Origin of the sequence: Halomonas sp. AOP43-D1-4 (assembly GCF_052446175.1) — a bacterium.
Classification (GTDB): Bacteria; Pseudomonadota; Gammaproteobacteria; order Pseudomonadales; family Halomonadaceae; genus Vreelandella; species Vreelandella citrativorans.
Genome location: NZ_JBQSVY010000011.1, coordinates 55,807 through 113,477 on the forward strand (window position 1 = coordinate 55,807; position 57,671 = coordinate 113,477).

Consider the following 57,671-nt stretch of genomic DNA (forward strand, 5'->3'; position numbering starts at 1 on the left):
TTGAGGAGCGCGACGACACCGAGTTTTTAGAAGGCCATACGTCTGAGTACGGCAAACGCCGCGCCAACGACCCCATGCTGGCCCAGCTGCGCTTTGATTTGAAACGCACGCCGCGCCGGGCAAAAGAAGGCAAAAACGTTACCCAGCTGCACTACGCCCGCCAAGGGATTATCACGCCGGAAATGGAGTTTATCGCCCTGCGCGAGAATCAACGCCGCCAAGCGCTGGGCAATACCGAGGTAGAGCGAATTTTGGGCCACCAGCATCGCGGCCAGAGCTTCGGCGCCAGCATCCCAGAAGAGATTACGCCGGAGTTTGTGCGCGATGAAGTCGCTCGTGGGCGGGCGATTATTCCTAATAACATCAATCACCCCGAAAGCGAGCCGATGATTATCGGGCGTAACTTTCTGGTCAAGATTAACGGCAACCTGGGTAACTCGGCCGTTACCTCGTCGATTGAAGAAGAAGTCGACAAAATGACCTGGGGGATTCGCTGGGGCGCGGATACCATCATGGATCTCTCCACCGGGCAGAATATCCACGAAACCCGCGAATGGATTTTGCGTAATTCGCCAGTGCCTATCGGTACAGTGCCTATCTACCAAGCGCTGGAGAAGGTCAATGGCGTGGCCGAGAACCTGACCTGGGAGGTGTTTCGCGATACGTTGATCGAGCAGGCCGAACAGGGTGTGGATTACTTCACCATTCACGCAGGCGTTTTGCTGCGCTATGTGCCGCTGACCGCCAACCGGGTAACGGGCATCGTCTCTCGCGGCGGTTCGATTATGGCCAAATGGTGTTTGTATCATCATCAGGAGAGCTTTCTTTACACCCACTTCGAGGAGATCTGCGAGATCTGCAAGCAGTACGACGTGGCATTTTCATTAGGTGACGGCCTGCGCCCAGGCTCTATCGCCGATGCCAATGACGAAGCGCAGATGGCCGAGCTTAAAACCCTGGGTGAGCTGACCCACATTGCCTGGCAGCACGACGTGCAGGTAATGATTGAAGGTCCCGGCCACGTGCCCATGCACCTTGTGAAGGAGAACATGGACAAGCAGCTGGAGTACTGCGACGAGGCGCCCTTCTACACGCTCGGCCCGTTGGTCACGGATATCGCACCAGGCTACGACCATATTACCTCGGGCATTGGGGCGGCGATGATCGGCTGGTTTGGTTGTGCGATGCTCTGCTATGTCACGCCCAAAGAGCACTTGGGCCTGCCCAATAAAGATGATGTCAAGACCGGCATTATTACCTACAAAATTGCCGCCCACGCGGCGGATCTCGCCAAGGGCCACCCGGCAGCACAGCGGCGTGATAACGCGCTTTCCAAGGCGCGGTTTGAATTCCGCTGGGAAGATCAGTTCAATCTGGGCCTCGACCCGGACACCGCGCGGGAATTCCATGACGAAACCCTGCCCAAGGATTCCGCGAAGGTCGCTCATTTTTGCTCCATGTGCGGGCCCAAGTTCTGCTCGATGAAGATTAGCCAGGAAGTACGCGACACCTACCGCGACCGCACGCCAGAAAGCACTAACGACGCGGAGTCCGTTAAGCGCGGCATGGAAGAACAGGCGGAGAAATTTCGCCAAACGGGAAGCCAGCTGTATCAGGAAGTGTAAAGCGGTTTAAAAACTCAAGGGTTAAACGCAAACAGGGGCCTGAAAGCCCCTGTTGTCGACGTATTACGCTAACTTTCTGGTAGTCGCGTTGGCTCCCAAAGATTAAGCAGATAATGCAGGCACGCCATGACGAGTAGCGTTACTACCAGCGCCACGCTCATGGATGAAAAACGGTACAGGGCGCTATAGACAAGGTCCTGGCTGGGGCCTAATGATTGCCCAAACAGAATGCCCAGGGTGGTCATCCCGCCAAACCCGATACCTGAACCGCCGCCTTCAAGTATGTGCTCGCGCCCAAACAGCAATAGCCCCAACCAGTAAAGCACAATCGCCAGCAGGAAGTGGTTGCTTTGTGTGTAAAGCAGAAGCTGCATAATCAGCGCCAGGTTACACCCCAACAGCGTGCCGATGGCGCGTTTGCGAGCGGATACGCGTGCACCGGCATACCCCATCGCGAACAGCACCAGAATGGTCGCCATTTGTGCCGAGAGCGACCCCTGCAGGTCAAATACCTGAAAAACGACAAAGGAAAGTGTCGCGGTAATGCCGCCCATTAACGTTTCATGGCGCATCTGCGCTTTCGTCTTGGTGCTTTTGGGCGGTGGTTGGCGGGGCTCAACGTCAGGGAAAAGTGTGTACATCAGCATGGCGATGAACACGGCAAGCACGCTGGCCACAAAATTGGAGGCCAACAAATCAGCTAGATCGACGCTGGGGTAGCTCGCAAAATGCAGCAGAATGCTTAAGGTTAATACGCCATTGGCCCCAAACAGAAACAGCGGGCCTTTTGCCATCAGGCTAAACCGAAACAGGAACATACCCAACACGACCAGCGTCATCACCACCGGCATATGCTTAAGCAGGCCGACCACCAGGCTGACTTCCAGCGCATTCACCGATACGTTACCTAAAAACTGGCGAATAATGCTGATATTCAGAATGGGCACCATACCCAGCAAAAACATCGGAAAAACGGTAAAGAAAACGCCGTAGTTCCAACCCATTAACTGACTGATGATAAACCCGAGAGTGCCGCCACCGGCCACCCGCAAACACTGGCGCAGGGCATTCTCACTCAGGCGATGGTAGGCAGGTGCCTCTGGGCCAGCGCCGCTACGGCGGGGCGTGCGCTTAAAAAAACTACGCAGCGCGCGATTGATTGACCACGTGCTGGCATCCGCCGGTTTTGTATCAGCGGGCCCTGCAGTAGTAGAACCCGCATCAGTAGACATAATGTAGCCAGCTGATCAGATGCGTTTGTAGCCATGCAAAGGGGTGCGCCAGCGCATGTTCCCCCGGCAGCAGTTGCACCGTTGCCCGGGCACCGCTTGGCAGCAGCGCCGCAATGGGTTCGTTGAGGGCAACATGAATACGCAAACGCTGCGCATCGCGCACCCAGCGGTCAGAGGTAGGAATATCCGCCAGCTGCCCATCAGCGGTCAATTGCCCTTCCCGCACGCCAGCATCAAAAGCACTGACCTGCCCTTTAAAGATATGCCCAGGCATCGCATCAAAGATCACCGCAGCCGAGTCGCCGGGCAGTACGTGGCGCAGGCTTTTTTCACGGAAGTCGGCAACGATATCCATGTTCTGAGTCACCAGTGCAATCACTGGCTGCCCCGCCTGAACATAGTCGCCCACCTGAAGCTGCAAGTTCGTTACCTGGCCTGACTCTGCCGCCCGCACTTCGGTGCGTTCGACGTCCAACTGCGCTTTCTCAAGGGCGTTGTCGGCTTGGCGCAAGCGCAGGTTGGTATTTCCGTTCTCGCCTAGCTGTACTTCCAGGCTCTGTATGTTCGCCTCGGCGGAAGCCACGTCTGCCAGGGCGGTATGCTCAGCCGCCACCTGCTGCTCGTACTGCTGGCGTGAAATACTCTGCCGCCCCACCAGGGCTTCGCCACGGCGCCGCTCGCCGCTGCGCTCCTCCGCAACTGCCTGGGCAGAGGCCAGCACCGCCCGGGCGGCGGCAAGCTCTGCTTCAAGGCGCGTGTTTTCGCGCTCAGCCTGCTCACGATTTAGCCGCGCTTGATCAAGGGCAAGCTGAAAGGGCTCGGGGTCCAGACGAAACAGCACATCGCCTTTAGCAACCTGCTGATGGTCACGCACGGTCACTTCTTTCACTGGCGCGCTGAGCTCTGGCGCCACACGGGCAACCGGGCGCATTACCCTGGCCTCGGGCGTCATGGGCATGAAGCTGTCAGCTATCAAGAAATAGATAAACAGCAGTGCAAAGGCAGTCAGCGCTACCTTCACCCAGCGGGCGAATTTTTGATCAGGGGACATGAAGTTTTACTCGTTGATTTGCGCACCTTCTGCGTACGCGCAGAGCGCTTATGGCCAGCGCATGCTTAATGGAATAGCGTATTTTAGCAAATGATTAGCAAGCTAACAATGATCCACGCTTCTGCTTTATGAGCGTTATTGAGTAGCCCCTTTGGCTGCCTGCAGAAAAAATCCCATAAAAAAACCCCAGAGCCAAAAGGCCCTGGGGTTGGATACACCACTAACGCGTTTTAAGCGTTAATCATTAAAAACGGTATTTTAAGCCCACACTTGCGGCATCGAAATCGTAGGCAGACTTGTCCAGATAACGCATGTAATCAGCGCTGATGGCCAGATTGTTGGCGACATCAATTTCACCGCCCGCGCCATAGGAGAAACCGCTTTCACTGTCGTGGTCGAAATCCACTTCAGTGACACCGACCAGACCATAAAGGCGTGCATTGGGGGTAATAGGCGCGATGCCTTTTGCGTAAGCACCTACCAGGTAATCCAGCTTGGTATCACCATCGGAGCCACCGGTACCCAGATGCCCTTCGAGCGCGAAGTAATCATTGAACTGCGCGCCGCCGCGTAAACGCAGGCCTACATCGTTACGTGAGGAACCGCGGTCAGGGTCAAGGTTCCAAAACATGGCGTCGCCCGCCACGTAACCTTCAGGGTAACCCAATGATTGCTGTGCCTGTGCTGATGCAGCGAATGCACCTGCGCCGACCAAGAGTGCCGCAGAAGTGAGTGATAATACGGTCATCTTCATCGTCTTGTACCTCCGTTAAAAAACAGTGTTTCCTTACACAGATTCATTGTGGTACATGTCCGAAAAGAACGCAACGTTTACCGCCCTTTGGATAGGCTAAGTGCGACAATACCACCCACCACGACCGCCCCACCCAGTAACTGGCCGGGGCTTAGCGTTTGCCCTAATACGAAATAACCGATCACCAAAGAGGCGACAGGTTCGATATTCATGACCGGGGCGTTGCGCGCCATATCCAGGCGCGGCACAAAAATAAACAGTGTCGAGAACGCGGTGGCGTAAAGCAGCGCCAAAAGCCCCAAACCCACCCAGCCTTGGCTATTGTCAGGTAGGCTCATACCACCAGGCACGACACCTAAAGCCCCACCGATTACCATGGCGAAAAACACGGTTTGCATGGTTAAAAGACTGCGCAGCGTGCTGCCTACCTGGGATAAACGGTGCTCGGTAACCCATAGCGCGCAGGCGAAAACGAACGCGGCCAGCAAACCAAATCCAATACCGGCGACCCATTCCGGCCCCATACTGTCAGCACTGGAAAGCCAAGCAGGAATATCCAGCACGACCAACAGCCCGATTAAAATGGTCCCCATAATAAGGCAACTGCGAAGCGACGGACGCGGCCCGCCCAGCGCCCAACTCAATAGTGCTAACTGAATGGGGAAGGTATTGACCAACAGTAGCGCAATAACGACAGGAAGCCGCGCAACCGCTGAATAAAGGCTGACACTTTGAATGGTGATAAGAAGACCTACCACCAGTTGCCAGGGCCAAGTGCCCGAAGGCAGCCATAAGCGTTTCTTCTGAACGATCACAAGGGCGAGCAGGATCAAACAGGCTACCCCGGAACGCGTTAATACGGCCAGCAGTAACCCTGTACCGTTATCAAAGGCAAGCCTGGCCGATACATGGTTGGCAGCGAACATGGTGCCAACGGTCATTAGCAGCAAAATGGCTAAGTGGCGCGGCATGTGGTTGGGTAACGAGGACGTAGTCATAGGCTCCAGGCAGCAAAAGAACGTTAACCGCCAAGCATGCCCGGATTTGAGTCGAATGGCTAAACAAATATCCGCCTACGTTAATGCCCCTTGCCGCCTGTCACACTAACGTACAAACTAAACCTTTACTCTTTTGGTAGATTCTTTATGAATGCACCGGTGCTGGTTATTAATTGTGGTTCATCCTCTATTAAATACGCACTGATCGATCCGGCCCCTGATGCCCCGCGCTTAGCAGGCTTGGCAGAGCGCTTAGGCAGCGCCGATGCCCGCTTAAAAGGAATAAATAGCGCGGGGGGAAGCTTTAGCCATGCACTCCCCAACGCTGATCATACTCAAGCGCTCAACGCCATTTTAAACAGCCTGGAAGGACGCATTCCGGGCGCTATTGGGCATCGCATTGTTCATGGCGGAGAGAAGTTTACTCAGGCCGCCTTGATCGATAGCGATGTCATCAGTGCGATTAAGGCCACCGCCGCGTTGGCGCCTCTGCATAACCCTGCCAATCTGGCAGGCATCAGCGCTACCCAAAAGATATTTCCAGCACTACCTCAGGTTGCGGTATTCGATACCGCGTTTCACCAAACCCTCCCCGTAAAAGCTTACCGCTATGCCCTGCCAGAGAGCCTCTACGCTGAACACGGCATTCGTCGCTACGGGTTTCATGGCACTAGCCACGCCTTTGTTAGCCAGCGTGCAGCCGAGCTTAGCCCTCGCGGTGCGGGCGGTTGGTTAACAGCCCACTTGGGCAACGGCTGTTCCACCGCAGCGGTGTGGAATAATCAAAGCCTGGACACCAGCATGGGGCTTACCCCACTGGAAGGCCTGGTGATGGGCACGCGCAGCGGCGACGTCGACCCAGGCTTGCACGCCCATTTACACCGCCAGCTGGGCTGGTCGATGGACAAGATTGATGATGTGCTGAATAAGCAAAGCGGGCTATTGGGGCTTTCTGGCTTAACCAACGACATGCGCGAAGTCGAGGAAGCAGCCGAGCAGGGTCATGCAAGAGCCATGCTGGCGCTAGACGTGTTTTGCTACCGCATTGCCAAGTCGCTTGCTGCTCTCTCTTGCGCACTGCCGACGCTTGATGGCGTCATTTTTACCGGCGGCATCGGTGAGAACTCTCCTCTGGTACGCAGCCGCGTTATCAGCCTGCTGCCTCACTTTGGCTTTGCTCTTGATGAGGCGAGCAATGACGTGATGATTCGCGGCAAAGAGGGCAAGCTGGACAAGGCAAATCATCAGGGCCCCGAAGCCTGGGTCATCCCTACCGACGAAGAAGGCCGTATCGCAATGGAAACACGTCAATGTCTGGAGGCCCACGCATGAGTTCGTCCCCTTCTCAACCCCAAGCCATTCTTCTAGTGCCCACAAGCATGGGGGCCGGGTTAACCTCGGCCTGCTTAGGCTTGATTCAGGCGCTCGACACCATTGGCCTTAAAGCCGGTTTTTTGAAGCCGTTTATGCAAAAAGAGCTGAACGGCCCGGGCCTTGATCGCTCAACGGCACTGGTGTCTCGCACGCTCAACCTGCGCCCGCCTTCGCCGATCTCACAAACCCGGCTGGAGCGCCTGCTACGCGATGACCAAACCGATGAGCTATTGGAAAATGTGGTCGAGCTTTATGAACAGGTAACGCAGCAGGCTGAGCGGGACGGTAATGCGCTGGATTTAGTCGTAGTGGAAGGCGTAGTGCCCACCCAGTACACCACGTACGCGACGCAAACCAATGCTCAACTGGCGCATGCACTTAATGCCCGCATCATTCTGGTGGGCACCGGGGATTTAAACGAGCCACAGGCACTTGCTGATGAGCTTGATATGCACGCCAGAAGCTTTGGCGGGGTTAGCTCGACCCGAACGCTGGGCGGCATCCTGATGCGCATGAAAAACCTGCCTTACGGCCAGGAAGATGACCTTTCGGCAGCACCGGGCACTATTAAACCGCAGCTTGAAGAGTCGGTACTTAACGAGCTTCGCGGCTATTCACCGTCACTGGCCACCGACAGTTTTCACCTAATCGGCATTGTACCTTACAGCAAAACACTCAATGCCCCCCGCACGCTGGACGTAGCACGGGCACTGAGTGCCAAGGTGCTGAATGAAGGCGATGCGGCAAGCCGCCGGGTAATGTCGACAAGCCTGTGTGCGCGTAGCGCCGCAAATGCCCTGCATATCTTTACACCCGGTAGCCTGGTGGTGGCGTCTGGCGACCGTGACGACTTCGTGCTGGCATCCGCCCTCGCGACCATGAACGGTACTCAGTTGGCGGGCATATTGCTGACCAATGGTTTTTTGCCTAACGACAATATGATTGAGATGTGTCGCCCAGCACTTAGAACCGGCCTGCCCGTGCTGGCGGTTGAAACCGACAGTCTGACCACCGCTCAAAACTTGAGCCAGCTTAGCAGCGAAATTCCCGTTGATGATTTCGAGCGTGCCGAGCAGGTGGCGCGCTTTGTCGCTGCCCATATCGACCTTGAATGGCTAAAAGACAAGTTAAGCCACGGCTACGCACGGCGCTTATCGCCTTCGGCGTTTCGCTATCAGTTGGTCAAGCAGGCGCAGCACGCAAAAAAACGGATCGTACTGCCGGAGGGCGACGAACCCCGCACGGTGGAGGCAGCGATTATTTGTCAGCGGCGCGGCATTGCCAACTGCGTACTGTTGGGCAGTCGTGAAAACATCGAGGAAGTGGCGCGTAACCGCGGTTTAGCACTGCCCGACGAGTTGACGATTATCGACCCCGAAAGCACGCGTGCCCACTATATCGCGCCCATGGTAGAACGTCGGCGTGGCAAGCTTAACGAACTCACCGCTGAGGCCCAGCTACAGGATAACGTAGTGCTTGGCACCATGATGCTCCAGCTGGATGAAGTCGATGGCCTTGTCTCGGGTGCTATCCACACCACCGCTAACACCGTGCGCCCGGCGTTTCAGCTGATAAAGACCGCGCCAGAATATAGCCAGGTATCGTCGATCTTCTTTATGCTGCTGCCCGAGCAGGTAGTGGTGTATGGCGATTGTGCGGTGAACCCGGACCCGGATGCCGAAACGCTGGCTGAAATAGCCCTGCAAAGCGCTCGCTCCGCAGAAGCGTTTGGCATTGAGCCGCGCGTGGCCATGATCAGCTACTCAACGGGAGATTCAGGCACCGGCGCGGATGTCGATAAAGTGCGTGAAGCTACGCGCATCGCCAAAGAGCGTGCCCCGCACTTATTGATCGATGGCCCGCTTCAGTACGATGCAGCCGCCATTGAGAGCGTGGGTAAGCAGAAGGCGCCGGATTCGCCCGTAGCGGGCCGCGCCACCGTCTTTGTCTTCCCGGACCTGAACACCGGCAACACGACCTACAAAGCGGTGCAGCGTAGTGCCCGCGTAGTGAGCGTTGGCCCCATGCTGCAAGGCTTAAACAAGCCGGTGAATGACCTTTCCCGAGGCGCGCTGGTGGATGATATCGTCTATACCATCGCGCTGACCGCCATTCAGGCAAGCCAGCGAGAAGCGTAACCCCGTCATCGCACCTGATAAGCTTCGCAGGTGCGATCAATGGTAAGTAAGCTTTAAGACAAGAAAAAGCCCCGGCCAGTTTAACTGCCCGGGGCTTTTCTCATTCAACCACTTAGCGGTGTGGGTCAATCACGCCCACATTATTGGCACCATGGATTCCAACACAATCACCAGGCTCATCGCGGTGATGGTCAAAATCGATACGCCAAATACGCGTTTGGCCCAGCGTACATCATCATCCAGCCGGTAGCCGCAAATCGCCAGGTAGAGCCAGTAGCCCCCCATGGTCAGTGCGACACACAGGTAGCCAGTACCTGCCTGACTTGCCAGTACCAAAGCCAATGAGGCGGGAATAAACGCCACAATGTAGCCAAGGATATGATGCTTTGCGCGCTTGATCCCGTGAACAACAGGCAGAACGGGAATCGAAGCGCGCTGGTAATCGGCATAGCGGAAAATCGCAATGGCATAGGAGTGAGGCATCTGCCAGAGGCAGAAGATCAACAGCAGAACCATCGCTCCACTGTCAAAGGTCCCCGTCACGGCGCAGTACCCGATCACGGGCGGCATAGCGCCTGACAGGCTGCCTACTACCGTGCCGTATTCGGAGTTGCGCTTCATATAGAGGCTATACACCCCCACATACACGCCCCATCCGATAACAGCCAAGGCCACCGTCAACCCATTGGTGCCTAATGCCAGGCAGACCACGCCACTGATACCCAGAAACGCCGACAAGCCCAATGCTTGCGTGATAGAGACGCTTCCTCTCACCAGAGGACGATGGCGCGTGCGCGCCATCAGAGCATCAATATCCCTATCAATCACGTTGTTACAGGCACAGCCTGAGGCGATCACTAATGCGATCCCCAACATGACCGAAGCAAACGTCACCAGATCGAATTCACCGTGCGCGGCTAGAAAGTAGCCGCCAAGGGCGGCAATGAGATTGCCGCCAATGATTCCTGGTTTGGTTAGCTCAAGCAGATCGTGCCACCGATTGGGCATTCTGGTTAGCCGATCATCATGTTGAGATGTAGATGCTGCATGATCCACAGCGAACCTCCTACCACTAGGCCGAGAATCAGCACCGTAAAGACGAAGGAAAGCATGTTCCAGCCATCTTCAGTCTTGAAGTCCAAGTGCATGAACATCACAAGCTGAACCAGCACCTGCAAAACGGCCGTCACAGTGATGATTCCCACGTTCACGGGTAAGCTGAACGAACCCAGCATAACCGCGCCAAATGGAATGACAGTCAGGACTAACGACAGCACAAGACCCGTTACATAGGACTTTACGGTGCCGTGACCGGACGGTTGGCTAGACGAACTCATACCAGCACTCCCATCAAGTAGACGAAGGAGAAGACACAGATCCAGACGATATCCAGGAAGTGCCAGAACAAGCTCAAGCACAGGATACGCGGACGCGTTTTATCATTCAGACCTTTAGTCGACAACTGAACCAGCATGACCAGAATCCAGATCATACCGAACATTACGTGCAGACCGTGGGTACCTACCAGTGTAAAGAACGCTGACAGGAAGGCGCTGCGATCCGGGCCCCATCCCTCATGGATAAAGTGATGGAACTCATAGATTTCCATGCCCAGGAACATCAGGCCCAACACGAACGTAATGCCCAGCCACAGTTTCACCTGGCCGACGCGATTGGCATTCATTGCCAGAACGCCCATGCCGAAGGTGAAACTACTGATCAGCAGTGCAAAGGTGCCGAAGAGAATCAAAGGTAGTTCAAAAATATCCGCACCGGTCGGCCCGCCTGCCGTGCCCCTCATGAGCACGGCGTAGGTGGCGAATAGTGTTCCGAAGATCACTAAGTCGCTCATTAGGTAGACCCAGAAACCAAATACCTTGGTAGGACCGGCATCGTGGTGCTCATGCTCTTCAGCATGGGCATCGTGATGTAGGGATTCAGTAGCCATTACGCCTGGGCCTCCACACGTTGTTGATGAGCACGTTCGATTCGCTCGACCTCTGCAGCAGGCACGTAGTAATCGATATCGTCGTTAGATACCCGCATCAGGAAGCTCACCAGCATGCCGATTGCACTGAACCCAGCTAGCCACCAGATGTGCCATACCATGGCGAAACCAAAGATCATCGCAAAGACACTGATGACAGGTCCGGCCACCGTGTTCCTCGGCATATGGATATCCGTGTAAGGCGCATTGTCCAACTGCTCGTTGCCACGCTGCTTTTGTGACCAGAAGCTGTCGATATCACCAACGACGGGCAGACGCGCAAAGTTGTAGAACGGGGGCGGCGATGAGGTTGACCACTCCAACGTACGGGCATCCCATGGGTCGCCAGTCACGTCCGCATACTTATCGCGGTTACGCACGCTTACGTAGAACTGGATGAGCGTACAAGCGATACCCGCAGCAATCAGCAGTGCACCAACCAAGGCAACGATAAACCAGGGCTGCCACTCAGCGTTCGGGTATGAGTTCATGCGGCGCACAGCACCGTAGAAGCTCAGTACGTATAGCGGCATGAATGCCACGTAGAAACCTGACACCCAGAACCAGAACGAGCGCTTGCCCCACTTCTCGTCAAGCGTGAAGCCAAAGGCTTTCGGGAACCAGTAGGTCAGACCCGCCATCATGCCGAAGACCACGCCACCAACGATAACGTTATGGAAGTGGGCAATAACGAACAGACTGTTGTGCAGCACGAAGTTTGCCGCCGGCAGCGCCAGCATAACGCCTGTCATACCACCGAGAACGAAGGTGATAATAAAACCCAGCGTCCAGAGTGTCGGCGAGGTCATTTCCAAGCGCCCACGGAAGATAGTGAACAGCCAGTTAAAGACTTTCACCCCAGTCGGTACGGCGATGATCATTGTCATGATGCCGAAGAAGGCATTGACGTTGGCGCCTGCGCCCATGGTAAAGAAGTGGTGCAACCAAACGATGAATGACAGGATCGTGATCGCGATCGTTGCCCATACCATGGTGTGGTAACCGAACAGACGCTTGCGTGCAAAGGTCGCGATAACTTCTGAAAACACACCGAAGGCCGGCAGAATCAGAATGTAAACCTCAGGGTGACCCCACGCCCAGATAAGGTTGACGTACATCATCATGTTGCCGCCCATATCGTTCGTGAAGAAATTCATCCCCAGGTAACGATCCAGCGTCAGCATGGCAATAGTAGCGGTCAAAATCGGGAAAGAGGCAATGATCAGTACGTTGGCGCACAGCGACGTCCAGGTAAAGATCGGCATGCGGAACATAGTCATGCCCTTGGTACGCATTTTCAGGATAGTAACGAAGAAGTTAATACCCGTTAACGTGGTACCTATCCCGGATATCTGCAACGCCCATATCCAGTAATCGACCCCTACCCCGGGACTGTACTCTATCCCCGATAACGGCGCGTAAGCCAACCAACCAGTGGTAGCGAACTCACCTACGAACAGAGAAATGTTGACAAGCAGCGCCGAAACCGCGAACAGCCAGAAACTCAGGTTGTTCAGGAACGGGAACGCAACATCGCGCGCACCGATCTGTAACGGAACAACCAGGTTCATCAGGCCGATAACCATAGGCATGGCCACGAAGAAGATCATGATAACGCCGTGGGCGGTAAAGATCTGGTCGTAGTGGTCAGGCGGCAAAATGCCCATCGAACCACCTGCGGCGACCGCCTGCTGCACACGCATCATCAGGGCATCAGCAAAACCGCGCAGCAGCATGATAAGCGCCACGATGAAATACATGATACCGAGCTTTTTATGGTCAACGGAGGTGAACCACTCGTTCCATAGCCAGCCCCACTTACGGAAATAGGTCAGCGCGCCTAACAACGCCGCGCCGCCTAGAATCCCCACGAGACCCGCAAGAACCAGAATGGGTTCGTGAAGGGGAATTGCTTCTAGGGTTAATTTACCGAACACGGTTACTCTCCCGCCTCATTGCTCACAGGTTGGCCTTCTTCAGCCTCGCCACTCGCTTGGTTGTCGGTCGTTTGATAGGCTTCATTGCTATCGATAGCTGGTGCGCGAGGCGCATCTTGAGTGTCGGTTTCAGGATCGCTGCCAGTACGGAAGCTGGAGACCAGACGCTCATAGAACTCAGGTGTAACACTTGCGAAGTACTCAACGGGGTTGAACGAAGAGCGCTCAGCCAATTGTGAGTAGCCTTCTGGGTAGGTCAGCGTTTGTGGTGACTGCCGAACCTCTTCTACCCACGCATCAAAGTCTTCATCTGATGTCGCGTGAGCATCGAAGATCATTCCAGAGAAGCCTGCACCGCTATAGTTGGTCGAACGACCGCTATAGGTACCGATCTCATTAGCTTCGAGATAAACGTCATTATCCATTCCTGCCATGGCATAAATCTGGCTGCCTAGTCGAGGAATGAAGAAAGAGTTCATCACCGAACCGGAGCTCACTCGGAAGCGGACGGGCGTATCAACCGGGAATGCCACTTCATTTACCGTTGCAATACCTTGCTCGGGATAAATGAACAGCCATTTCCAATCAAGTGCCACGACCTGGATTTCAAGCTCAGGTGTATCACTTTCAAGTGCGCGATGGGGGTCAAGGTCGTGTGAACTTTTCCAGGTAATTACGCCCAAAATAGCGACGATTACGACAGGAACTAGCCAAACAATGCCCTCGATCCAGTTAGAGTGCGCCCAGTCAGGAAGGTATTCAGCCATCGTATTGCTACGGCGATAGTACCAGCCAAACACTATCGTCATAACAATAACGGGGATGACCACGATCAGCATCAAGCCAAATGAACTCAGGATCAGTGAACGCTGGGTTTCACCAACGACACCTTTTGGGTCCATCAAGGCCGAGCTACAGCCTGCAAGCAGCAAGCACAGCGCAATGAGCACCAGAGTGCCTGACCTGCGCCAGTAGGAAGGTTGTTGCATGGTGCGATCTCGTCAGAGTTGCGTTACAAAACTAGCCGTCAAACAGCAAGCCAAACGATATGCCATATGTCAGCTAACTAACACCCCATACTCTTCCCAAAACACTCTGCCAAAGGTACTGCCTGTGCTCCGGGAAAAACATGCGCTACCGGGATTAGAAGCAGGTAGCGGATTGAACCGACATCCTAACATGAAGGAGGCCCGCTCTAACCGGCGTATCTTCCTTTGATCCAAGCAACGAATCAAAGCGACGATTTGACGCACCTAGCCGCACCCTCTTAACGCGGTTGTTCATAAGTAGATGAAACAGAAAGGTGGGTAAGCACACGCCCCGTAAAATGGGTAAATAATGCGGGCGCAGCACCCTCATTAGTCACAACAATGTCAAAATCGTTCAATGATGCGAAATAGGCGGGGCGAATCATGCCGATTTTACTCGCGTCGATTACTAATAAGCGCTGCGAAGCACAGGCAATAGCCGCCTGCTTGGGGGCTACTTCATGAAAGTGAAAACAACTAACGCCTCGCGTGCAATCAACCCCAGCAGCTGAAATAAATGCCTTATTGATACCGATACGCTCAATGGCGGCGCGCATGTCATCGCTGCCAAATGATTGTGATGACGCATAAAATAGCCCGCCCAATAGCACCAAACGCACATTGGGTAGCGTCGATACCGCCGTGGCGACATTTAACGCATAGGTCACCACCGTTAGCTCATGAAAATTCCCCAGCTGCCCCAAAAGCGGCACCAGCGTTGAGCCGCAATCAATAAACAGCGTATCGCCCTCTTCAATAAAGCTTGCGGCCCGCTTGCAGAGCAAGTGCTTTAACGGATAGTCGTTGGCTTGCTGCTCCGCCAAATCGTACGCAGGAGTGTTACCTGAGTAACTTGCCATTACCAACCTTCCGCCCAGCAGCGTTAACGCAGAAGGCTGCGTTGAAAGGTCGCGGCGTATGGTCATTTCTGAAACACCGCATAAACTAGCGGCGTCACGTAAATGCAACGTACCACCACCGGCAAGCGTTTCCTGAAGCAATGCCAACCGCTGGGCGCTACGGTCGCTCATACCAGGCGTCTCCTCATTACCGTTATTATTCACTTTATAATGTGTCGTGCATGGCGGGTGCCATGACCCTTGTTACCCAACGGCGTGCTTAGCCTATGGCCGTGACATTAAAGCCGCAAGCTTAACGACTGGAACATGCAAGCCCTCCTGCTATCCCCCGATAGCGGCATCCAAGCAACGTTGGTGTGAGTTTATTGCAAATGGGCGTTAAAAAAATAACATGCAATGTTATAATTATAACATTTCCGCCAGCCCACATAATTCTAACGACGGCCAAACTGTGGCAACCCCTCTTGAGGCTTACATGACTGCTCCGATCTCAATGCGTACGTTTTCATTCACCACCAGCGTTGGCGTTTTAGCCGCTGGCTTGGCACTGGCAACACCGGCAATAGCTGCCGATGCGCCGCCCCAGCCGACGACACCTCTTTGGTCCTTTGCCAATGTCTCGGTTAACTACCTCGACTGGTCTAACGGTACCGAGCGCCGCACGGCCTCCAACGCGGCAAAAAGTGACTTCACCTACGTAGAGATAGAAGGCGGCGCAGGCTTTAGCTGGGGCGAGTTCTACGGTTTCTTTGATTTCGAAAACCCGACCAACGACCAGTTCGATGAATCAAGCGGCGGTAAAGATAACTTCCGCACGGCAGGCAAGGTAACGTCACACATTTATCTGGGGGATACCCCACTGTCGCTTTACGCCCACGTGTACGACTTCCGTGACTACGGCTATAACAGCCGCGAACAAGACCAAATTTTGGGCCTGGGCTACCGCACCACGTTCGCCAACGGTTTATGGTTTAAACCCTTTATTGGCGCAGCACGCGTTCAGAGCGAAAGCTATACTGGCATGAACGGTTACATGGCTGGCTGGGTCGCGGGCTATGACTTCGCCGCCCTTAATCAAAACTTCAGCGTCACCAACTGGCACGAGCAAACGTTTGGCCGCGACAGTGACTACCTGGAGCAGAACTATGTAGGTGGCAAAGCCGGAAGCGTAGGCACCAACGGTGCGCTGAGCCTGTGGTGGCACCCCAGCGATTTGATCACAACGGGCGTTCAGTATCGCTACTCGGAGAATAAGCTCGGCACGCCGAATGCTTATCAAAACGCGATGATTTACTCTATCAAGCTCAACATACTTTAAGCAGGCTCAACTTACTTTAAACGAGCCCCCTTAGCGGACTCAAAGGATTCCCATATGACCCTCCTTATGAGCTTGGTTGGCATGGTCACTCTGGTGGCCATCGCTCTGATTTTTTCTTACGACCGCAAGTCAATTCGTTTGCGTACCGTGCTGGGCGCTTTTGGTATCCAGGCAGCCATCGGGGCGTTTGTCCTCTATGTGCCGTTTGGACAAACCATTTTGCAAACCATTTCCATGGGAGTGAGCCAGGTACTGGTTTACGCCAACGATGGTATTGGCTTTCTGTTTGGTGGCTTGGCTGATGTGGATAACGTTGGCTTTATCTTCGCGATCAAGGTCCTGCCGGTCATTATCTTCTTCTCCTCGCTGATCGCCGTGCTTTACTACATGGGCATCATGCAGTGGGTGATTCGTATTCTGGGTGGCGGGCTGCAAAAGGCGCTCGGCACGTCGCGTACGGAGTCGCTTTCTGCGACCGCCAATATCTTCGTAGGCCAAACCGAAGCGCCGCTGGTGGTACGCCCGTTTATTGCTCGCATGACGCCCTCGCAGCTCTTCGCCGTTATGTGCGGCGGCCTTGCTTCGGTAGCGGGTTCGGTACTTGCCGGTTATGCGCAGTTGGGCATTCCCATGGAGTATCTGGTCGCGGCGTCGTTTATGGCAGCCCCGGGAGGTTTGCTATTCGCCAAGCTGATCATGCCGGAAACCCAGGACGCAACTGACAGCGACAGCATCTCTAAAGTCGAGGAAGAGCTTCAAGAGCAGGAAAACAAACCCGCCAACGTGCTGGATGCTGCTGCCTCAGGCGCTACCTCTGGCCTAATGCTGGCGGCCAATGTTGGCGCCATGCTGCTGGCCTTTATTGCCTTGATCGCACTGATCAACGGTATTTTAGGAGGCGTTGGCGGCTGGTTTGGATTTGAGTCGCTGAGCCTTGAAATGATCCTGGGCTGGCTGTTTGCTCCGCTGGCTTTCATGCTGGGTGTACCATGGGCTGAAGCCACCGTTGCGGGCTCCTTTATTGGCCAGAAGCTAGTGGTTAATGAGTTCGTCGCCTTTATTAACCTGGCCCCCTACATTGATGGGGAGCAGGTGGTTGCCGCGACGGGTCAATTAATGACGCCTCATACCACGGCCTTCTTGTCTTTCGCCCTGTGCGGCTTTGCCAACCTGTCCTCAATCGCTATTTTGTTGGGCGGTTTAGGCAGTATTGCACCGAGCCGTCGCGCTGAAATTGCCCGCTTTGGGGGCAAAGCCGTTCTGGCCGGTACACTGTCCAATTTAATGTCAGCCACTATTGCTGGCTTCTTCATCTCGCTGAGCAGTATTACGACATAACGCAGCGAGTACGACACCATGCAACGGGCGCTGCTGTTTTATCTCGCAGTGCCCGTTTTGTCTTTTATCAATTTTGTGAGAATCCAATGACCGCGACAGCCTCTCCCCACGCCATCCAGGCCGCCCGCCAAGCGCTGAGCTTAATGGATTTGACCAGCCTGAATGACAGCGACACCGACAGCACGATTGAAGCGCTTTGCCAGCAGCTTAAAACGCCTTACGGCAACCCGGCAGCCGTCTGCGTCTATCCGCAATTTATTGTTACCGCTCAACGTGCGCTGACTGCCCACAAACTCAACGAGCTGGTAAAAATCGCGACCGTCACCAACTTCCCGAATGGCGGCGATGACATTATGGCGGCTGCCCGTGAAACCCGCGATGCCGTTGCCTCTGGCGCCCACGAAGTCGATGTGGTGTTCCCCTACCGCACGCTGATGGCAGGTGACGAAGAAACTGGCCTTGAGCTGGTTGAAATGTGTAAAGCCGCCTGCGCAGACCAGGCCCTGTTAAAAGTCATTATCGAGTCAGGCGAACTCAAAGACCCAGCGCTTATCAAACGTGCTAGCGAGCTTGCTATTGAAGGCGGCGCCGACTTTATTAAAACCTCTACCGGCAAAGTGGCCACCAACGCCACGTTGGAAGCCGCCGAAATTATGCTGAACGCGATTAAAGCAAGCGGCAAAGACGTGGGCTTTAAAGCCGCAGGCGGCGTGCGCACCACAGAAGAAGCCGCTGAGTACCTGGCGCTTGCAAGCAACATCATGGGCAGTGCATGGATAACACCGGCACATTTTCGCTTTGGCGCATCGAGTCTTTTAGCCAATTTATTAAACACGCTGGGCGGCGTAGAAAGCGCAGCACCACAGGAAGGCTACTAATATGCTCCCACAGGAATTAATTCGCGAAAAACGCGATGGCAACCCGCTGGCAGCAGCGGACATCAAAACGTTTGTCCAGGGCATTGCCGATGACCGTATCAGCGATGCTCAGATTGGCGCATTCACCATGGCGGTATTTCTTAACGGCATGAGCCGTGAGGAAGTCGTAGCCCTAACCACCGCCACACGTGACTCCGGCCACGTCATGCAGTGGGACTCCTTAAACCTGCCCGGCCCAGTGGTCGATAAGCACTCCACCGGCGGCGTGGGTGATCTGGTGTCTCTAGTACTCGGCCCGTGGGTCGCAGCATGTGGCGCTTTTGTACCGATGATTTCAGGCCGTGGCCTTGGCCACACTGGCGGCACGCTGGACAAGCTTGAGTCGATCCCCGGCTACGACCCCTACCCGGCTCCTGAGCGCTTCAGTGATGTGGTGAAGTCCACTGGTGTGGCGATCATCGGCCAGACCGGCAACCTGGCACCGGCGGATAAGCGTATTTACGGCGTGCGTGACGTTACCGCCACGGTTGAGTCCATTCCGCTAATCACCGCGTCCATTCTGGGTAAGAAGCTTGCTTCCGGCCTCGATGCGCTGGTCATGGATGTCAAAGTCGGCAGTGGCGCGTTTATGCCCACCACCGAAAAATCTCACGAGCTTGCCAAAAGCATCGCCTCGGTGGCCACCCAGGCCGGTACGCCGACGACAGCCCTATTGACCGACATGAGCCAGCCGCTGGCACCGTGCGCAGGCAACGCGGTTGAAATCGTCGAAACGCTGGAACTGCTGCGCGGTGAGCGCCCCAACAGCCGCGTGATGCAAGTCACTCGTGAGCTGGCGGTTGAAATGCTCATGGCAGGCAAACTGGCGAAAAGCCGTGAAGATGCTCTGAGCCAGCTTGAAAAAGCCCTGACCTCGGGTGCCGCAGCCGAAGTATTCGCGCGCATGGTACGTGAGCTGGGCGGCCCGGGTGACTTTATGGAGCGCTCTGACAGCTACCTTGCCAAAGCCAACGTGGTCAAACCCGTATATGCCGAGCAGTCGGGCAATGTGCTGCGCATCGATACCCGCGCAGTGGGCATGAGCGTGGTCGAGCTGGGCGGTGGCCGCCTGCGTAATGACGCCAGGATCGATCATAGCGTGGGCTTTAGTGCGATTGCCGAGCTGGGCACCCAAGTGGATAGCCAGCAGCCGCTAGCCTTCGTTCACGCGCGTAGCGCTGAAGAGGCTGACCGCGCCGCTGCCCAGCTGCGTGCTGCCATCACCATTGGCACGGGCGAAGCGACGATTGATTCACTGCTCCAGGAAACCTATCGCGGTGAAGCGCTTTAATGAGCACCGCCTGACGAGGAAGACGCCATGAAACGTGCAATTGTGCTGGTACTAGACTCCTTCGGCATTGGCAGCGCCGCCGATGCTGCCGCCTTTGGCGATGAAGGCTCGGACACCCTGGGCCACATCGCTGCCGCCTGCGCGCGTGGCGACGCCGATACGGCTGAGCGCTCGGGTCCCTTGAAGCTGCCCAACATGGCCAAACTTGGCCTGTTTCATGCCCACCGGGATAGCACCGGCACGGTTGCCGAAGGCGTTGCCCTCCCCGAGGTGCTTGAAGGCGCCTACGCCCACGCCCAGGAAATTTCCAGCGGCAAGGACACCCCGTCCGGCCACTGGGAAATCGCTGGCGTGCCGGTACGTTTTGACTGGGGTTATTTCAGCGATAAGACCGAAAGCTTTCCACAAGAGCTACTGGACAAGATTGTTCAGGCAGCCGACCTGCCCGGCGTGATCGGCAACTGCCATGCTTCAGGCACCGAGATCATCGCCCGGCTGGGTGATGAGCATGTGCAAACCGGCAAACCGATTGTGTATACCTCAGCGGATTCGGTCTTCCAGATTGCCGCCCACGAGGAGCACTTTGGCCTGGATCGCCTTTACGCGCTGTGCGAAACCGTGCGTGAGCTGCTGGAGCCTTACAATATCGGCCGGGTTATCGCCCGCCCGTTTATAGGTGAAGACAGCACAAGCTTTGCGCGTACCGGTAACCGTCGCGATTACAGCATAGAGCCGCCTTCGCCCACGGTACTGCAAAAGCTCGCCGATGCCGGTGGTGAAATGGTATCGATTGGCAAGATTGCTGATATCTACGCCCACTGCGGCATTACCCACAAGGTCAAAGCCAGCGGCCACGATGCGCTGATGGATGCGACGTTAAGTGAAGTGGCGCGCACCGCTGCTGAAACCAGCGACCGCCCGACCATGATCATGACCAACTTTGTCGATTTCGACTCGGTCTACGGTCATCGCCGTGACGTGCCGGGCTACGCGGCCGCCCTTGAGCACTTTGACGCTCGCCTGCCGGAGCTGCTGGCTGCGTTGAACAATGACGATCTGCTGATTCTTACCGCGGATCACGGCTGCGACCCAAGCTGGGAAGGTACTGAGCACACGCGCGAATACATTCCTGTGATGGTCAGCGGCGCTGGGTTCGTGCCTGGGCCGATGGGCGCGCGCGACACGTTTGCCGATATTGGCCAGACACTGGCGGATTACTTCGCCCTTCCCGCAATGGACGATGGCAAAAGCTTTCTCTCTTATGCTGCCTGATGGCGCTATTTAACAAGACATAAGGAAACCACATGGCTACTCCGCATATTAATGCTGAACAGGGTGATTTCGCGGATACGGTGTTGATGCCCGGCGACCCGCTGCGCGCCAAGTACATTGCCGAAACTTACCTTGATGACGTGCGTCAGGTGAACGACGTGCGTGGCATGCTGGGCTATACCGGCACCTATAAAGGCCGCAAAATTTCCGTGATGGGCCACGGCATGGGTATTCCATCAGTGTCCATCTATGCCAAAGAGCTGATTACCGATTACGGCGTGACGTCGATTATTCGAGTAGGCTCCTGCGGCGCGGTACGCGACGACGTTAACGTTCGTGATGTGGTGATCGGCATGGGTGCGTGCACGGATTCCAAGGTGAACCGCATGCGCTTTAACGACCACGACTTTGCCGCGATTGCGGATTTTGAGCTGACAAGCCACGCCGTAGCCGCCGCCAAAGCGCAAAACGTGCCGGTGAAAGTGGGCAACATTTTCTCCGCCGATCTGTTTTACAACCCGCAGACCGATATGGCCGAGCTGATGAAGCGCTACGGCATTGTAGGCGTTGAGATGGAAGCGGCTGGCCTTTACGGCGTTGCCGCCGAGTTCGGTGCCCGCGCGCTGACCATCTGCACCGTATCGGATCATATTTTGAAAGGTGAAGCGCTCTCCAGCGCCGATCGTCAAACGACGTTCAACGATATGATGATCATCGCGCTGGATACCGTCCTGCGTGATGACGCCGCCAACGCCTAAGTGGGTTAAACCGAGGAATCATCTATGAGCCAAGCAGACTCTGCGCTGGTCAACACGCTGCTTGATGCATTGAACAATGCCTACGTTCCGTACTCCGACCACCCGGTGGCATCCATCATGGAGTGCCCGGACGGCCAGCAGTTTGTAGGCGCTAACGTCGAAGTCGCTCACTACAAGGGGCTTTGTGCGGAAGCATCGGCCATTAGCGCGATGGTAACCGCTGGCCAGCGCGAGCTTGCCAAGGTGTATGTAATGGGGCCAGGCGAGCACCTGTGCACGCCCTGTGGGGATTGCCGTCAGCGTATTCGTGAGTTCGCTACCCCCGATACGCAAATCATGGTTATCTCCCGCCAGGGTGAGGTGCTCAAAACCTACACTATGGAAACATTACTGCCGGACGCCTTTGGCCCCGAGCAATTGCCTCAACGCTAGGCCGCATTCATTACTGCGGTTAGCCGCATCAGGCTGGTTGTCACTCTGCCGCCGTCTTCATGACGGCGGTTTTTTATTGCCTTGCGAACCACACTGCCAGCACTGGCCTCGCCTAACAATTCCTCGTACTCTATTTCCTCGGGCTCTAATTCCTCAAACCCTGTAAGGCACTTTATCTCGCGTGAACTGTACGCTTACTCATTAAGGAGAACGCCATGGCGGCCCTACTGCCCAACGTTGATCCCACCGGACTGCTTGAATACTCGGTGGTGTATACCGACCGTTCGCTCAACCACATGTCGCAGCAGTTTCAAGGCGTCATGCGCGATATTTCGACCACGCTGAAAGAGGTCTATAACGCCCATGCAACGGCCATTGTTCCCGGTAGCGGGACGTTTGGCATGGAAGCGGTCGCACGTCAGTTCGCCCTGGATCAGAAAACCCTGGTGATTCGTAACGGCTGGTTCAGCTACCGCTGGACGCAGATTATCGAGATGGGCCGTTTAACCGACCAACACACGGTACTCAAAGCACGCCGCGTGACGGCTGATGACCCGCAGTCGCCGTTTACGCCTGTACCTGCGGAAGAAGCCGCCGAGCGTATCCGCCAGGAAAAACCCGCTGTGGTGTTTGCCCCCCAGGTAGAAACCTCTGCGGGTCTACTGCTGCCCGATGACTATATTCGTACCGTGGCGCAAGCGACGCGTGAGGTGGGTGGCCTGTTTGTGCTGGACGCCATTGCCGCAGGCACCCTGTGGGTGGATATGCAGGGTTTGGGCATCGATGTGGTGGTAAGCGCTCCGCAAAAGGGCTGGAGCGGTTCACCCTGCTGCGCCATGGTCATGCTTTCCGAACGCGCCACACAGCGCTTAAGCGAAACGCAAAGCAACAGCTTTGCCTGCGATTTAGCCAAATGGCATTCGATCATGCAGGCCTACGAAAACGGTGGGCATGCCTACCACGCCACCATGCCAACGGATGCCTTGCGCCAGCTGCGCGATATCATGCAGGAAACTCGCGAATACGGCTTTGCCAAGGTGAAGCAAGAGCAGCAGGCCATTGGTCAGGGCGTTCGGGGCATGCTCGCACGCCACGGGTTTATCAGCGTTGCCGCTGAAGGCTTCGAAGCGCCGGGTGTCGTGGTCAGCTACACCGACGACGCCGGGCTTGTCGGCAAGTTTGCCCAAGCGGGCGTTCAAGTGGCGGGCGGTGTGCCCTTAATGTGCGATGAAGGTGATAACTTCCAGACCTTTCGTATCGGCCTGTTTGGGCTGGATAAACTGCATCACACTAAACGCAGCGTGGACAACCTGGAAAAGGCCCTTACTTCGTTCAATTAATCAGCCGTTACACATTGCTTAACGCTGACTATATCCGCTCAGAGGCGTCTTTTCGGGCGCCTCTAAGTGAATCGCTTGCAGCTGGCTGGCACTCGTATGCGCAGAGGCTGCACTTAAGGACTGAGCTCACTGGATGTGCCTTCTGAGGCGCCACTTTCAGCAACTTTTTCGACATCGACAATGCCTGAACGACTAACCACCACCTTCCAGCGCGCCAGGTAGGGGGCATCTTCACTGCCGGTTTCACGCACCACCAGGTTGAACAAATGGCGCCGTTCAACGCTTTCACGTACGGCCTGGCCATCTTTTAACCGAAAGATATGATGCTTCTCTTTGCTCATTAAGCGGGTCAGCATCAAGAGATCAATATACAGCGTCTCTCGCGTATGCTCGTAACCACTCAAAAACCGCGTGGGCGACATACGCGAACTGGAGCGGTAATGCAGTACATCCTCTTCCCGCTCAGCCACGGTCCGCCTTCGCATCTGTTTGATGTCTTCTTTCAGGGCGGTGTAGCGCTTGTAATCAAACCATTCAAGCTGACGCCCCACCAGCGCATTACGCGTGGGGTCAACGTATTGGCGACGCCATTTTGGCCGTCCCCGACGCAGCAGGCGCCAAAGCGTATTGCGCAGGTCATCCTTAAACACTTCACGCAAGGCATACAGCAGCGCCATGGCAAGCACAAACAGCGCCGTAATATCGCCAACGACTTCGCGTACGCGCAATACTCCCAGCGTGACACAGGCCATTACCAGTGCGGTTGCCAACGCTTTTACGGCTTTTTGCTCACCGCCGCCTAACTCCAGCGCCTCCTGCTTCAAGGTAATCGGATATTCAATCAAGCGGCGTAGCAAGCGCATTTTATTCGACATGCGTGTTGGGTCTTCCATCACACGCTCTGAGTTGTACTTCTGTTCGCGTCGATACTCACTTTCACGCTCGCACACATTGATAAACTGGCGCTTGATATCACTAAACTCGCCACCTCTTGGCATATAGGCCACTAGTGAAAGCAGCTGCTGCTCAGTAAACCAGGAGAGATAGTTATCGATATTGGCGAAATATTTGTATAAACGCTCATCCGTGGGTTGATTGCGGCGCATCTTCCTTAAAATGCTTTCGCTGAGCTTCTGCATTTCATTCAGTTGCTCACACAGCTCTTCTCTTAGCGTCTGCACATCGCTGGACTCTTTTTGCCGCTCGCTACGCAGTTTGCGCTCGCGGACCAGCATTTTTTGAGTCGTCCGCTCCATGGCAGTCACATACTGATACGCATAAAGACTTAAGCTTAATCGGTAAGATTCGCTGCCCAACTGATTACGGCTGGCGAGCCGGCTATGCACTAGCGGCAGGTGGTAGGCATCGCTATAGTACGTCCGCGAGACACTAATGGATGAGTGATAAAATGCCTCTTCCGAGATGACGTGAGCATTTAAACCCAGCTCGCCAGGTACAAAAAGATAGACGTCAAGCCTATGCGATGTCTCTTCCTTGAGCCGCCGTGTAAGGCGTAGCTGGTAGCTATTTTTACGCTCGACGTTAATCACCTGGTCAATCTCCTACTTCATTGCCTTGAGCGATGATATACCATGACACCAATTGTCATGGTGGTCCGCTTCGTGCGGGGATGGTTTACTTTTACCCTTTGGAGCCTGGGAATGCCCATTGCCCGTTTCTCCCCCTTTGAGATGCAAACCTATCGATAAAATAGGCACACTCTCTGGTGTTACCCTCCAACCCTAAAAGAACAATGCACCTATGTGGGATTTGTACCAACGCCTTAACGTTCCACCCCAAGCAAACGATGAAGAGCTACAGCAAGCCGTTGCTCGCTGCCCCAACAGCACTTTGCACCAAGCGCCGTCGCTAAGCGGCGTGCAGACTACGATAAGCTGCACGCCACACTGAGGATGGTGTTGCCAACGATTTTTCAGTACCGCCTGACGAGATAGTTTCCCGTCACGATAAATTGGTCGACCGCGTCAGCCACGTCGTAAAACTCTACAACCGTTGGCGTGGCTTGCGCGGCGCTTGGCTACTCATTGCGATTTTCACCATCGGTACAGGCCTGGGGATTGCGCTGGGGCTCACCTTGAGCCAGACGATTGCGGCTTAAGGTGAGCCGCGATACGTCCTCCCCTCATCACGCGCTATCTCTGCTTGAGTAGGCTGCGGGGCGGGCTTGGGCGGTGCAGGCTTTTTATTGGCCTCGTGCTCACCCGTTGTAGCTTCCCCATTATCAAGCGATAGGTCGGTGCCTCCGGTCGGCTCCATATGGTCTTCTGAGCGCGCTTCCATGCTGACACTTAGACGCGGCACACCCAAATCGATGGACTGCGCTTCCATCCTCTGTTTAAGCAGTAGATTAAAAGCCCGCGAAACATCCCACTGCATTTCAGGAGCGGTCCGAAAGCGCATGCGCAAGATAGGGCAGCCCTCTTCAAATCCCTGGACCCCCTGCATTTCAAGCGGCGACCAGATGTAATGACGCATCATCGGGTCATTGCGCAGCTCCTGGGCGGTTTCCTGCATTAGCGTAATGGCATCATCAATTTTCATATCATAGGGAATGCGTATCCGCATTAGCGCAATGCCAAACTGACGCGACATATTGTGGATCGATTCAATACGACTAAAGGTAATAATATGTACCACGCCATCCAGGTCGCGTAACCGCACGGTACGCAGAGTCAGCCCTTCTACCGTCCCCATATGGTTGTTGATGCGCACAAAATCATCCACCGCCAACGAGTCTTCAATCAGAATAAAGATGCCGGTAATCAAATCCTGAACCAACGTCTGTGCGCCAAAACCTATCGCCAAGCCGATCACACCGGCACCCGCCAGCAGCGGTGTCACGTTCACCCCCAGGTTAGCCAGCCCGACAATAAACGCGATAATCAAAATGGCGACAAAGATCACGTTGCGAATCATCGGCGTGATGGTTTGCGCCCGCGCCTGGTTAACCCGCCGACCACGAGCGCGGCCCGAGGAAGTCAGTGCCCGCTGAATGGCCGTGTCGGCAAATATCCACACCAACCATGCCAACAAAATTGTTGCCCCCAGGCTAACCAGCGCTTGGCCGATACGCGTACTGGCCACCGCTTCTTGACCTAGCCCAAACAGCGATCCTCCCCACACTTGCATGGAGAGTTCAGCAAATACCATCCATGAACAGATATGCGCCAACACAAACCCAAAGCGCTCGAGGCGTTTTCGGTACTGGCTAAAGCGCCGACGGCGACGCTTACTCAAGCGCTCGGATTGACGGCGTATCAACCCGGTAATCACCAAGGTAAGTACCAGCAAGCTCGCAGAAATTATCGAACGTGCCAGCGCGGTCCCGACATCGCCCACGGTGATAAAAATAGCCAATAACGAGCCGCCCACCAGTAGCAGTGCCGGGATATGCCATAAGCCGCCTAGGGTACGAACCATCTCAACGGCCGTGCTGGCCTCCCGGCGCTGCTTATAGGGCCGATTACAAATGAGATGGCGTACTGGCTGCTTGAACTTGATAATAAAGCGCGCAGCCAGCAGCGCGGCCAGCATATTGGACAGCATCGAGACAAGGCTTGAGAGCTCGGTCCCCAGTAGATCCACCAGGCGCGCTGAATTTACCGCATCGCCCAAAGCGATCAACGCCCCGATCACAAACAGCCCACGCAGTGCCTGCTGCTGCAACAACTGCACAGCGGTAAAGCGGTGCCCTCGACTAAAGAAGGCAATGACGGTCTCGAACACTACCGATAACGCACGCCCAAACAGGCAGACATACGCAATAACCAACACCACCGTGCGCCCTGGGCTGTAGGGCAGCAGTTGGGCAATGCCCAGAATAATCGCAAAGGCCAGTGCCCAAGGCAGCATGCGGCGTAGAAAATGCGTCGCCAGCAACCACGCCTTGGGGTCACGAGGCAAATCCAGGGGCCACTCTCGGCGCGTCGCAACCAAGCGGCCAAAGGCAATCATCAGTACCAGCAGCGTGACCCAGATAATCCCCATCACTGCGCCGTCAACAACTTCACGGATCGCCTGCCCGCGGTCCGTGCCAGCATTTAAGGCACGCAGATCAGCGGCCCCTTGCACCAGTTGCCGTGACCACTCATCAATCGGTGAGTTGCCTGCCTGGGCCTGCTCACCGAGATCCGTTAGCGTGTCGGCAAGCGCGCCCAGCAGCCCCTGGCGTACGATGCCTTCCTCTTGAGTAGCATCCGTTGTTACCTGTAGCTCGCGCAGCGAGTTAAGCAGCGCCGTACGCTGCTCTTCATTGTCGAGCATGGCGATAACATCATTCAGCGAGCGTTGGAATTCATCACTGCTGACCTCTTCTTCCTGGTTAGGCTCATTTCCACTTAAACCGGAAAGCGAGACGACCTGGGCCTGAACCTGAGCCGCCATTACGCTGACCAGTACCGTTAACGCAATGTAAATGGCAGTGTTAATTATCCAGTGCTGTCGCACACCATGCTCCTAAAATGGATTCAAAAATGACACCGCGCCTACTCCCTCTCGCCTCCCGGAATCCTCTCAGCCTACCTGCGCGACTATGATAGGCTGATAGTCTAAACGTTCACCTCACAGGATGCCGAGATGACGCTGCAAGCTCCCCCGAACCGGTTAAATAGCGACGGTAAGGTACGCCGTGTGGGCATTGAGATCGAATTTGCCGGCTTGCCACCCCACGACACTGCATTAGTGGTCCGCGATCTGTTTAAAGGTGAGCTTAACGTGGTAAGCCCCCACCGGCTACTGGTTGAGGGAACCCGCTGGGGTGTATTTGGCATTGAGCTTGACACCCAGTATGCCCACCCCGATCAGGCATTGCTTGAAGAGCAGGCCAACCAGGATAGCGAATGGGAGCGGCATCGGCACCAGCGCCGCCTGGAATTTCACCAAAAGACCCGCGAATTTATTGGCGACATGGTAACAGGCCTGGTGCCCACCGAGCTTATTTGTCCTCCGGTGCCGTGGAATGAACTTGAAAAGCTGGATACTATTTTTCAGGCATTACGCGACCAGGGTGCAAAAGGCACGGATGCTAGCCTGCTGTATGGTTTTGGTTTGCACCTTAATTTGGAGGTAGCGCGTCTGGACGTTGACTACCTGCTGGCGGTGCTGCGTGCTTATCTCTTGCTGGCCCATTGGCTGCGCGATGAGATCAAAGTGGATATCACCCGTGAAGTGTTGCCCCATGCTAATCCTTTCCCCAAGGAGTACGCATTAAAGGTGCTGGATAGGCGCTACCAGCCAGACCTTGCATCGTTTATTAACGATTACCTGCACTATAACGCCACGCGAAATCGTGAGTTTGACCTACTGCCATTATTTGCATATTTGTGTCCAGAGCATCCTCACGCGCTGCTGCATACCAAACTTATAAAACCGCGCCCCACGTTTCATTACCGATTGCCCAATGCACAGCTCTCTCAGCCAGGCTGGGGAGCGGTAGTGGAATGGAACCGCTGGGTTGAAGTGGAACAACTCGCGGCGGACACTCAGCTTCTTCAAACACGCTGCGATGAATATATCGCCAAGCAAAATCGACCGTTCATGATGCGCTTAAAAGACAAACTGACAACGTGGATGCGCCGTTAAGACAGCGCTCCATGTCAGCAGCACGGCTATTTTTGACGACTCAAGAGAACTTATCTGAATGCAACGGCCGCTTATTGGAATTACCACCTCGGATTATAAAAGCCACCTTGCCTGGTGGTTTGACTGGTTTGCCGTATGGCGGCATGGCGGAAAACCCTTACGGCTATCTCCTTCCCGCCCGTTACCAGCGTATCTGGATGGGTTAATTATTGGCGGTGGCGATGATATTCAGGCGACCCTTTACGGCGGTGAACTCCAGTTGGATGTACGCCTTGACCCAGCACGTGACGCCCTGGAACTTGCCTTACTTGAACGATTCATTCCCTTAAACACACCCGTTTTGGGTATTTGCCGAGGTGCGCAATTAATCAACGTGCATTTAGGCGGCACGCTGGACCCCGATATTTACACCACCCACGAAGGCTTAAAACGTCGACGCACGGTGCTTCCCCGTAAGACGGTCGATATCGTGGGGGCAAGCCAACTGTATCAACTACTCGGCGCCACCTGGTGCCGGGTAAATAGCCTTCATCATCAGGCCGTTAACCAAGCGGGCCAAGGGATAGAGATTGTCGCGCGTGACCGTGATGGCCTGGTGCAAGGCATCGAATCGCGCGAGCATGATTTTTTAATCGGGGTCCAATGGCACCCCGAATGGCTGATATTGAACCGCCCCCAGCAACGCCTGATTAGTGCGCTGCTGGAGGCCGCTAAGCGTTGTCAGCAGTCAGCTACGCCGTAAGTACGGCCAGTGCCGCATCGTAGTTCGGTTCATTTTTAATTTCGCTGACCAGTTCGCTATGCAGTACGCGATTATCGCTATCCAGCACCACCACGGCACGTGCACATAAGCCCTCCATAGGGTTATTACGCAGCGCGACACCCCAGGCTTCTAAAAACTCGGGATGGCGGAAGGTGGAAAGCGTTTTAACATTATCCAACCCTTCCGCACCGCAAAATCGCTGAGCGGCAAAGGGCAAATCAGCTGACACTACCAACACCACGGTATCGTCCAAATTAGAGGCAAGCTCATTAAAACGCCGTGTCGACATGGCGCAGGTCGGCGTGTCGACGCTGGGAATTATATTGAGGACTTTCCGCTTGCCTGCGTAGGTATCCAGCGTTACGTCTTGAAGATGGCCATCGGTTAATACCATCTCTGGCGCGGCTTGATCAACGGAAGGTATTACCCCGGCTACATCCATCGGTTCACCGGCACGCGTCACGTGTTGCATTGTCATCTCCTTGTTAAAGCTTAATGAGCAGGATCGCTCATTATTGGCGTTACTCACTGAATGGCGGTTACATCCTATTCGCCCTGTCGCATAATGACATGCTTTATCCCCCTGGTGCTCGCATCAACAGTGCACGCACCAGGCTGCCTTTTTCACAGGAATCAATATGGCCTCTGTCGTCATTATTAAAACCGGCGATGCATTTTCTGACGTTGCCGAACAGCACGGTGACTTTGAAACCCTCTTTGAGCAACAGCTAAACGATACGCTGCCTGAGCATTTAACACTTCGCGTATGGGACGCCCGAAAGGAGTCTGCGCCGCTACCGCTAAACGCGCTGGCAGGCATTCTCATCACTGGCTCGCACAGCATGGTGAGCCACCAAGAGTCTTGGAGCGAACGCTTAAAACCCTGGCTACAGGAGGCGCTTCAAGCGGACATTCCCATGTTAGGCGTTTGCTACGGCCATCAGTTAATGGCAGCGGCTTTTGGAGGTGTCAGCGACTTCCACCCCAAGGGGCGTGAGCTGGGTACGCATAGCGTTACGCTGACGGATGCGGGCCTTCAAGACCCCCTGTTTAGCCAGCTACCCGCGCATTTTGTGGCCCACCTGACTCATGCGCAGTCTGTGTTAGGGTTGCCTTCCAATACCCAGGTGCTGGCCTGTAATTCCCACGATGCGCACCAGGCACTGCGTTACGGACCGCGCCAGTGGAGCGTGCAGTTTCACCCTGAGTTCACTGTACCTGTCATGCGCGCTTATATAGCGCATCAGCGCGAAGTGCTGCTTGAACAGCAACAAGACGCAGAGGCAATTGCCGCTCAGGTGGTTGAAACACAGGAGGCTACAAGCTTACTCAAGCGCTTTATCACGCTTTTATAAAACGCTCATCACATGGTCACGTGAGCCAGGCTTTTTAAAACAGCGAATTCTGTGGCTTTTTGACATACTGATCGCGCCTTGAAGCCAACCTGTCGGCCAAGCGGGTAGGCTCTGGCAACTTGGTACGCCCCAGGCAACGCATTACCCAATCAAGCGATGTTTCAAGACTAATTCGGTGGCCAGGCGAGACAAATACCGGCTTCACCTTGTCACGCGAGCGCAGGACGGCGCCAATCGTCTCGTTACCGGCTCGCAGTGGCACCCAATCCCCACGTACCTCGCCTACCTCATCGTGCTTGCCGTAAAGGCGTGACTTGGCAACGCCGATGGTAGGCAGGTCCAGCCACAACCCCAAGTGCGCGGCGATCCCGAGCCTTCTGGGGTGGGCGATCCCTTGGCCATCCACCATGATTAATTCGGGCAGTATATTGAGCTGTTCAAAGGCGCCCAGTGCCGCCGGTATTTCGCGGAAAGAGAGCAACCCTGGAATATACGGCATTCGCGTCGGCTCACGATGAACAACATGCTCAACAAGCGTTAAGTCAGGTGCTGTTTGTGGGTCCCACTTGAGCACCACCACGGCTGCCCGCGTGGTATCTCCGTTGTCTTCAAAGCCAATATCCATTCCGGCGATGTGCGTTACCGGCGCAATACGGTCATCAGACTCTAACCGTGTAGCAAGCTCTTTCTGAAGCGCAATAGCCTCTTTAGGCGCCAGGTTCCATTCATGCAAGGCTGCTTTCACTGTCGACTCCCTGTCGCTTTTTTGGCGTGTCATCTTTTAGCGTAGCAAAAAAATGCCCTCGCACCGGAAACCGGTACGAGGGCATTTTAGGCGCGGTTAATACCGCTATCGCATGCTTAAGCGATTACGCTTCGCGGCGACGGATCGGCGCATCGCCATCATCACGACGACGGCGCGGAGCACGCTCAGGCGCACGGTCTTCGCTGATTTCCAGCGGACGACCGGCGACACGAGCACGGGCCATCTTGGTCAGGATAGTGGAAGGCAGACCGCTAGGCAGCTCAACCACTGAGAAGGCGTTACGGATATCGATACGACCGATACGCGCACCTTCAATGCCGCCTTCATTCGCCAACGCGCCAACCAGCTGGCCTGGCTTAACGCCGTCTTTATGGCCAACGGATACACGGTAGCGAGTCATGCCTTCGCTAGGTGCGCGCGGACGCTCACCACGTTCGCCACGCTCACGGCGAGCACCTGGCTTGGCGCTGCCACCTTCACGCGGGGCACGCTCTTTACGCGGCGCTTGCAAGCGGCCAATCGGCGCTTCATCAGCGCGTGCCATGGCAGCAAAGGCGCAGGCCAGCTGAATAGCGTCATGACCTTCTTCTACCAGACGCTCTACCAGTGCCTGCTGCTCTTCGGCGCCTTTGGTAAGCGCTGCCACCACACGGTGGTGGAATACTTCGTCACGGTGAGCGCGAATAGCAGCTTCGTCAGGCAGCGGCATTTCGGCCATTTTCTGACCGGTTGCCTGCTCCATCCAACCTACTTTACGGCCTTCACGGAAACCAGCAAAGGTAATCGCGATGCCGCTACGACCAGCACGACCAGTACGGCCGATACGGTGCGTATACGCTTCTGCATCTTGCGGAAGATCGTAGTTGATAACGTGCGTAATGCGCGGCACGTCAAGACCACGGGCAGCAACGTCAGTCGCAATCAGTACGTCGACCTTGCTACGCTTCAGGCGAGTAATCGTACGCTCGCGCAGGCTTTGGTCCAAGTCACCGGACAGGCCAGCGGCGTTGACGCCACGAGCCGTCAGTTGCTCAACCAGGGTAGTACAAGCGGCACGAGTACGTACGAAGACAATAGCGGCATCGACCGGCTCGACTTCAAGAATACGCGCCAGCGCTTCAAGCTTGGCACCGCCGTCAACGCGTACAATGCGCTGCTCAATGTTTTCGCCAGTGGTCGTGCGCGACTCAATCGCCACTTTTACCGGGTCAACCAGATAGCGGTTAACAATGCGCTCAATTTCAGTCGGCAGTGTGGCCGAGAAGAACACACGCTGTGCATCTTTCGGGGTATCGGCGACCACGCGTTTTACGTCGTCGATAAAGCCCATGCGCAGCATTTCATCAGCTTCGTCTAATACGAGTGCTGACAGGCCGTCCAGCTTCAAGCTGCCACGGTCCAGGTGATCAATAATACGGCCGGGGGTGCCAACGACAACCTGGGCACCGCGCTTCAGCGCGCCTAACTGTTCACGGTACTCTTGGCCACCACACAGGATGGCCACTTCAAGGCCCTGCAGGTTTTGACCATACTTACTAAATGAGGCTGCAACCTGCTGAGCAAGCTCGCGGGTTGGGGCCATGACTAATACTTGAGGAGCACGACGCTGAAGATCCAGTCGTGACAATAACGGTAAAGCAAATGCTGCGGTTTTACCGGTACCGGTTTGTGCTTGGCCCAGCATATCGCGACCTTCCAGCAACGCAGGAATAGTTTGCGCCTGGATAGGTGAAGGGGTTACATAGCCCTGTGCTTCAACAGCAGACAGAACGGCAGGCAATAGAGCCAGATCGCCGAAGCTCGGCGAGGCGACAGAAGTCGAGGTCATTAATCACACCTTGGTAGGCCGGCAGTACCGGCAAAAGAGCATCGTAAGCGTCTCTGACTCTGACAACGATGTTGCGCTAAAAAGCAGCATCGAAAAACAGGTTCCGTCAATAAGCGGATAATGTCATCAGTGGAGTCGGAGACGCCGGTCGCACCTGGCATACGGTTGGCAAACCTATATATTCTCAAAGGGCCAACCGCTGTGGCGACCTTCTGCGCCGATTTCACCCGTTTGGTGAAATGCTGGAGGCGCGCCATCTTCACAGCAATGAACATCTGCAATCAGCGAGATGTTCCCGCAAGCCTTGCTACGCATCAAATATAAAAACTACGTAGACATCGCTTATCGTCGTGATGGAGGGGTCAACACATGCGAGGAGCGCGCATCCTAACACCTCAAATAATGAATGACCAGCCTTTTTACTACACCTTTTTTACTTCACCCAAAACAAACATCGTCATTTGCACTTGTGTAAATATCGTCTAACTTAATTAGATGCCTCAACACGTTCAGCAATTCAAGGAGTGATGTATGAACTGGGATCAAATTGAAGGCAAGTGGACGGAAATGAAAGGTAAAGCACGCACTAGCTGGGGCGACTTCACCGATGATGAGCTTGATCAGATTGGTGGCAGGAAAGATCAGCTAGTGGGCAAGCTTCAGCAAAAATATGGTCTGACGCGTGAAGAAGCTGAAAGACGTGCTGATGATTGGGCCAACACGCTATAACCCGTCAGCGTCATAAGCCTACTCACTTCTGTTTTAGTCAAATGTTGCAAGTTATTGGCGACTAGCGATGAATGGGCAGCCAATGTTGACCATTCTGTATTTTAGCCACATGGAGAGAAGCTATGCGTAAGACAATGTTAACCACCGCTATCGGTACCGCCCTGTTAGGCAGCCTGGCCTTCGGAGTGCAAGCGTCAGAAGAGCCCCAAGGCATGTACTCCGCCAAAGATATCCTTGACGCTGACGTCTACTTCAACAATGGGTCCGGCGATGAGATCGGTGAAGTCGATAATATCCTGTTCGATGAAGAGATGCGTATCAATGCGCTGGTCATTGAGAGTGGCGCCGTATTAGGCCTTGGTGGTCGTGAGATCGTTGTAGGCACTGATTACTTCTCGCTTGAAACCCACACTGAGAGCGACGGCGATACCGAGCACCGCATTATTCTTGATGCAACCCACGAAGAAGTTGAAGAATTTCCGACCTACAACCATGACTGGTGGGAACAAACGAAAGTAAATGCTCGTGATGCGTGGGAGACTACCCGCGATGGCGCACAAAGCGCTTGGCAATCAACACGTGAAGCCATATCAAATCACGATTAACACCGTTAATCATCAAGCTAACGTCATAACAGAAGACCGCCTTTTCGGCGGTCTTCTGGGTTGCAGCGGCGGCTGTGCTGAACAAGCTGCCTAAGCGCTCTGCTTAGAACGTACTCCACGCCCTGGCAGGCGCTCTCGATCATGGGGGCGTTCAAAGTCAAGCAGCGGCCCAGCAGGTACAATACGTGTTGGGTTAATCTTATCGTGGCTGTAGTAGTAGTGACGTTTTATATGGCCCATATCAATCGTTTCAGCCACCCCCGGCCATTGGTAGATCTCGCGCACATAATTGGACAAATTGGGAAAGTCTTCAATACGCTTGAAATTACACTTGAAATGGCCGTAATACACGGCATCAAAACGAATCAGCGTCGTAAACAGGCGGATATCCGCTTCTGTTAGCCACTCACCCGCCAGATAACGCTGGTTACCCAAACGTTTTTCCACACGCTCTAGTGCTTCAAACAGCGCATGAACATGCTTTTCATACACATCCTGCTCGGTGGCAAAACCGGTCTTGTAAACGCCGTTGTTAATATGGTCATAGACATCGGCATTCACTTGGTCGATCTGTTCGCGCAAATCCTCCGGATAAAAATCCAAGTGGTTACCAGCAAGATCATCAAACGCGATATTCAATATACGTAACAAGTCGGCCGACTCATTATTAACGATGGCACTTCGCTTTTTATCCCAAAGCACCGGGACCGTTACCCGGCCGGTATAGGTGGGGTTGGTCATGGTGTATAGCTGATAGTGGTAATCAACGCCGTTAACGGCATCACCGCTTGAGCCTTCATTCTGCTCATAGGTCCACCCTTTATTTAACATCAAAGGGCTCACATGCGACTCGCCTATCAACGACTCCAGCCCTTTTAGCTTACGCATTATGAGGATGCGGTGCGCCCAAGGGCAGGCTAACGAAACGTATAGATGGTAGCGGTCCTTTTCAGCGGGATAGCTGGCCCCGCCAGTTTCCGGTTGATCGCCGACCCAATCACGCAGCTGAGCAGACTCACGGACAAATTCACCGCCACTCTTTTTCGTGTCGTACCACTGGTCGTGCCATTCACCATTAACAAGCAAGCCCATAAGGCATCTCCTAAAGGGGGTAATAAATATCTGACGGCTCTACCTTCAGCATACCCCCGGTGCGCAGATGCTCAAGCGGATGTTTTACGGTGCTTCATTCGAGATAATCGAACCATGGGAATAGAGCTCTTCGACCGCCTGCTTTAACGCAGCAGCCATGGCATGAGCGGCAGGCCCTGCACGATCACGATCCCGAAAAATCATCTGAACAGGCACTTCACGTATGCCACCCGCCGGAAGCGGCAGTGGCTTTAACTCGCCACGCGCTAGCTCTTCTGTAATATGGGATTCAGGCATCCAAGCGAACCCCAGGCCACGCTTTAACATATCCAGAGAGGTGTTCAAATGACCTACCGTCCAACGCTGCTCGGCCTTTAACCACCCTGCATCCAAAGGCTGACGCAAGGCTGAGTCACGAACCACCAGCTGGCGATGCTGTGCCAGATCGCGAAGGTCCAATGATCTCCCCAACTGGTGTAGAGCATGATCCGGATGGGCAACCGCAATAAAGCGAACGAGCACCAGAGGCTCACCTAAAAACCCCTGCGCCGATATACCCGAAACCACGAGGTCTGCGCGGCCGTCATAGAGCATTTCAATTCCACCGTGGAGTACGCTCTCATATAGCTGTACGCGTACTTGAGGATATGCTTCCGAGAAGCGCTCTAGCGCCTTCGCCTGGACCGCCGCAGGGAATATCTGCTCGATTGCCACGATAATTTCAGCTTCCAGGCCTGCCGCCAGCCTTGACGCTACATCTTCTAAAGAGGCTGCGCTTTCTACCAATTGACGTGCGCGGCGCAGCAGTAACTCACCAGCCTCCGTCAAGCGCACCTGACGCCCAACCGGCTCAAGCACCTGAACACCTAACTGTTCTTCCAGCTTATGAACGGCATGGTTCAACGTAGAGGGGCTTTTATGGATCGCTTCCGCTGCACGCGCAAATCCTCCATGGTCTACCACGGCTGCCAGCATTTGCCATTGCGCAAGTGTTACCCGGGACATTTCGATTTCCTCGATGCTATACAGCGATACAATCCGCTTAATCTTCGAAAAAATCTCACTAGAATGCCAGTAATCAATAAAAAGTACCGCTTATTCAGTGCTTATTTATGCCACCCGGCACGATACAGCCTCTTTCTGAAAGAGCTTGCTTGAAAGGGCTTACTTGAAAGCGCCTATCAGAAAGGACCTGCCAGTGCATTTTGGTTTTATCTGCGTCGCTCAAATACGCAGCGCGCTCTATTGCTCGTCTGGCCAACGCCCTAACCACGCTAAAACGCTAAAAAAACCCGCAATTAACCTTTTGTTACAAAAAAAACGTCAAGATTAACCCCGCCTTAAGTCTGACAGACAGTATCCACGGCTCACGGTATTATCTTCGCCCAACTTAAAAATTCTTAACTAACATTAACAAGAGCTTAAGCGCTTGTTTTAAAACAACAATAATAATAATTCCTATTAGACCTTACTTACCCGACACTCCTAACCGTCACAAAACCTCTACGCTACTCCCTGCCTGTCTATGGCTAGGTTAGTAATTATCATGTTTTTCATGATCAGAAGTATGCAATACACAGAGTTAGCCGACTCACTTTATCCAAGCTTTTATTTACCTTTGTTAGCAAACAGTGTTCACAAACAGTGATATCTGCCATTTACTTATGCTAATATAGCAAAAGTATCTTTTATGTATAGATATACAGTCTATGCACCTTTTGCTCCATGGGGTATGGTTCCGGGGTTTGTTTACTTTCATATTCGTTTTCGATCACGAACTCGGCGGTCTATTTACCCATGTTGCGAATCCTTCATTCGCTGCCCCGCACGCATAAGTTGTTACTGTTACCTGTGGCTACAATGGTCACTGTGCTGGGCGCACAAAAATTAATTACAACGTATCACGATTTAAACCAACCCCATACACCGCTTGAAAGCGTGTTAGTACCGCTTCCCAGCGATTCAGCGCCAGGTCTTCCTTCCCTTGGTCAGGAACGAGCGCCGGTTGCTGATGCCATCAACCGCGCCTCAAGGGCCATTGATGCCACCCGCGAACATATTCCCCTTAGCGATTTAGCGGCAACAGAAATCGTTGATCTTGATCTTATCTCTAGTGCGGATGCGGCGGTAGCAGAACACCAGCCGCCCAGTGCAGTACTCAACGACAGCGCAATCGATAACGGCGCACTGCATATGTCGATTGTCGTAGGCACACTTTCAAGCGGCATGCTCGATATCGATCCGTCGTCCTCTGTCGAAATCGCAGATGCTACTTCTTATGAAGATTACGGCATTGATCTGTTCGATGACGTCTCTTTTCTTGAGCTGGAACTGGCTGCTGAAGAGCCCTATGTCCCTGAATGGAAGACCCACCTTGTTGAGCCAGGTGAAACCTTTGCCGTTCTGGCACAAGATGAGCTGGGGCTAGGCTATAGCGAAGTACTGGCACTGTTAGATGACATGCCAGAATCTCAAATGCTGACAAACTGGCGTGCAGGCCACAGCTTCGACTACCAGCTAGATGAGGACGGCCGCCTGCTTGCGCTTCGCATGATGAAAAACATGCGCGACGGGGTATTAATAGAAAGCGATACTGACAGTTTCGCCATTACGTCTATTGAGCGACAGGGTGAGCCGGTTCAACGCCTTTTTGCGGGTAGTGTTAGCGGTAGTTTCGCCCGTTCAGCTCAGGCAACAGGTTTGAGCAGCAGCTCGGTTACCGAGCTTACTCACTTGCTAGAGAAGAAACTTGATTTTCGCCGGGACAGTCGCCGTGGCGACCAATTCCAGGTGCTGGTTGAGTCCGACATGATTGATGGAGAAACGCTGGGCTCCCGCGTACTAGCAGTAAAGTATGCCGGAGAGCGCATGGACCTCACTGTCGTACGTAATGCCACCGACAATAATTTCTATACGCCCGAAGGCAATAGCCTGGACCCCTCTTTTGCACGCTACCCCTTTGACGGCAGTTACCGCCTTAGCTCCGGTTTCAATCCACGCCGTAAACATCCGGTAACGGGTCGGATCAGCCCACACAACGGTACTGACTTTGCAATGCCTATTGGTACGCCGGTGACTGCCCCCGCCAATGGCCGTGTTGAGAAAATTGCCAACCACCCAGCCGCAGGCCGCTATATTATTATCCGCCATGACAATGGTTATCGTACGCGCTATCTGCACTTGTCCCGGCAGTTGGTAAGCCAGGGCCAACGCGTCACCATGGGCGAGCGCATCGCGCTTTCGGGTAACACTGGCCGTAGTACGGGCCCTCACCTGCATTACGAGGTCATCGTTAATAACTCGCCCGTTAATGCAATGACGATAGACCTGCCTGAAAACATGGGCTTAAACGGCGACACACTGATTGCTTTCCAACGCCAGGCCGAGCCGATGCTTGCTGCGCTTGAAAGTGGCGAAACCGGCACGATTAGCGTGGCGGGCTATCAATCAGAAAGCGATACTGAGTAATCCAGGTTTTTGTAATCCAAGTTTTGTAATCCAAGCTTTAACACCCTATAACAATGCCGCCCTAGGGCGGCATTGTCGTTTTTACCCTCTGAACGGTAGCCACGCACCTTGCGCTATCTACACGCTGGCCTGCTGGCCTGCCCTCTACATTCATACAGAACGCTGGAGTGCTGCCAATAGTGACGCATCTCGCCGGTAGATATCCGTGCGAAACTCCACTTCCCCTTGGGCGTTGGGCCATGCGGTCAAGTAATGTAGCGCGACAGGAATGCGTTGGGGCAAGTTCACATTACGGTCGCTGCCACCACTATTTATTAGCGTGCTGAGCTGATAACGACTGCCACTATCTTGCAAAAGCATTTGGGCAAATTCGCGCACCCCTTCGACGCGTACGCAGCCCGAGCTCAATGCCCGTTGATCACGCTGGAAAAGCCCCTGTGCTGGCGTGTCGTGCAAATAGATCATGTCATTATTGGGAAAACGCACCACCACTCGACCCAAAGGGTTACTGTTACCCGCTACCTGGCGCAACATAACGCCCCCAGGGCGTTGCCAATCGACCTCGGCGGGGTCTAGCTGCGCACCGGACATATTGATCACCTGCATATTATGCTGGGCTAAATAGTCGGTGTTCTGACGTATCCGGGGCAGAACATCTTCACGCAGGATGGTAGGCGGAATCGTCCAGCTGGGATTGATCGTTAGGTGGCTGATGGATGAGTGAATAATAGGCGTTTCACGGCGCGGCGACCCAACGACCACCCGGGCATTCCACTGCTGGCCGTTTGGCCGAATATAGTGCAACTGGTAGCCTGCGATATCTACCCAGACCCGCGGCTCACTAGACTGCTGGGGGCCTATCCAGCGGGCACGTTCCAGATTAACCCGCAACTGATCAACACGTGAGGCGGCAGGTGCATTAAGCGCCAAGCGAGTACGATCGCCGACGACGCCATCGGCGGTTAGTTGATGGCGCCGCTGAAAGCGTTTTACGGCCATTTCGAGTTCAGTATCAAAGGTGCGTCTATCGCCGCCTGGCGCCTGAACGCCAATCATGGGATAGGCGCTGCTGTCTGCCGAGACCAGGCCATCTTCTCCCCACATCGCTAGGCGTTGGCGCAGCAGGATTACGTCATCATCCCTATCACCCGGACGCAGCGAGTCTTCGCGCGACGGCAAATACGGGGTGCTGCCTAGCGTGGCCACTTGGCGATAGCGGCTGAGCGCCTCTCGCAACTGCTGATACTCACTTGAGGCTGGGCGAGCCAGCTCAAAGGCGCGCTCCAATGCCTGGTCATCAACGGCCTGAACGACGCGAGCCAGCGAATAGCGACGCTCAGGGCGTGGGACATCCCAATTCGGCTCAACGTCACGCGGGTTGACCTTGCCACGCTCCAAGTGATCGAGGGCCAACAACAGCGACGACGTTGCCTGAATATCAAACGCAGCCTGAGCGGACTCTCCAGCGTTCTGGCTACTCTGGAAAGCGCTCAACAATCTATCGGCACGGTAGTCACTAGGGGTCAAACCATCACTTTCAAGCAGGTTAAGCGCATTGGCTAACGCCACAACCGATGAAGCCTCGCGCCAGGCTAGCTGCTCATTACGCAATTGATAAAATTCACGGATCGGCAGCGACGCCTGATCTTCAGCCGCCAAGCGCTGTATAAGTGCCTGTTTAAGCGGCTCAGAGGCCGCATACGCCGGTGTTAAACCGAAAGGGATATGGGACAGTGCTAGACCTAGAGCGGCCCCTATCGCCCATTGTCTTAGTGACTGCATCTCGTTCATCACCCTCTCCTTGCGTTACTATGAATTCCCATTCGCGGCATGCTTACTTTCATCATAGCCGTTTACTATTTTTCGTCGTCGCTCTTGTCAGCAGGATTGCTCTGTATGGTAACCCGTTTGCGCCCACTATCGTTGTCATGCTGTTTACCTTTCGCGTTCATTAGCCTCCCTTTATACGCGAGCAGTTTCTTTTCTGATGTCGCCTCAACGCCCCCTCCCGGTGTGTTATCGCTTAATCATCAGTTGCTTCAATTAGCGCCTTCGGCTACCCCAGAAGCGCTGCGCCTTGCCGCCCAAGCGCTTAGCTGTGCGGACCCCGATGTCGAGCGGCTGGCAGTTATCGACTATTCACTGCCTTCCACCGAGCGGCGCATGTGGGTCTTTGATCTGCGCCAGCACACGCTGCTGTTTGAGGAATTGGTTTCCCATGGCCAGGGTTCTGGTGATGCGCAAGCCGACGCCTTCTCGAATATCCCCGAAAGCTATCAATCAAGCCTTGGTTTGTTTCGTACCATGAATAGCTATTACGGACGCAACGGCTACTCCCTTAGGCTTAACGGGCTGGAACCCGAGGTCAATGACCTCGCCTACGAGCGTGCCATTGTGATTCACGGAGCCGACTACGTTAGCGATGACTTTATCGCGCAAACAGGCCGCCTCGGCCGCAGCCATGGCTGCCCCGCTGTACGCCAGGATATCACTTACCCGCTGATTGATAGCTTAAGAGATGATCAGTATGTGTTTGCCTATTACCCCGATGAGGAGTGGCTCGCCAGCTCAAATTTCTTACGCTGCCAAACGCCAGGTGCCCCCCATTTAGCGCAACGTTAAATTCTCGCCTGGTGGCATGTGTCGGTTCTTATGCCATGCTGAGAAGCAGCGCAGCATGAATAAGCTAACTAACGCATGAGGCCTTATGACTCAAGTCAAGAAGTTGGATCTCGCATTGCAAGGTGGTGGGGCACACGGCGCTTATTCATGGGGCGTCATTGACCGCCTGCTTGAAGATGAGCGCATCGAAATAGAAGGTATTAGCGGCACCAGTGCCGGTGCCATGAATGGCGTGGTAATGGCCGATGCCCTCACCAGGGGCGGCAAGCCGTTAGCCAGGCAAGCACTTACGGATTTTTGGCAGGCCGTCAGCCGCGCGGGTATGGCAAGCCCGGTACGCCGTTCGCCGATGGATGTCTGGACCGGCAACTGGAGCCTTGATCATTCGCCAGGCTATATCGCGATGGACCTTATGACGCGCCTGATCTCGCCCTATCAATTCAACCCGTTGAACGTTAACCCACTGCGTGACATCGTTGATGCACACATTGATTTCGAGCGGGTGCGCCAATGCGAGCAGCTTAAGCTGTTTGTGGCGGCCACCAATGTGCGCACGGGCAAACAGCGTGTCTTTCGTCGTGAAGAGATGAGCCTTGATGCTGTAATGGCCTCTGCCTGTTTACCCTTGATGTTCCAGGCCGTTGAAATTGATGGCGAGGCCTACTGGGATGGTGGCTACATGGGCAATCCCGCGCTGTTTCCCTTAATGGAGGAGTGCAGTTCACGGGATATCCTGCTGATACAAATTAACCCTATCAGCCGCGACTCAGTACCGACCTGTGCGTCATCCATCCTGAACAGACTTAATGAAATTACCTTTAACGCCGCGCTGATTAAAGAGATACGCATGATTGCGCTACTGCAACACGCCCTGGAAGAGCAAGGGATCAACAACTGTTACCAGCAGGCCCTCTTTCACCGTATTAGCGGCGAGCAAGCGCTGGAAAACCTTTCCGTTTCCAGCAAGATGAATTCGGAATGGTCGTTTCTTTCACACCTTTTTGAACAAGGCCGAGACGCCGCGCAGCGCTGGCTGGATGAGCACTTCGAGGCAATCGGCAATCACTCAACGCTGGATATCGACGCCGTTTACCTGCACGACTAAACAGCACTATTGTGATGCATGCCGCCTACGGCATGCCCATCAACAGCGCATGGGGCTATTCCTCTTTCTGTAAATCTTCGGCCTATAAAAAGTAACCAACTGATAAGGCTTATAAAAATCCCCGATGGCGAATTAATTGCTTAACTATCTCTTGTGATGGTAGGCGTAGACCAGGCCCAACCGGGTACGAGTGCGTCGGGCCTGACCTTCAATGACGAAGGCATGTTCTCGTGAACACGTAACGCAACAGAGCGATTTGGCGTTGCGTGATGCTCAACTGGTTAAGATCCTGTGAGGCCATCCCATGGACATACGCAATAAAGCCAATCGTATTCGACTGCTAACGTTCTCCACGCCTCAGATGCGTGCCTTCCACTTGTCGTGGTTTGCTTTTCATATCTGTTTTTTTGGCTGGTTCGGCATCGCACCACTTATGGCGGTGGTGCGCGATGACCTTTCCCTGACACAGACACAAATTGGTAACACGATCATCGCATCCGTCGCGATTACTGTTATCGTGCGGCTCCTGATCGGATTGCTGTGTGACCGGTTAGGACCGCGCAAAACCTACACCGGCCTGCTCATTTTAGGTTCCCTTCCGGTCATGGGCATCGGCTTTGCCAATAGTTTTGAGACGTTCCTGCTTGCCCGCTTAGCTATTGGCGCTATCGGTGCCTCATTCGTGATTACGCAGTACCACACCACCATGATGTTTGCACCGAATGTCGTGGGTACCGCCAATGCAACGAGTGCGGGCTGGGGTAACCTGGGCGGTGGTACCACGCAAATTCTTATGCCACTTATCTTTGCAGGCATACTGATGTTGGGTGTTAACGAAGCGCTCGGCTGGCGTCTTGCCATGGTCGTGCCCGGCATCGTTATGTTTATCACCGGGCTCGGTTACTGGTTTCTCACGCAGGATGCGCCTGACGGCAACTTTAGCGACCTGCGCGCACGGGGAGAATTGCCCGAGGCAACGGGTGAGAACAGCGCCACTCAATGCTTTTTAGCAGCGGCGAAAGACATCCGCGTTTGGGCACTGTTTGTCGTTTATGGGCTCTGTTTTGGTGTTGAACTTACGATCAACAATATTGCGGCTATCTACTTCTTCGACAAATTCGACTTAACGCTGGCAATGGCTGGCATGATTGCAGGGCTGTTTGGGTTGATGAATATTTTTGCCCGCACGCTGGGTGGTGTTTTCTCGGATCTGTTCGCCAAACAGGGCGGGTTAAAAGGACGTGTGCGCTGGCTATTTATTGCGCTGGTTTGTGAAGGCATTGCGCTGGTCGCCTTTTCGCAAATGCACGTTCTAAGCCTGGCCATTGGCATCATGCTGGTGTTTAGCCTCTTCGTACAAATGGCCGAAGGCGCCACGTTCGGTGTCGTGCCGTTTATCAATAAAAAAGCCTTGGGCGCAGTTGCCGGGATTGTGGGTGCGGGCGGCAATGTCGGCGCCGTCTCGGCCGCCTTTCTGTTTCGCAGTGAAAGCTTAAGCTATCAACAAGGGCTATTTTACCTAGGCGTGACCGTTCTGGTACTGGCCTCGTGCGTATTAGTCGTTCGGTTTAACGACGTAACGGAAGCACAAGAAGCAAACGCTTACCGTGACGCCGTGGGCGATGATACCGGTGCGGGGGCCCTTTCATTACGTTAACGCTAGGCATTAAGTTAACGCCAGGCATTATGCTCAAGCAGCCCCCTACTCTCCGGCGCAAGCCAGCCATAAGAGAAGGGGCAACGCGGCGAGTAAAAGGAAATCGTTATGTCATCTGCCCAGCAGCTACTCTTAACCGCCATTCGTTGCGATATCGACAATTTTCGTTATTTAGCGGCGGCCTCGGAAATCGTTGCGGATATTAGCCGTTTTATCCATGTGCTTCAGCGCGAACGCGGTGCCTCAACGATTTACCTTGCCTCTCAAGGTCAGCGCTTTAAAACACGCCGCCAGACATATATTAACAAGAGCAAAGAGGCCGAAGCGCTGATGCGCAGGCGCTTAGAGGCGCTAAGCCAGGAAGCACGCCCACAGGCAGCGGCGCGCCTTCTGCGCCAAATAGCCGCCATGTGGAACGCCCTGGACGACTTAAGCGCACTGCGCAGCGCCATTGATAACGTTGCTATTTCTCCCGATGCCGCCACCCAAGCCTTTAATCACCTTATTGGCGGTTTGTTAGCGATTGTCTTCGAAGCTGCCGACACTTCAGACGATCCAGATATTACCCGTGCGCTGGTGGCTATTTTCCATCTCATGCAAGGCAAGGAGCTGGCCGGACAAGAGCGTGCCTGTGGCGCCTTTGGCTATACCCTTGGCCATTTTGATGACAGTCACCGCCAACTTCTCGGCCAACTGGTTAACGACCAGCAGCGCTGTTTTGATACTTTTATCGAATTTGCTACGCCAGACGCCGCGCTGGCTTGGCAGCAAGCCGTTTCAACCAGCACGCTAACCGGCATTCAACAGCTGCGCGAGGCTGCCTGCCAGCCAGCGTCGCCACATATAACGTCTAACCCGCTGGGTGAAACCTGGTACGAGCTAACCACGCTGCGCATTGATGCAATCAAAAGCGTCGAAGATACGTTAAACGCACAGCTAGCCGCGCTTTGCTATCGCAAAATACACCAGGCAGAAGCAACACTTGAGCAGACCAAAGCCAAGCCTTACGCGCATAAACCCGCGCCTTGCGAACCGTTACTGGCCCTTAACCATCCTCAGCCGCCGGGTGATTTAACGGCCAGCGCGCTGACCTCACCGCTTGGCCGTTCCCTGATAGCGTTAACCCAGACCCAGTCCAGCCGCCTACAAGGGTTAAGCGATGAGCTGGAAAATACCCGTAAGGCACTGCGCGAGCGCAAGCTTATTGAACGCGCTAAAGGGCTTATTATGGCGCACCAATCAATGAGTGAAGAGGAGGCTTACCGCTTCCTTCGCAAGACATCAATGGATCAAAGCAAAAGCATGGCAGACATGGCGCAAGCCATTCTCGATCTCTCCTCCATGCTCAAAGAGGCTCCAGCATACTCACGCTAAACGAGCCATCCACTGATGTCACCTCGTTTGATTGAGCCAGGCATGTCGATACGCCCTTTTTTGATGAACCGCCTGAAACGGCGCTGGAAGCTCGCGATATTGCCAACGCGGTTATTTATGCGCTCTCTCAACCGGCCCATGTCGACGTTAACGTGATCCTGGTTCGCCACCCCGCCGAGTGACTAACCGATCAAACAGGTTACGCAGCCCAAAAGGGCTGCTCCTTGCATTTGGCCTTCATAGCCCGCATACACTCTACTAACAAGCGTGCTAATGATTTAACCGCGTGCCGTCTCATTGCCTACGCGTCCAAATCTTTAAGCATGCTCCACGTCTTTATTAGTAGGTGAAATATGAGCCAACTCTCTTCGACCGCGCTCTCTGTACTCGACCTTGCCCCTATACGCCAAGGCGGCAGCGCTGCTGAAACGTTCCGGGATAGCGTTTCACTGGCACAGCGAGCCGAGCAGTTGGGCTATACCCGTTACTGGCTTGCCGAACATCACAACATCCCTGGAATCGCCAGTGCCGCCACGTCCGTTTTGATTGGCCATTTGGCAGGCCACACTTCCACTATACGGCTAGGCTCGGGCGGGATAATGCTGCCTAATCATCCTCCGCTTGTGATTGCCGAGCAGTTTGGCACGCTGGAAACGCTCTACCCTGGGCGCATTGACCTGGGACTTGGGCGGGCGCCCGGTTCTGACGGTGCCACTATGCGTGCCATGCGGCGCAGCATGCATGCGGGCGTAGACGACTTCCCCGAGCAACTAAGCGAGCTGCGTCGCTACCTAGGCGATGCAGAGCCTGGCCAGCAGGTGAAAGCGGTACCTGGCCAAGGAACTAACGTGCCTATCTGGCTGTTGGGTTCAAGCGGCTACAGCGCCCAACTGGCCGCCAGACTGGGCCTGCCCTTTGCATTTGCGGCGCAGTTTGCACCCGGCTACCTATTTGAAGCGTTACGCCTCTACCGCGATAACTTCCGCCCGTCTGAGCATCTGGATAAGCCTTATACCATGGTCGGGCTGCCGGTGATGGCCGCAGAGAATGATGCCATGGCGCACTACCTTGCTACCTCCGCCCAGCAGAAGTTTCTGAACCTGATCCGTGGCAAGCCGACTCAGTCGCAGCCCCCGGTAGAGCAACTGGACTGGTCACCCATGGAGCAGTCGCAAGTCAACCAGTTCCTGGGTGCCGCGATTATTGGTGGTCCAGAAACAGTTAAAGCGGGACTTGAAGACTTTCAGGAACGTACAGGCGCCGATGAGTTAATGATTAATAGTGACTTTTTTGGTCATGCCGACCGCGTGCGCAGCTACGAAATCGTTGCTCACGTAGCAAAATAAGCGCAACGTACAGCCACTTAAGGGGCTTCAAGCGCAGATGCCCCTTCCATGTTGACAGCCGCATGCACCGCTGCGGCCTGGTACCATTAACGCCCCTCACATGCTACTCGGCTTATCTCTACCAGGTATTAACCATGTCTACACTTACCTTCACCTTAATGACGCAAGACGACTTCGCTATTTTCTGGCCCACTTTTAAGGCGATTGTGGCGGAACAACATACCTATGCCATTGACCCCGACATTAGCTACGAGGCGGCCTACTCACTATGGTGCCAAGTCCCCAAAGCCACGTATGCCGTCAGAGATTCAGCAGGCGAACTGGTGGGAAGCTACTACCTCAAAGCCAACGCGGCAGGCCCGGGTGGCCATGTGTGTAACTGCGGCTATATGGTCACCGCTGCCGCCCGCGGTAAAGGCGTTGCGCACGCGATGTGTGAACACTCTCAGCAACTAGCTCGTACCCATGATTTTAAAGCCATGCAGTTTAACGCTGTCGTTGCCACGAACGAGGCAGCGGTAGCGCTTTGGCAGCGTTTAGGATTTAGTATTGTGGGCACGGTGCCGAAAGCTTATTGTCACGCAACACAAGGACTCGTAGACAGCTACGTGATGCATAAATTCTTATAACTTAGTCGACTAGCGTATTAATTTTCATAGTTTTTATCGACATCACAACCACTCCAATGAACCATGCTCTGGCAGGTGCATTAGGTTTGCTCGTTGTCATGTTGATGGTAGTGGCGCGCTTGGAATACCAGCAGAGAAAGCGCAACAATCGATCCAAAGCAAGGGCGTTTGAGCTTTACATAAACAGCACGAATAAGGCGTTATGGCGTTTTACCCGAAGATGCCCGTTGCGCTAACGCATCCTGAAGATAGCGCTCTGCCCTACTGCTTCCCATCGTGGTCAAATGGGCCACATTGCGTTCCGGGATGACCGAGGTATCACCATAAAACTCAATGGCTTTTTCAACGCTCGCTTCGCGCAATAGGTGCACCATTGCGTAGGGTGAGCGGTTGGTATAGTTCGAGGCGTCCTCTGGCGTGGCGTCCTCAAAGCAGTAGTCTGGATGAAAAGTCGCCAGCTGATAAACACCTTCATAGCCCTGTTCGGCCAGCATGCTTTCTGCCAGTTCTACATAGTCCAGATAGTGGTCAAAGTGCTTAAAAAGCGTGGGAAAGACTAGCAGCGTGGTTTCTGTTTCCGGATGCTCATCCAACCACTGCACTTCGACCATCAGCTCTTCCAATGCCACCTCAAGCTTTTTTGAGCGTACGACGCCCACACGAATAGTGTCACGCTCTACTTCTCGCTGAGCAAAGGGACATACGTTTTCAGCCACAATAAAGTTGCGCACCCAGCTCAACGTTTGCTCAATGACATCACTATCTGAATATTGCATCGCTCTTTTACATCCGCTTTATCGTGTTTAGTACGCGCCAGTGTACACTGATCGCTGATGGCTTAGCTGATGCTTTTAGCCGTGCTGCGCAAAGCACGTTAGCGCAGCCTCATAGGATTTAAGGATATGCTCATCAAGAAGCTTTCGCGCTGCTTTCACATCGCGCTTTAAAGCAAGCGCCACTAGCTCATGGTGCTGCTGATCCAACTCCTGGCGAATGACCGGCATTTTGGGGCCCAAGCGCCGGTACCGATCAAATTGATCGTGCAGCTGTTCAATAAACCGCAGCGACCATATAGAGCCGCACGATGCGACCAGCGTGCGATGAAACTGGGTATGCAATCGCTCCCACTCATCGTCATTATCCAGCGTCATGTCGGCACATTTCAGGCGATGCTCTGCCGCGAGAAGGTTTGCCTCCCACGCCGCATCCCCCAGCGAAATTGCCTGTTCAAATGCCATACCTTCCAAGGCCAAGCGCGTTTTTACAATATCATCCAGTTCACTGCGTGAAAGAGTCGGCACCCGAAAACCGCGCTGATTTTCCTGTATCAGCAGACCATAGGCGGCCAACTTGTTTAACGCTTCACGCAAGGGGCTTAAGCCCACTTGATACAGCTCTTTAAGCGCATTGATTGCCAACTTTTCGCCAGCAGCAAAACGCCCATTAACCAAGTCTTTGCGTAAAATATCGTAAATACGGCTAGATGCTGTTGTTGTGGAGGGCTGAACGTACTGGTTCATGGTAGGGTCCTTTCATCCACCGGTGAGCGCATATCACTTATTCCGTTTGACGCCTGCTAACGCTCTTGATTATATTATTCTACCCTGAAAAATAATCGATTTTATTACATATAAACGATATAAAGAGAAAATATGGTTTTTCAACGCATCTACTACCGTTTTCGGCCTGCCTACCATAGCGTGACACGCTGATGAAACAGACAGCCCTGTTCTGGGCCTTCTTTCGCGTCGGTATTTTTGGTTTCGGTGGCGGCCCCTCAATGATACCGCTGGTACATGCAGAAGTCGTTACACGCCACCAATGGCTGACGGACGAAGAGTTTGCCGACATATTAGCCATTGGCAACACCTTGCCTGGCCCTATCGCAACTAAAATGCCTGGTTATATCGGCTATCGTGTAGGCGGCATTAGTGGCTGTATAGCGTCGGTACTTGCTGTTTGCTTCCCTATGATAGTTGCCATGGTGGTCATGCTGGGCGTTTTTAGTCGGTATCGGGATGTGGCCTGGATTCGTGGGATGGGGCAAGCCGTGGTGCCCGTCGTCATGGTGATGATGGGGCAACTGGCTTGGGACTTCTTTGATAAATCGCAAAAGGCGCTAGGCTGGCTTGTCAGTAGCCTAATGGCGATTACCGCTGGCCTATTGATTTATTGGCTAGGCATTCACCCCGGTTTTATTATTGGCGCGATTTTGCTGGCGGCGCTGTTACGCCCTTCCACGGCTAAAAAAGCGGAGCGCTCAGCATGATTTATTGGCAGCTCTTCCTGGCATTTTTTGTCCCGAACATTGTTGGCTACGGCGGTGGCCCAGCCATTATCCCCCTGCTTGAAGCCGAAGTAGTCGGCCGCTATGGCTGGATGACGTCTCAAGGGTTTGCGGAAACGCTTGCGCTTGGAAACGCGCTGCCTAGCCCGATTGCTACTAAAATGGCCGGCTACGTGGGTTATGAAGTGGCCGGCATCGGCGGTGCCGCCGTCGCGATAGCGGCAACCGTTGTGCCTTCGCTACTGCTGATGATTGCCGCACTAGGGCTTTTGTACCGCCATCGCGAGTCGCCCCAAGTCAAGCGTATGAGCCAATGGGTACGCCCAGTGATCGCCATTATGATGGCTTGGTTAACGTTGGGCTTTTTCCTTGAAGGCGTTAATGGCGCAGGGTGGGCACATACACTGATTATCGGCGCCATTGCCGCGATTGCGCTGGTACGGTTCAGCGTTCATCCCGCGTTTGTGGTGATGGGTGCGCTTGTGTACGGCGCCTTTATCCTTCCCTAAGGTTTGTACAAAAAGAGCCTGTGTTCATCTTCTTCTCCAGCTTCAACCGCCGCGCGCTATTAAAGCGCCGGCGGTTGAAGTGGCTATTGCGACGCAACCCACGCATCATAATAGCTTCTTTCGCTCTCGGTTCATGTTAACTCCCTATGCCCCCACTGTTTTCCACCTCTGGTAACGCCCCGTCGGTTAACGGTTTTTTCAACGTGTTTCGCTACAGCAAGCGAGCCCTGGGCCTTGTTTGGGAAACCTCCCGTTGGATGATGTTCGGGCTGGCGCTTTGCACGCTGGTGGCTGGCGTGTTGCCTGCGGCGGGTGCCTGGGTGGGCCAACTGATCGTTGATGGCGTCGTCAACGCGATGGACACCTATCGCGACAACCCTTCCGCTAGCCTGACGGTTATTATTATGCCGGTGCTTGAGCTTGTGGCGTTAGAGGCTCTCATCATCGCCTTGATCGCACTGGCCCAACGCGGGCTTTCTGCTCAGCAGTCGCTGCTTCGCGCCCTGCTGGGCCAGAAAGTTAATGTCATGATTTTAGAAAAAGCAGGCACGCTATCATTAAGCCAGTTCGAGGATTCAGAGCTGTATGACCAATTAACACGTGCTCGCCGTGAAGCCTCCACGCGGCCTTTAGCGCTGGTTAATAAAACCTTTGGGCTACTTCAAAACGCCATCTCACTGGTCAGTTTTAGTGTACTGCTTGTGCAGTTTTCCCCTTGGGCGCTGCTGATTCTAGCGGCAGGCGCCCTGCCGGTGTTTGTTTCAGAAGCCAAGTTTTCAGGTGATGCGTTTCGCTTGTTTCGCAGGCGCTCACCTGAAACGCGTATGCAGGGCTATTTGGAAACCGTACTGGCCCGCGAAGACAGCATTAAAGAGGTCAAACTGTTTGGCCTTGAGCCGCTTTTTTTGCAACGTTATCGCGAAATTTTCAACCGGCTATTTCGCGAAGACCGGCGATTGACACTCCGCCGTGAGGGCTGGGGCTTCTTGCTTGGTTTGTTGGGCACGCTAACGTTCTACGCCGCGTATGGCTGGGTAGTGGTTGAGACGATTGCAGGTGCTATCACGCTGGGTCAGATGACCATGTACTTGATGGTGTTTAAACAGAGCCAGTCTGCGCTTTCTGCAAGCCTTACCGCCATTAGCGGCATGTACGAAGACAATCTCTATCTTTCCAACCTGTACGAGTACCTGGAACAACCTACCCAGCAGGAAGGTGGCACGCGCTTGCAAGGCGCACTTCCCGGCGACGGTCTGCGCTTTGAAGGCGTAAGCTTTGCTTACCCAGGCGGCAAGCAGGTATTGCAACACATCTCACTGCACCTGTCTCCCGGTCAAAGCCTTGCCCTGGTCGGCGAAAACGGCTCCGGAAAAACCACCCTCATTAAGCTTTTAACGCGGCTTTATCACCCTACAAAGGGGCGAATTCTGCTGGATGGCAGTGATCTTCGTGACTGGGAAAACAGTGCGCTACGCAAACGCGTCGGGGTTATTTTTCAGGACTTTGTCCGCTATCAATTGCCGGTTGGCGAAAATCTGGGCGTGGGCGACACCCAGGCGTTTAATAATCAAGCGCGCTGGCAGCAGGCCGCTCGCAATGGCATGGCCGACAGTTTTATCAAACGCATGCCTCAAGGCTATAACACTCAGTTGGGGCGCTGGTTTAAGGATGGACAGGAACTCTCTGGCGGGCAGTGGCAAAAGATAGCGCTCTCGCGCGCTTACATGCGCGAAGAGGCCGATATTTTAGTGCTGGATGAACCCACCGCTGCGATGGACGCCGCCGCTGAAGCCGACGTATTTACAAGGTTTCGGCAGCATAGCCACAATAAAATGACGATTCTCATATCGCACCGCTTCTCAACCGTCCGCAATGCGGATCTCATCCTCGTTATTGACCAGGGAGAGATTATTGAACGCGGCACGCATGAGGCATTATTGGCTATCAATGGTCGTTATGCTCACTTATTTCATCTGCAGGCGAAAGGTTATCGCTAAGTAAATGTTGCAGCATTTTTATCAATACGTTAAAACAAAGAGGTTGCTGGCTGAAGGCAACCTCTTTGTTTTAACTCGCTGTATTAACCGAGAAACTATCATGCGCTGGCAAATCCGCGTCACACGATCCAATAAGCTACCCCGCGTTATGCATAACGTGGCGAGTGCTTATTGTCATCGTGCGCCGGAGTAAGAGAGTTATCACTGGCCGCGACGATCTCGCGGCCAGCCTCAGTTAAAACCAGCCCTTCGCTTAACGACTGACCGCAATCCCGTCCGGCCTCCCAGTGAACGTATGGAGACCGAACTCATGGCAATCACTCTTACCCGTAACCTGTTCAAAATTATAAGAAAGCACCGCATACAGCGCCGCCTGCCTACAGACCTGCGTCTACACGATGCTCACCTGCTTAACGATATCGGCTTGCGTTGGGAGCACGGCCAACTGGTCTCAATTCATGGCGTAGAAGAAGCAGCCGCCCGCACACAGCGCCATCAGGCTGACACTCGAAATGCTTATGAAACGTGTCCCCACTGCGGGAGCCCGTTGACATAGCCAACGCCCCCGGCCACAGGAAGTGGCCGGGGGCGTTCTGTTTTGATAAAGCCAAGCAGTGGTATTGCCAAAACGCTTGATCAAGCGGCTTGGCGATACCCCCGCAGGGCCTTGTGCCCTTTACGGGAGTAGCTGCCTTTACCTTTTTTGGGCGTTTGCTGCTGCATCTTGAACATGGGGGTTCGTAGCTGTGCTTTGAGCGCGTTGTCGCGAATCTTGTGTTGCTTCATGGAGTCTTCCTGTAAAGCGGATTTATTTAAAAGCTGTATAAAATAAAGCTATATAAATAGCGGTGCCTGCTTGTGCAGGCACCGCTATGACATTATGAGATGCCTAACGTTCCCATGCGCTCATTTAATATCACTCATCCCATTTAGGTGCAAAGTCAGGGTTGGCGATGCGCTCCTTGCGGTCCAGCTTGGCAATGTCGTCCATTTCACTGTCGTTTAATACAAGATCAAACGCGGCAATATTGCTTTGGATATTACGCGCCTTGGTGGAAGAAGGAATGGTGATCATGTCGCGCTGATTGACCCAGGCCAAGGCGATTTGCGCAGGCGTTACGCTGTGCGCATCCGCGATCTGCTGGAGCGTGGCATCGTCCATTACCTTACCCACCGCCAGCGGCATAAAGGCCGTTACCTGAATACCGTGATGCTCGCAGCGCTCAACCAGCTTGCGGTTTTGCAGGAAAGGATGCACTTCAATCTGATTGGTGAGGATTTCGCCTTTACCCAAAATCTCCACCGCTTTATCAAGCTGTTCAATAGTGAAGTTGGATACGCCGATGTGGCGCGCCTTACCCAGTGCCTTCACCTCTTTGAGAGCGGCCAGGTACTCTTCCATCGGCACTTCGTTATCCGGCGATGGCCAGTGGATCAGCAGTAGGTCAACGTAGTCGGTACCGAGCTTTTCCAGGCTTTCATCAACACTCTCTTTCAAGCGCTGCGGCGCCAGGTTGTCGAACCACACTTTGGTGGTCAGAAAGATGTCACCACGCGGTACGCTGCTGTCACGAATCGCTTCACCAACGCCCTTCTCATTACCGTAAAACTGAGCGGTGTCGATATGGCGATAGCCTGCTTCAAGCGCCGAATGGATGCTCTCTTTAAGCGTATCGCCTTCCAGGCGAAAAGTACCAAAACCGGGGTTAGGCATAACCTTTTGCATCATTAACATCCTTTTCTATTGATAGCGTGTTAATTAACATGGGGCGGCCACCGCGTGACTTCAACCACCTATTCAAAAAAGCCCATACCACGTTTGGCGCCATAAGCGATAGAATTATGAAAATTCGCTTGCTAACATTCTCTTGCTAACCAAGATACCGCCCATGTCCCCCGATAACGACACGCTTGCAGCGACCGATGCCCCGCTGCTTCCCATTCACCGCCAGCCGGGCTTTTTAAGCTTTCTTCTCTCTCGCCTTGCTGCCGTTTTTGCCATGCAAATTCAAGCCATTGTGGTGGCATGGCAGGTATATGACATTACCCGCGATGCCATGTCGCTTGCCTACGTGGGGCTTGCGCAGTTTCTGCCTATGGTGATTTTACTGCTGCCCGCAGGCGATGTGGTCGACCGTTTTCCGCGCAAGCGCATCCTACAACTCAGTTGGGCGGTACAGGGTATCTGTAGCGCCCTGCTGCTTTTATTGGCGCAGGCCAATCATGGCAGCGTTATTGAATTTTATGCTGTGCTGGCTCTGTTTGGCTGCGCCCGAGCCTTTACCGGCCCCACGCTGCAAAGTATGTTGCCCAACATTGTGCCCCGCACTCAGTTGGCTCAGGCCATTGCGCTGAATAGCTCGATCATGAAAGTCGCCGTGATCAGCGGGCCATTGCTGGGCGGCGTGCTTTACGCCATGGGCGGCGGTAGTCTGGCCTACGCCGTGTGCCTGGGCTGCTTTATCGTCGCGCTGGCCTTACTGGTGCTGGTACCGGTGCGCTATGTCGAGAAAGCCAAGGTATTGGAAAGTACCGCCTGGAAGCGTTTTTCCGCAGGTATTCGTTATATCCGCTATCAGCCGATTATTCTGGGCGCCATTTCGTTGGATCTATTTGCCGTGCTGCTGGGCGGCGTCGTGGCACTGCTGCCCATTTACGCTCAGGAAGTCTTGCATGTGGGCCCTGAAGGATTGGGTGCTCTGCGCAGCGCAATTGCGGTGGGCGCACTATTGATGGGGCTTTATCTTGGCGTTCGTGGCATCAAGCGTCGCGCGGGGCATGTGATGTTTGCCGCCGTGGCCGTGTTCGGGTTGGCGAATCTAGTGTTCGCGTTCTCTACCCTGTTCTGGGTATCGATGATCGCCATGCTGGTGGCGGGTGCGGCTGATATGATCAGCGTTTATGTACGCACCACTGTGATTCAGTTGGCCACGCCGGATGAAATGCGCGGCCGGGTGAATGCCGTCAATATGCTGTTTATTGGCTCAAGTAACGAGCTGGGCGAGTTTCGCGCGGGCAGCATGGCCGCCGGATTTGGCGCAGTGCCCGCCGCAGTGATTGGCGGCGTAGGCACGCTGGCGGTGGTCGGCCTGTGGATGCGTCTGTTCCCGACGCTATGTCGGGTCGACCGCTTCGATGATGCCCGCTGAAGCAAGCATATTAGCGGGGCTGCTCGCGACCATACTGACCACGCTGCCCACCAGAATCACACAGGGTGACGGCAGCGGATGATCCGCTAGGCGCTGGGGCATATCATTAAGCGTACCCACCAATGCCTGCTGTTCGGGCAGGCTGGCATTGGCGACCAGCATGATCGGCCACTCATCGGGCAGTCCCGCCTGGCGTAGCCCTGTGCAAATGGCCTCTACCTTGGAAAGCCCCATATAAAATACCAGGGTTTCATCGCGACGGGCCAGGGTTTGCCAGTCGGGCGCGCCGCCCTCACGGCATAGCTGTGCAGTAATAAAGCGCAGTTGCTGAGAGTGGCCCCGGTCGGTCAGCGGAATCCCCAGGCTTGCGGCGGCGGCAGACGCCGCGGTAATCCCGGGCACAATGTGTGCGGGCACATTGGCATCCGCCAGCGCGGCAAGCTCTTCCCCCATACGCGCAAATATGCCGGGGTCACCGCCTTTCAAGCGCACCACCGATTTGCCGGCGGTTGCCAATTTGACCATCAAGGCGCCAATTTCCGCTTGCGGCATGCTGTGATGGCCGCTGGCCTTGCCAACGTAGTAACGCTCAGCGGAAAGCGGAACCAGCCCTAGCACATCGTCGCCTACCAAACGGTCATACACGATAGCATCGGCCTGCATTAACAGCCGCGCGGCTTTCAGCGTTAACAGCTCCATATCACCACTGCCCGCACCAACCAAATACACATGCCCAGCCGTGCATTCGCCGCGTAACTTAAGCGAAGGCGCACTTGAGGCACTGCGCGTGGAGCGCTGGAACGGCGACAGCACGCGCTGCGTAAAGCACAACGTGGCCTCAGGCCACTTCTGTAGTAGACGCTTGCTTAGCACGCGCATGTGAACGCTCCTCTTCAATCAGGGACTTCAATTCAGGCAAACAACTACCGCATTGGGTTCCGCAAGCAAGCCGTGCGCCCAACGCTTCAACGCTGGTATCACCGGCACGAATAGCATTAACAATCGCCGCTTGGCCCACCTGGTGGCAGCTGCATACCACGGGGCCGGTATCCGCAGCGCCATCTTCGCACCCCGCCAGCAGCCGGCGCCGGTGCTTATCACTGATGGCTGTTTCGTTAAAACGCGCTTCAAGCCAGGCA

At 54.4% G+C, this 57,671-nt stretch carries 52 protein-coding genes and 1 pseudogene (2 of these 53 only partly in view); 29 read left to right on the top strand and 24 right to left on the bottom strand.

Going from position 1 to position 57,671, the window contains the following annotated elements:
• Positions 1–1,625, top strand: partial view of a phosphomethylpyrimidine synthase ThiC gene (gene thiC, locus ACT3RQ_RS13270; RefSeq protein ID WP_444680641.1) — the 3' portion only. 286 nt of this gene lie to the left of the window's left edge; only the last 1,625 of its 1,911 coding nucleotides appear in the window; its start codon lies beyond the left edge, outside the window; the stop codon is at positions 1,623–1,625.
• 68 nt (positions 1,626–1,693) lie between these two features.
• Here the strand turns inward: thiC and ACT3RQ_RS13275 are convergent, their stop codons facing one another.
• From ACT3RQ_RS13275 to ACT3RQ_RS13290, 4 genes are all read right to left on the bottom strand, one after another.
• On the bottom strand, positions 1,694–2,857 hold the full coding sequence (locus ACT3RQ_RS13275; protein WP_444680642.1) for a DUF2955 domain-containing protein: 1,164 nt from the start codon (positions 2,855–2,857) through the stop codon (positions 1,694–1,696).
• Positions 2,847–3,908, bottom strand: coding sequence for an HlyD family secretion protein (locus tag ACT3RQ_RS13280; RefSeq protein ID WP_444680643.1), 1,062 nt, complete (start codon positions 3,906–3,908; stop codon positions 2,847–2,849). The genes ACT3RQ_RS13275 and ACT3RQ_RS13280 overlap by 11 nt, the downstream gene beginning before the upstream one ends.
• 244 nt (positions 3,909–4,152) lie before the next feature.
• Complete coding sequence (locus ACT3RQ_RS13285; protein ID WP_444639257.1) at positions 4,153–4,662, bottom strand: porin family protein; 510 nt, start codon at positions 4,660–4,662, stop codon at positions 4,153–4,155.
• Positions 4,663–4,739: 77 nt separating this feature from the next.
• Positions 4,740–5,660, bottom strand: a complete 921-nt coding sequence (locus tag ACT3RQ_RS13290) for an EamA family transporter (protein ID WP_444680644.1) — start codon at positions 5,658–5,660, stop codon at positions 4,740–4,742.
• 147 nt (positions 5,661–5,807) lie between these two features.
• On the opposite strand from ACT3RQ_RS13290, the gene ACT3RQ_RS13295 reads away from it, so the two are divergent.
• Positions 5,808–6,992, top strand: coding sequence for an acetate/propionate family kinase (locus ACT3RQ_RS13295; RefSeq protein ID WP_444680645.1), 1,185 nt, complete (start codon positions 5,808–5,810; stop codon positions 6,990–6,992).
• Positions 6,989–9,172, top strand: coding sequence for a phosphate acetyltransferase (gene pta, locus ACT3RQ_RS13300; protein WP_444680646.1), 2,184 nt, complete (start codon positions 6,989–6,991; stop codon positions 9,170–9,172). Before ACT3RQ_RS13295 ends, pta begins: the two co-directional genes overlap by 4 nt.
• Positions 9,173–9,301: 129 nt before the next feature.
• On the opposite strand, the gene cyoE is transcribed toward pta, so the two are convergent.
• From cyoE to ACT3RQ_RS13330, 6 genes are all read right to left on the bottom strand, one after another.
• Positions 9,302–10,228, bottom strand: a complete 927-nt coding sequence (cyoE, locus tag ACT3RQ_RS13305) for a heme o synthase (RefSeq protein ID WP_444639260.1) — start codon at positions 10,226–10,228, stop codon at positions 9,302–9,304.
• Positions 10,186–10,509: a cytochrome o ubiquinol oxidase subunit IV gene (gene cyoD, locus ACT3RQ_RS13310; RefSeq protein ID WP_087108378.1), complete on the bottom strand. Its 324-nt coding sequence runs from the start codon at positions 10,507–10,509 to the stop codon at positions 10,186–10,188. Before cyoD ends, cyoE begins: the two co-directional genes overlap by 43 nt.
• Positions 10,506–11,120 carry a cytochrome o ubiquinol oxidase subunit III gene (cyoC, locus tag ACT3RQ_RS13315; protein WP_193054005.1) on the bottom strand — a complete coding sequence of 205 codons (615 nt, stop codon included), beginning with the start codon at positions 11,118–11,120 and terminating at the stop codon, positions 10,506–10,508. Before cyoC ends, cyoD begins: the two co-directional genes overlap by 4 nt.
• Positions 11,120–13,096, bottom strand: coding sequence for a cytochrome o ubiquinol oxidase subunit I (gene cyoB / locus ACT3RQ_RS13320; protein ID WP_193054004.1), 1,977 nt, complete (start codon positions 13,094–13,096; stop codon positions 11,120–11,122). The genes cyoC and cyoB overlap by 1 nt, the downstream gene beginning before the upstream one ends.
• Before the next feature lie 2 nt (positions 13,097–13,098).
• On the bottom strand, positions 13,099–14,085 hold the full coding sequence (gene cyoA / locus ACT3RQ_RS13325; protein ID WP_193054003.1) for a ubiquinol oxidase subunit II: 987 nt from the start codon (positions 14,083–14,085) through the stop codon (positions 13,099–13,101).
• A gap of 278 nt (positions 14,086–14,363) precedes the next feature.
• A complete protein-coding gene (locus ACT3RQ_RS13330) occupies positions 14,364–15,155 on the bottom strand; it encodes a DeoR/GlpR family DNA-binding transcription regulator (protein ID WP_444639261.1) in 792 nt (263 codons plus the stop codon).
• Between the two features lie 304 nt (positions 15,156–15,459).
• Here ACT3RQ_RS13330 and ACT3RQ_RS13335 point away from each other — a divergent pair, with 304 nt between their 5' ends.
• From ACT3RQ_RS13335 to ACT3RQ_RS13370, 8 genes are all read left to right on the top strand, one after another.
• Positions 15,460–16,302: an outer membrane protein OmpK gene (locus tag ACT3RQ_RS13335; RefSeq protein WP_444622372.1), complete on the top strand. Its 843-nt coding sequence runs from the start codon at positions 15,460–15,462 to the stop codon at positions 16,300–16,302.
• A 54-nt stretch (positions 16,303–16,356) separates the two neighbouring features.
• Complete coding sequence (locus ACT3RQ_RS13340) at positions 16,357–17,640, top strand: NupC/NupG family nucleoside CNT transporter (RefSeq protein WP_172118017.1); 1,284 nt, start codon at positions 16,357–16,359, stop codon at positions 17,638–17,640.
• A gap of 86 nt (positions 17,641–17,726) precedes the next feature.
• Positions 17,727–18,518: a deoxyribose-phosphate aldolase gene (gene deoC / locus ACT3RQ_RS13345; protein ID WP_172118018.1), complete on the top strand. Its 792-nt coding sequence runs from the start codon at positions 17,727–17,729 to the stop codon at positions 18,516–18,518.
• A 1-nt stretch (position 18,519) separates the two neighbouring features.
• Entirely contained in the window at positions 18,520–19,848 is a 1,329-nt protein-coding gene (gene deoA, locus ACT3RQ_RS13350) for a thymidine phosphorylase (protein WP_444639262.1), read from the top strand.
• Positions 19,849–19,875: 27 nt separating this feature from the next.
• A complete protein-coding gene (locus tag ACT3RQ_RS13355; protein ID WP_444639263.1) occupies positions 19,876–21,120 on the top strand; it encodes a phosphopentomutase in 1,245 nt (414 codons plus the stop codon).
• A gap of 32 nt (positions 21,121–21,152) precedes the next feature.
• Entirely contained in the window at positions 21,153–21,878 is a 726-nt protein-coding gene (gene deoD / locus ACT3RQ_RS13360; protein WP_444622368.1) for a purine-nucleoside phosphorylase, read from the top strand.
• Between the two features lie 24 nt (positions 21,879–21,902).
• Positions 21,903–22,310 (top strand): cytidine deaminase, encoded by a 408-nt coding sequence (gene cdd, locus ACT3RQ_RS13365; protein WP_018919042.1) that lies wholly within the window; start codon positions 21,903–21,905, stop codon positions 22,308–22,310.
• A gap of 215 nt (positions 22,311–22,525) precedes the next feature.
• Positions 22,526–23,650 carry an aminotransferase class V-fold PLP-dependent enzyme gene (locus ACT3RQ_RS13370; protein ID WP_444680647.1) on the top strand — a complete coding sequence of 375 codons (1,125 nt, stop codon included), beginning with the start codon at positions 22,526–22,528 and terminating at the stop codon, positions 23,648–23,650.
• Positions 23,651–23,763: 113 nt separating this feature from the next.
• On the opposite strand, the gene ACT3RQ_RS13375 is transcribed toward ACT3RQ_RS13370, so the two are convergent.
• Positions 23,764–25,200, bottom strand: a complete 1,437-nt coding sequence (locus ACT3RQ_RS13375) for a hypothetical protein (protein WP_444680648.1) — start codon at positions 25,198–25,200, stop codon at positions 23,764–23,766.
• Between the two features lie 488 nt (positions 25,201–25,688).
• Positions 25,689–28,117: pseudogene (locus ACT3RQ_RS13380) on the bottom strand (mechanosensitive ion channel family protein).
• Between the two features lie 129 nt (positions 28,118–28,246).
• Here ACT3RQ_RS13380 and ACT3RQ_RS13385 point away from each other — a divergent pair.
• Both ACT3RQ_RS13385 and ACT3RQ_RS13390 read left to right on the top strand, forming a co-directional pair.
• Positions 28,247–29,251 (top strand): amidoligase family protein, encoded by a 1,005-nt coding sequence (locus tag ACT3RQ_RS13385; protein ID WP_444680649.1) that lies wholly within the window; start codon positions 28,247–28,249, stop codon positions 29,249–29,251.
• A 58-nt stretch (positions 29,252–29,309) separates the two neighbouring features.
• Positions 29,310–29,993 (top strand): gamma-glutamyl-gamma-aminobutyrate hydrolase family protein, encoded by a 684-nt coding sequence (locus ACT3RQ_RS13390; RefSeq protein ID WP_444680650.1) that lies wholly within the window; start codon positions 29,310–29,312, stop codon positions 29,991–29,993.
• On the opposite strand, the gene tpx is transcribed toward ACT3RQ_RS13390, so the two are convergent.
• Positions 29,983–30,486 (bottom strand): thiol peroxidase, encoded by a 504-nt coding sequence (gene tpx / locus ACT3RQ_RS13395; RefSeq protein WP_444639268.1) that lies wholly within the window; start codon positions 30,484–30,486, stop codon positions 29,983–29,985. The genes ACT3RQ_RS13390 and tpx overlap by 11 nt on opposite strands.
• A gap of 166 nt (positions 30,487–30,652) precedes the next feature.
• Here tpx and ACT3RQ_RS13400 point away from each other — a divergent pair, with 166 nt between their 5' ends.
• Complete coding sequence (locus ACT3RQ_RS13400; protein WP_444680651.1) at positions 30,653–31,369, top strand: glutamine amidotransferase; 717 nt, start codon at positions 30,653–30,655, stop codon at positions 31,367–31,369.
• Between the two features lie 34 nt (positions 31,370–31,403).
• Here the strand turns inward: ACT3RQ_RS13400 and nfi are convergent, their stop codons facing one another.
• Together nfi and ACT3RQ_RS13410 are read right to left on the bottom strand one after the other, a co-directional pair.
• Complete coding sequence (gene nfi, locus ACT3RQ_RS13405) at positions 31,404–32,114, bottom strand: deoxyribonuclease V (RefSeq protein ID WP_444680652.1); 711 nt, start codon at positions 32,112–32,114, stop codon at positions 31,404–31,406.
• 124 nt (positions 32,115–32,238) lie between these two features.
• Positions 32,239–33,963: a DEAD/DEAH box helicase gene (locus ACT3RQ_RS13410; protein ID WP_172118031.1), complete on the bottom strand. Its 1,725-nt coding sequence runs from the start codon at positions 33,961–33,963 to the stop codon at positions 32,239–32,241.
• 531 nt (positions 33,964–34,494) lie between these two features.
• Here ACT3RQ_RS13410 and ACT3RQ_RS13415 point away from each other — a divergent pair.
• Both ACT3RQ_RS13415 and ACT3RQ_RS13420 read left to right on the top strand, forming a co-directional pair.
• A complete protein-coding gene (locus ACT3RQ_RS13415; protein ID WP_087108335.1) occupies positions 34,495–34,692 on the top strand; it encodes a CsbD family protein in 198 nt (65 codons plus the stop codon).
• Positions 34,693–34,814: 122 nt separating this feature from the next.
• A complete protein-coding gene (locus ACT3RQ_RS13420) occupies positions 34,815–35,297 on the top strand; it encodes a PRC-barrel domain-containing protein (protein WP_172118032.1) in 483 nt (160 codons plus the stop codon).
• A gap of 90 nt (positions 35,298–35,387) precedes the next feature.
• On the opposite strand, the gene ACT3RQ_RS13425 is transcribed toward ACT3RQ_RS13420, so the two are convergent.
• Positions 35,388–36,389, bottom strand: a complete 1,002-nt coding sequence (locus ACT3RQ_RS13425; RefSeq protein WP_444639271.1) for a glutathione S-transferase family protein — start codon at positions 36,387–36,389, stop codon at positions 35,388–35,390.
• A gap of 84 nt (positions 36,390–36,473) precedes the next feature.
• Positions 36,474–37,394: a LysR family transcriptional regulator gene (locus ACT3RQ_RS13430; protein WP_444639272.1), complete on the bottom strand. Its 921-nt coding sequence runs from the start codon at positions 37,392–37,394 to the stop codon at positions 36,474–36,476.
• Positions 37,395–38,186: 792 nt separating this feature from the next.
• On the opposite strand from ACT3RQ_RS13430, the gene ACT3RQ_RS13435 reads away from it, so the two are divergent.
• Positions 38,187–39,857, top strand: a complete 1,671-nt coding sequence (locus tag ACT3RQ_RS13435; RefSeq protein WP_172118035.1) for a peptidoglycan DD-metalloendopeptidase family protein — start codon at positions 38,187–38,189, stop codon at positions 39,855–39,857.
• A gap of 150 nt (positions 39,858–40,007) precedes the next feature.
• On the opposite strand, the gene ACT3RQ_RS13440 is transcribed toward ACT3RQ_RS13435, so the two are convergent.
• Positions 40,008–41,648, bottom strand: a complete 1,641-nt coding sequence (locus ACT3RQ_RS13440) for a L,D-transpeptidase family protein (protein ID WP_444680653.1) — start codon at positions 41,646–41,648, stop codon at positions 40,008–40,010.
• Positions 41,649–41,753: 105 nt separating this feature from the next.
• Between ACT3RQ_RS13440 and ACT3RQ_RS13445 the strand changes: the two genes are divergently transcribed.
• From ACT3RQ_RS13445 to ACT3RQ_RS13475, 7 genes are all read left to right on the top strand, one after another.
• Entirely contained in the window at positions 41,754–42,479 is a 726-nt protein-coding gene (locus ACT3RQ_RS13445) for a murein L,D-transpeptidase catalytic domain family protein (protein WP_172118037.1), read from the top strand.
• An 85-nt stretch (positions 42,480–42,564) separates the two neighbouring features.
• Positions 42,565–43,584, top strand: coding sequence for a patatin-like phospholipase family protein (locus ACT3RQ_RS13450; RefSeq protein ID WP_444628019.1), 1,020 nt, complete (start codon positions 42,565–42,567; stop codon positions 43,582–43,584).
• A 304-nt stretch (positions 43,585–43,888) separates the two neighbouring features.
• Positions 43,889–45,241 (top strand): MFS transporter, encoded by a 1,353-nt coding sequence (locus ACT3RQ_RS13455; protein WP_444639276.1) that lies wholly within the window; start codon positions 43,889–43,891, stop codon positions 45,239–45,241.
• Positions 45,242–45,349: 108 nt separating this feature from the next.
• Positions 45,350–46,615: a nitrate- and nitrite sensing domain-containing protein gene (locus ACT3RQ_RS13460; RefSeq protein ID WP_444639277.1), complete on the top strand. Its 1,266-nt coding sequence runs from the start codon at positions 45,350–45,352 to the stop codon at positions 46,613–46,615.
• Positions 46,616–46,630: 15 nt separating this feature from the next.
• On the top strand, positions 46,631–46,771 hold the full coding sequence (locus ACT3RQ_RS13465; RefSeq protein ID WP_441678462.1) for a hypothetical protein: 141 nt from the start codon (positions 46,631–46,633) through the stop codon (positions 46,769–46,771).
• A gap of 197 nt (positions 46,772–46,968) precedes the next feature.
• The gene (locus tag ACT3RQ_RS13470; protein ID WP_444639279.1) at positions 46,969–47,961 is read left to right on the top strand and encodes an LLM class flavin-dependent oxidoreductase; all 993 of its coding nucleotides are present in this window, start codon (positions 46,969–46,971) and stop codon (positions 47,959–47,961) included.
• A 134-nt stretch (positions 47,962–48,095) separates the two neighbouring features.
• Positions 48,096–48,590: a GNAT family N-acetyltransferase gene (locus ACT3RQ_RS13475; protein WP_444680654.1), complete on the top strand. Its 495-nt coding sequence runs from the start codon at positions 48,096–48,098 to the stop codon at positions 48,588–48,590.
• 200 nt (positions 48,591–48,790) lie between these two features.
• Here the strand turns inward: ACT3RQ_RS13475 and ACT3RQ_RS13480 are convergent, their stop codons facing one another.
• Together ACT3RQ_RS13480 and ACT3RQ_RS13485 are read right to left on the bottom strand one after the other, a co-directional pair.
• Positions 48,791–49,366: a DUF1415 domain-containing protein gene (locus ACT3RQ_RS13480; protein WP_441678468.1), complete on the bottom strand. Its 576-nt coding sequence runs from the start codon at positions 49,364–49,366 to the stop codon at positions 48,791–48,793.
• 75 nt (positions 49,367–49,441) lie between these two features.
• Positions 49,442–50,110, bottom strand: coding sequence for a GntR family transcriptional regulator (locus ACT3RQ_RS13485; RefSeq protein ID WP_172118044.1), 669 nt, complete (start codon positions 50,108–50,110; stop codon positions 49,442–49,444).
• Between the two features lie 191 nt (positions 50,111–50,301).
• Here ACT3RQ_RS13485 and ACT3RQ_RS13490 point away from each other — a divergent pair, with 191 nt between their 5' ends.
• The 4 genes from ACT3RQ_RS13490 (at position 50,302) to ACT3RQ_RS13505 (ending at position 53,939) form a co-directional block, all read left to right on the top strand.
• Entirely contained in the window at positions 50,302–50,859 is a 558-nt protein-coding gene (locus ACT3RQ_RS13490) for a chromate transporter (RefSeq protein WP_172118045.1), read from the top strand.
• The gene (locus tag ACT3RQ_RS13495) at positions 50,856–51,386 is read left to right on the top strand and encodes a chromate transporter (protein ID WP_172118046.1); all 531 of its coding nucleotides are present in this window, start codon (positions 50,856–50,858) and stop codon (positions 51,384–51,386) included. Before ACT3RQ_RS13490 ends, ACT3RQ_RS13495 begins: the two co-directional genes overlap by 4 nt.
• A gap of 146 nt (positions 51,387–51,532) precedes the next feature.
• Entirely contained in the window at positions 51,533–53,383 is a 1,851-nt protein-coding gene (locus ACT3RQ_RS13500; protein WP_444680655.1) for an ABC transporter ATP-binding protein, read from the top strand.
• Between the two features lie 310 nt (positions 53,384–53,693).
• A complete protein-coding gene (locus tag ACT3RQ_RS13505; protein WP_444639283.1) occupies positions 53,694–53,939 on the top strand; it encodes a hypothetical protein in 246 nt (81 codons plus the stop codon).
• Between the two features lie 80 nt (positions 53,940–54,019).
• Here ACT3RQ_RS13505 and arfA read toward each other — a convergent pair whose 3' ends face one another.
• The gene (arfA, locus tag ACT3RQ_RS13510; RefSeq protein WP_444639284.1) at positions 54,020–54,169 is read right to left on the bottom strand and encodes an alternative ribosome rescue factor ArfA; all 150 of its coding nucleotides are present in this window, start codon (positions 54,167–54,169) and stop codon (positions 54,020–54,022) included.
• A gap of 130 nt (positions 54,170–54,299) precedes the next feature.
• Positions 54,300–55,109: a 2,5-didehydrogluconate reductase DkgB gene (dkgB, locus tag ACT3RQ_RS13515; RefSeq protein ID WP_444639286.1), complete on the bottom strand. Its 810-nt coding sequence runs from the start codon at positions 55,107–55,109 to the stop codon at positions 54,300–54,302.
• A 163-nt stretch (positions 55,110–55,272) separates the two neighbouring features.
• Between dkgB and ACT3RQ_RS13520 the strand changes: the two genes are divergently transcribed.
• On the top strand, positions 55,273–56,532 hold the full coding sequence (locus ACT3RQ_RS13520; protein ID WP_444639287.1) for an MFS transporter: 1,260 nt from the start codon (positions 55,273–55,275) through the stop codon (positions 56,530–56,532).
• On the opposite strand, the gene cobA is transcribed toward ACT3RQ_RS13520, so the two are convergent.
• A complete protein-coding gene (gene cobA, locus ACT3RQ_RS13525; protein ID WP_444639288.1) occupies positions 56,497–57,411 on the bottom strand; it encodes a uroporphyrinogen-III C-methyltransferase in 915 nt (304 codons plus the stop codon). The two genes, ACT3RQ_RS13520 and cobA, sit on opposite strands and share 36 nt — an antisense overlap.
• Positions 57,371–57,671 carry the 3' portion of a nitrate reductase gene (locus ACT3RQ_RS13530; protein WP_444639289.1) on the bottom strand. Its footprint extends 2,435 nt past the window's final position, so only the last 301 of its 2,736 coding nucleotides appear in the window; its start codon lies off the right edge, out of view; its stop codon occupies positions 57,371–57,373. The genes cobA and ACT3RQ_RS13530 overlap by 41 nt, the downstream gene beginning before the upstream one ends.

Excerpts from the sequence above, each read along its gene's own strand:
- ACT3RQ_RS13275 (WP_444680642.1), bottom strand. The coding sequence starts at position 2,857 with ATGTCTACTGATGCGGGTTCTACTACTGCAGGGCCCGCTGATACAAAA.
- ACT3RQ_RS13280 (WP_444680643.1), bottom strand. The coding sequence starts at position 3,908 with ATGTCCCCTGATCAAAAATTCGCCCGCTGGGTGAAGGTAGCGCTGACT.
- ACT3RQ_RS13285 (WP_444639257.1), bottom strand. The coding sequence starts at position 4,662 with ATGAAGATGACCGTATTATCACTCACTTCTGCGGCACTCTTGGTCGGC.
- ACT3RQ_RS13290 (WP_444680644.1), bottom strand. The coding sequence starts at position 5,660 with ATGACTACGTCCTCGTTACCCAACCACATGCCGCGCCACTTAGCCATT.
- ACT3RQ_RS13295 (WP_444680645.1), top strand. The coding sequence starts at position 5,808 with ATGAATGCACCGGTGCTGGTTATTAATTGTGGTTCATCCTCTATTAAA.
- pta (WP_444680646.1), top strand. The coding sequence starts at position 6,989 with ATGAGTTCGTCCCCTTCTCAACCCCAAGCCATTCTTCTAGTGCCCACA.
- cyoD (WP_087108378.1), bottom strand. The coding sequence starts at position 10,509 with ATGAGTTCGTCTAGCCAACCGTCCGGTCACGGCACCGTAAAGTCCTAT.
- cyoC (WP_193054005.1), bottom strand. The coding sequence starts at position 11,120 with ATGGCTACTGAATCCCTACATCACGATGCCCATGCTGAAGAGCATGAG.
- cyoA (WP_193054003.1), bottom strand. The coding sequence starts at position 14,085 with ATGCAACAACCTTCCTACTGGCGCAGGTCAGGCACTCTGGTGCTCATT.
- ACT3RQ_RS13330 (WP_444639261.1), bottom strand. The coding sequence starts at position 15,155 with ATGAGCGACCGTAGCGCCCAGCGGTTGGCATTGCTTCAGGAAACGCTT.
- ACT3RQ_RS13335 (WP_444622372.1), top strand. The coding sequence starts at position 15,460 with ATGACTGCTCCGATCTCAATGCGTACGTTTTCATTCACCACCAGCGTT.
- ACT3RQ_RS13340 (WP_172118017.1), top strand. The coding sequence starts at position 16,357 with ATGACCCTCCTTATGAGCTTGGTTGGCATGGTCACTCTGGTGGCCATC.
- deoC (WP_172118018.1), top strand. The coding sequence starts at position 17,727 with ATGACCGCGACAGCCTCTCCCCACGCCATCCAGGCCGCCCGCCAAGCG.
- deoA (WP_444639262.1), top strand. The coding sequence starts at position 18,520 with ATGCTCCCACAGGAATTAATTCGCGAAAAACGCGATGGCAACCCGCTG.
- ACT3RQ_RS13355 (WP_444639263.1), top strand. The coding sequence starts at position 19,876 with ATGAAACGTGCAATTGTGCTGGTACTAGACTCCTTCGGCATTGGCAGC.
- deoD (WP_444622368.1), top strand. The coding sequence starts at position 21,153 with ATGGCTACTCCGCATATTAATGCTGAACAGGGTGATTTCGCGGATACG.
- cdd (WP_018919042.1), top strand. The coding sequence starts at position 21,903 with ATGAGCCAAGCAGACTCTGCGCTGGTCAACACGCTGCTTGATGCATTG.
- ACT3RQ_RS13370 (WP_444680647.1), top strand. The coding sequence starts at position 22,526 with ATGGCGGCCCTACTGCCCAACGTTGATCCCACCGGACTGCTTGAATAC.
- ACT3RQ_RS13385 (WP_444680649.1), top strand. The coding sequence starts at position 28,247 with ATGACGCTGCAAGCTCCCCCGAACCGGTTAAATAGCGACGGTAAGGTA.
- ACT3RQ_RS13390 (WP_444680650.1), top strand. The coding sequence starts at position 29,310 with ATGCAACGGCCGCTTATTGGAATTACCACCTCGGATTATAAAAGCCAC.
- tpx (WP_444639268.1), bottom strand. The coding sequence starts at position 30,486 with ATGCAACACGTGACGCGTGCCGGTGAACCGATGGATGTAGCCGGGGTA.
- ACT3RQ_RS13400 (WP_444680651.1), top strand. The coding sequence starts at position 30,653 with ATGGCCTCTGTCGTCATTATTAAAACCGGCGATGCATTTTCTGACGTT.
- ACT3RQ_RS13410 (WP_172118031.1), bottom strand. The coding sequence starts at position 33,963 with ATGACCTCGACTTCTGTCGCCTCGCCGAGCTTCGGCGATCTGGCTCTA.
- ACT3RQ_RS13415 (WP_087108335.1), top strand. The coding sequence starts at position 34,495 with ATGAACTGGGATCAAATTGAAGGCAAGTGGACGGAAATGAAAGGTAAA.
- ACT3RQ_RS13420 (WP_172118032.1), top strand. The coding sequence starts at position 34,815 with ATGCGTAAGACAATGTTAACCACCGCTATCGGTACCGCCCTGTTAGGC.
- ACT3RQ_RS13425 (WP_444639271.1), bottom strand. The coding sequence starts at position 36,389 with ATGGGCTTGCTTGTTAATGGTGAATGGCACGACCAGTGGTACGACACG.
- ACT3RQ_RS13430 (WP_444639272.1), bottom strand. The coding sequence starts at position 37,394 with ATGTCCCGGGTAACACTTGCGCAATGGCAAATGCTGGCAGCCGTGGTA.
- ACT3RQ_RS13435 (WP_172118035.1), top strand. The coding sequence starts at position 38,187 with ATGTTGCGAATCCTTCATTCGCTGCCCCGCACGCATAAGTTGTTACTG.
- ACT3RQ_RS13440 (WP_444680653.1), bottom strand. The coding sequence starts at position 41,648 with ATGAACGAGATGCAGTCACTAAGACAATGGGCGATAGGGGCCGCTCTA.
- ACT3RQ_RS13445 (WP_172118037.1), top strand. The coding sequence starts at position 41,754 with ATGGTAACCCGTTTGCGCCCACTATCGTTGTCATGCTGTTTACCTTTC.
- ACT3RQ_RS13450 (WP_444628019.1), top strand. The coding sequence starts at position 42,565 with ATGACTCAAGTCAAGAAGTTGGATCTCGCATTGCAAGGTGGTGGGGCA.
- ACT3RQ_RS13455 (WP_444639276.1), top strand. The coding sequence starts at position 43,889 with ATGGACATACGCAATAAAGCCAATCGTATTCGACTGCTAACGTTCTCC.
- ACT3RQ_RS13460 (WP_444639277.1), top strand. The coding sequence starts at position 45,350 with ATGTCATCTGCCCAGCAGCTACTCTTAACCGCCATTCGTTGCGATATC.
- ACT3RQ_RS13465 (WP_441678462.1), top strand. The coding sequence starts at position 46,631 with ATGTCACCTCGTTTGATTGAGCCAGGCATGTCGATACGCCCTTTTTTG.
- ACT3RQ_RS13470 (WP_444639279.1), top strand. The coding sequence starts at position 46,969 with ATGAGCCAACTCTCTTCGACCGCGCTCTCTGTACTCGACCTTGCCCCT.
- ACT3RQ_RS13475 (WP_444680654.1), top strand. The coding sequence starts at position 48,096 with ATGTCTACACTTACCTTCACCTTAATGACGCAAGACGACTTCGCTATT.
- ACT3RQ_RS13480 (WP_441678468.1), bottom strand. The coding sequence starts at position 49,366 with ATGCAATATTCAGATAGTGATGTCATTGAGCAAACGTTGAGCTGGGTG.
- ACT3RQ_RS13485 (WP_172118044.1), bottom strand. The coding sequence starts at position 50,110 with ATGAACCAGTACGTTCAGCCCTCCACAACAACAGCATCTAGCCGTATT.
- ACT3RQ_RS13490 (WP_172118045.1), top strand. The coding sequence starts at position 50,302 with ATGAAACAGACAGCCCTGTTCTGGGCCTTCTTTCGCGTCGGTATTTTT.
- ACT3RQ_RS13495 (WP_172118046.1), top strand. The coding sequence starts at position 50,856 with ATGATTTATTGGCAGCTCTTCCTGGCATTTTTTGTCCCGAACATTGTT.
- ACT3RQ_RS13500 (WP_444680655.1), top strand. The coding sequence starts at position 51,533 with ATGCCCCCACTGTTTTCCACCTCTGGTAACGCCCCGTCGGTTAACGGT.
- ACT3RQ_RS13505 (WP_444639283.1), top strand. The coding sequence starts at position 53,694 with ATGGCAATCACTCTTACCCGTAACCTGTTCAAAATTATAAGAAAGCAC.
- arfA (WP_444639284.1), bottom strand. The coding sequence starts at position 54,169 with ATGAAGCAACACAAGATTCGCGACAACGCGCTCAAAGCACAGCTACGA.
- dkgB (WP_444639286.1), bottom strand. The coding sequence starts at position 55,109 with ATGCAAAAGGTTATGCCTAACCCCGGTTTTGGTACTTTTCGCCTGGAA.
- ACT3RQ_RS13520 (WP_444639287.1), top strand. The coding sequence starts at position 55,273 with ATGTCCCCCGATAACGACACGCTTGCAGCGACCGATGCCCCGCTGCTT.
- cobA (WP_444639288.1), bottom strand. The coding sequence starts at position 57,411 with ATGCGCGTGCTAAGCAAGCGTCTACTACAGAAGTGGCCTGAGGCCACG.